Source organism: Vibrio sp. Vb0667 (genome assembly GCF_033391095.1).
The window spans coordinates 1-52,169 of record NZ_JAWPOL010000028.1; the positions used below are offsets into that span (position 1 = coordinate 1).

50 protein-coding genes and 1 tRNA gene are annotated in these 52,169 nt (G+C 45.2%); 22 read left to right on the forward strand and 29 right to left on the reverse strand.

Features of this window, described 5'->3' with window-relative positions; all coding sequences use genetic code 11:
• The 3 genes from odhB to sucD form a co-directional block, all read left to right on the forward strand.
• The coding region (odhB, locus tag R8269_RS19000) for a 2-oxoglutarate dehydrogenase complex dihydrolipoyllysine-residue succinyltransferase (protein ID WP_318074709.1) at nt 1–1,202 on the forward strand (1,202 nt) is incomplete at its 5' end.
• A gap of 213 nt (nt 1,203–1,415) precedes the next feature.
• Entirely contained in the window at nt 1,416–2,582 is a 1,167-nt protein-coding gene (gene sucC, locus R8269_RS19005) for an ADP-forming succinate--CoA ligase subunit beta (RefSeq protein WP_005382179.1), read from the forward strand.
• A complete protein-coding gene (gene sucD, locus R8269_RS19010; RefSeq protein WP_005382181.1) occupies nt 2,582–3,454 on the forward strand; it encodes a succinate--CoA ligase subunit alpha in 873 nt (290 codons plus the stop codon). The genes sucC and sucD overlap by 1 nt, the downstream gene beginning before the upstream one ends.
• A gap of 119 nt (nt 3,455–3,573) precedes the next feature.
• On the opposite strand, the gene znuB is transcribed toward sucD, so the two are convergent.
• Both znuB and znuC read right to left on the reverse strand, forming a co-directional pair.
• Entirely contained in the window at nt 3,574–4,359 is a 786-nt protein-coding gene (gene znuB, locus R8269_RS19015; RefSeq protein WP_005382183.1) for a zinc ABC transporter permease subunit ZnuB, read from the reverse strand.
• Entirely contained in the window at nt 4,352–5,140 is a 789-nt protein-coding gene (gene znuC / locus R8269_RS19020) for a zinc ABC transporter ATP-binding protein ZnuC (protein ID WP_017634809.1), read from the reverse strand. The genes znuB and znuC overlap by 8 nt, the downstream gene beginning before the upstream one ends.
• Before the next feature lie 78 nt (nt 5,141–5,218).
• Between znuC and znuA the strand changes: the two genes are divergently transcribed.
• The 5 genes from znuA (at nt 5,219) to R8269_RS19045 (ending at nt 13,250) form a co-directional block, all read left to right on the forward strand.
• Nucleotides 5,219–6,106, forward strand: coding sequence for a zinc ABC transporter substrate-binding protein ZnuA (gene znuA, locus R8269_RS19025; RefSeq protein ID WP_318222624.1), 888 nt, complete (start codon nt 5,219–5,221; stop codon nt 6,104–6,106).
• A gap of 202 nt (nt 6,107–6,308) precedes the next feature.
• On the forward strand, nt 6,309–9,686 hold the full coding sequence (locus tag R8269_RS19030; protein WP_318222625.1) for a helix-turn-helix domain-containing protein: 3,378 nt from the start codon (nt 6,309–6,311) through the stop codon (nt 9,684–9,686).
• Nucleotides 9,687–10,519: 833 nt separating this feature from the next.
• Nucleotides 10,520–10,747, forward strand: coding sequence for a FeoA family protein (locus tag R8269_RS19035; protein WP_005382190.1), 228 nt, complete (start codon nt 10,520–10,522; stop codon nt 10,745–10,747).
• Nucleotides 10,747–13,023 (forward strand): Fe(2+) transporter permease subunit FeoB, encoded by a 2,277-nt coding sequence (feoB, locus tag R8269_RS19040; RefSeq protein WP_222712400.1) that lies wholly within the window; start codon nt 10,747–10,749, stop codon nt 13,021–13,023. Before R8269_RS19035 ends, feoB begins: the two co-directional genes overlap by 1 nt.
• The gene (locus tag R8269_RS19045) at nt 13,020–13,250 is read left to right on the forward strand and encodes a FeoC-like transcriptional regulator (protein WP_005382192.1); all 231 of its coding nucleotides are present in this window, start codon (nt 13,020–13,022) and stop codon (nt 13,248–13,250) included. The genes feoB and R8269_RS19045 overlap by 4 nt, the downstream gene beginning before the upstream one ends.
• 108 nt (nt 13,251–13,358) lie before the next feature.
• Here R8269_RS19045 and R8269_RS19050 read toward each other — a convergent pair whose 3' ends face one another.
• From R8269_RS19050 to argS, 3 genes are all read right to left on the reverse strand, one after another.
• Entirely contained in the window at nt 13,359–13,880 is a 522-nt protein-coding gene (locus R8269_RS19050) for a YqhA family protein (protein WP_042523163.1), read from the reverse strand.
• A gap of 150 nt (nt 13,881–14,030) precedes the next feature.
• A complete protein-coding gene (locus R8269_RS19055; protein ID WP_005382194.1) occupies nt 14,031–14,459 on the reverse strand; it encodes an HIT family protein in 429 nt (142 codons plus the stop codon).
• Between the two features lie 124 nt (nt 14,460–14,583).
• Nucleotides 14,584–16,317: an arginine--tRNA ligase gene (gene argS / locus R8269_RS19060; RefSeq protein ID WP_005388349.1), complete on the reverse strand. Its 1,734-nt coding sequence runs from the start codon at nt 16,315–16,317 to the stop codon at nt 14,584–14,586.
• Between the two features lie 220 nt (nt 16,318–16,537).
• Here argS and R8269_RS19065 point away from each other — a divergent pair, with 220 nt between their 5' ends.
• Nucleotides 16,538–17,134 (forward strand): VOC family protein, encoded by a 597-nt coding sequence (locus R8269_RS19065; RefSeq protein ID WP_065274265.1) that lies wholly within the window; start codon nt 16,538–16,540, stop codon nt 17,132–17,134.
• Nucleotides 17,135–17,206: 72 nt separating this feature from the next.
• Here R8269_RS19065 and R8269_RS19070 read toward each other — a convergent pair whose 3' ends face one another.
• The 3 genes from R8269_RS19070 to purU all read right to left on the reverse strand — a co-directional run bounded on the left by R8269_RS19070 (nt 17,207) and on the right by purU (nt 20,239).
• On the reverse strand, nt 17,207–17,575 hold the full coding sequence (locus tag R8269_RS19070) for a hypothetical protein (protein ID WP_005382200.1): 369 nt from the start codon (nt 17,573–17,575) through the stop codon (nt 17,207–17,209).
• Nucleotides 17,576–17,579: 4 nt separating this feature from the next.
• Nucleotides 17,580–19,199 (reverse strand): serine protease, encoded by a 1,620-nt coding sequence (locus R8269_RS19075; RefSeq protein WP_318222626.1) that lies wholly within the window; start codon nt 19,197–19,199, stop codon nt 17,580–17,582.
• A 206-nt stretch (nt 19,200–19,405) separates the two neighbouring features.
• A complete protein-coding gene (purU, locus tag R8269_RS19080; RefSeq protein WP_005382206.1) occupies nt 19,406–20,239 on the reverse strand; it encodes a formyltetrahydrofolate deformylase in 834 nt (277 codons plus the stop codon).
• Nucleotides 20,240–20,457: 218 nt separating this feature from the next.
• Between purU and R8269_RS19085 the strand changes: the two genes are divergently transcribed.
• The 7 genes from R8269_RS19085 (at nt 20,458) to rnd (ending at nt 27,951) form a co-directional block, all read left to right on the forward strand.
• Nucleotides 20,458–22,398 carry an ATP-dependent DNA helicase gene (locus R8269_RS19085; RefSeq protein WP_005382210.1) on the forward strand — a complete coding sequence of 647 codons (1,941 nt, stop codon included), beginning with the start codon at nt 20,458–20,460 and terminating at the stop codon, nt 22,396–22,398.
• A 29-nt stretch (nt 22,399–22,427) separates the two neighbouring features.
• Nucleotides 22,428–23,129: a tRNA (adenosine(37)-N6)-threonylcarbamoyltransferase complex dimerization subunit type 1 TsaB gene (tsaB, locus tag R8269_RS19090; protein ID WP_017819943.1), complete on the forward strand. Its 702-nt coding sequence runs from the start codon at nt 22,428–22,430 to the stop codon at nt 23,127–23,129.
• A gap of 60 nt (nt 23,130–23,189) precedes the next feature.
• Complete coding sequence (locus R8269_RS19095; protein ID WP_017819942.1) at nt 23,190–23,495, forward strand: hypothetical protein; 306 nt, start codon at nt 23,190–23,192, stop codon at nt 23,493–23,495.
• A 41-nt stretch (nt 23,496–23,536) separates the two neighbouring features.
• Nucleotides 23,537–24,094 (forward strand): Slp family lipoprotein, encoded by a 558-nt coding sequence (locus R8269_RS19100; RefSeq protein WP_005382214.1) that lies wholly within the window; start codon nt 23,537–23,539, stop codon nt 24,092–24,094.
• A 6-nt stretch (nt 24,095–24,100) separates the two neighbouring features.
• Nucleotides 24,101–24,955, forward strand: a complete 855-nt coding sequence (locus R8269_RS19105; protein WP_005382215.1) for an alpha/beta fold hydrolase — start codon at nt 24,101–24,103, stop codon at nt 24,953–24,955.
• 106 nt (nt 24,956–25,061) lie between these two features.
• Nucleotides 25,062–26,753, forward strand: a complete 1,692-nt coding sequence (gene fadD, locus R8269_RS19110; RefSeq protein ID WP_005382216.1) for a long-chain-fatty-acid--CoA ligase FadD — start codon at nt 25,062–25,064, stop codon at nt 26,751–26,753.
• Nucleotides 26,754–26,832: 79 nt separating this feature from the next.
• Nucleotides 26,833–27,951 (forward strand): ribonuclease D, encoded by a 1,119-nt coding sequence (gene rnd / locus R8269_RS19115; protein ID WP_031777213.1) that lies wholly within the window; start codon nt 26,833–26,835, stop codon nt 27,949–27,951.
• Between the two features lie 77 nt (nt 27,952–28,028).
• Here the strand turns inward: rnd and minE are convergent, their stop codons facing one another.
• The 3 genes from minE to minC are packed head-to-tail and all read right to left on the reverse strand — an operon-like array spanning nt 28,029 to nt 29,787.
• Nucleotides 28,029–28,292: a cell division topological specificity factor MinE gene (gene minE, locus R8269_RS19120; protein ID WP_005388332.1), complete on the reverse strand. Its 264-nt coding sequence runs from the start codon at nt 28,290–28,292 to the stop codon at nt 28,029–28,031.
• Between the two features lie 2 nt (nt 28,293–28,294).
• Nucleotides 28,295–29,107, reverse strand: coding sequence for a septum site-determining protein MinD (gene minD, locus R8269_RS19125; protein ID WP_005388331.1), 813 nt, complete (start codon nt 29,105–29,107; stop codon nt 28,295–28,297).
• Nucleotides 29,108–29,124: 17 nt separating this feature from the next.
• Nucleotides 29,125–29,787 carry a septum site-determining protein MinC gene (minC, locus tag R8269_RS19130; protein ID WP_005382304.1) on the reverse strand — a complete coding sequence of 221 codons (663 nt, stop codon included), beginning with the start codon at nt 29,785–29,787 and terminating at the stop codon, nt 29,125–29,127.
• A 197-nt stretch (nt 29,788–29,984) separates the two neighbouring features.
• Here minC and R8269_RS19135 point away from each other — a divergent pair, with 197 nt between their 5' ends.
• The 4 genes from R8269_RS19135 (at nt 29,985) to R8269_RS19150 (ending at nt 33,776) form a co-directional block, all read left to right on the forward strand.
• Nucleotides 29,985–30,266 (forward strand): YcgL domain-containing protein, encoded by a 282-nt coding sequence (locus R8269_RS19135; protein ID WP_005382303.1) that lies wholly within the window; start codon nt 29,985–29,987, stop codon nt 30,264–30,266.
• 48 nt (nt 30,267–30,314) lie between these two features.
• Nucleotides 30,315–31,286, forward strand: a complete 972-nt coding sequence (locus R8269_RS19140; RefSeq protein WP_005388330.1) for a lytic transglycosylase domain-containing protein — start codon at nt 30,315–30,317, stop codon at nt 31,284–31,286.
• A gap of 88 nt (nt 31,287–31,374) precedes the next feature.
• The gene (locus R8269_RS19145) at nt 31,375–32,319 is read left to right on the forward strand and encodes a LysR family transcriptional regulator (RefSeq protein ID WP_064376301.1); all 945 of its coding nucleotides are present in this window, start codon (nt 31,375–31,377) and stop codon (nt 32,317–32,319) included.
• A 257-nt stretch (nt 32,320–32,576) separates the two neighbouring features.
• On the forward strand, nt 32,577–33,776 hold the full coding sequence (locus tag R8269_RS19150) for a NupC/NupG family nucleoside CNT transporter (protein ID WP_005382298.1): 1,200 nt from the start codon (nt 32,577–32,579) through the stop codon (nt 33,774–33,776).
• Nucleotides 33,777–33,844: 68 nt separating this feature from the next.
• Here R8269_RS19150 and folD read toward each other — a convergent pair whose 3' ends face one another.
• Nucleotides 33,845–34,705, reverse strand: a complete 861-nt coding sequence (folD, locus tag R8269_RS19155) for a bifunctional methylenetetrahydrofolate dehydrogenase/methenyltetrahydrofolate cyclohydrolase FolD (protein ID WP_005382297.1) — start codon at nt 34,703–34,705, stop codon at nt 33,845–33,847.
• 203 nt (nt 34,706–34,908) lie between these two features.
• On the opposite strand from folD, the gene R8269_RS19160 reads away from it, so the two are divergent.
• Both R8269_RS19160 and R8269_RS19165 read left to right on the forward strand, forming a co-directional pair.
• Nucleotides 34,909–34,985, forward strand: a tRNA-Arg gene (locus tag R8269_RS19160).
• Between the two features lie 163 nt (nt 34,986–35,148).
• Nucleotides 35,149–36,840, forward strand: coding sequence for a class I SAM-dependent methyltransferase (locus tag R8269_RS19165; protein WP_054728953.1), 1,692 nt, complete (start codon nt 35,149–35,151; stop codon nt 36,838–36,840).
• A 94-nt stretch (nt 36,841–36,934) separates the two neighbouring features.
• On the opposite strand, the gene R8269_RS19170 is transcribed toward R8269_RS19165, so the two are convergent.
• Genes R8269_RS19170 through R8269_RS19250 form a run of 17 tightly spaced genes read right to left on the reverse strand, consistent with a single transcriptional unit; the run spans nt 36,935 to nt 52,149 of the window.
• Nucleotides 36,935–38,158, reverse strand: a complete 1,224-nt coding sequence (locus R8269_RS19170) for a beta-ketoacyl-ACP synthase (protein WP_054865730.1) — start codon at nt 38,156–38,158, stop codon at nt 36,935–36,937.
• Entirely contained in the window at nt 38,155–38,880 is a 726-nt protein-coding gene (fabG, locus tag R8269_RS19175) for a 3-oxoacyl-ACP reductase FabG (RefSeq protein ID WP_206970922.1), read from the reverse strand. Before fabG ends, R8269_RS19170 begins: the two co-directional genes overlap by 4 nt.
• Entirely contained in the window at nt 38,877–39,341 is a 465-nt protein-coding gene (locus R8269_RS19180; RefSeq protein ID WP_005388322.1) for a hotdog family protein, read from the reverse strand. The genes fabG and R8269_RS19180 overlap by 4 nt, the downstream gene beginning before the upstream one ends.
• The gene (locus R8269_RS19185; RefSeq protein ID WP_054730341.1) at nt 39,334–40,521 is read right to left on the reverse strand and encodes a beta-ketoacyl-[acyl-carrier-protein] synthase family protein; all 1,188 of its coding nucleotides are present in this window, start codon (nt 40,519–40,521) and stop codon (nt 39,334–39,336) included. Before R8269_RS19185 ends, R8269_RS19180 begins: the two co-directional genes overlap by 8 nt.
• 20 nt (nt 40,522–40,541) lie before the next feature.
• The gene (locus tag R8269_RS19190) at nt 40,542–41,153 is read right to left on the reverse strand and encodes a DUF3261 domain-containing protein (RefSeq protein WP_017634797.1); all 612 of its coding nucleotides are present in this window, start codon (nt 41,151–41,153) and stop codon (nt 40,542–40,544) included.
• Complete coding sequence (locus tag R8269_RS19195) at nt 41,150–43,492, reverse strand: MMPL family transporter (RefSeq protein WP_318222627.1); 2,343 nt, start codon at nt 43,490–43,492, stop codon at nt 41,150–41,152. Before R8269_RS19195 ends, R8269_RS19190 begins: the two co-directional genes overlap by 4 nt.
• The gene (locus tag R8269_RS19200; RefSeq protein ID WP_005382286.1) at nt 43,464–44,084 is read right to left on the reverse strand and encodes a LolA family protein; all 621 of its coding nucleotides are present in this window, start codon (nt 44,082–44,084) and stop codon (nt 43,464–43,466) included. The genes R8269_RS19195 and R8269_RS19200 overlap by 29 nt, the downstream gene beginning before the upstream one ends.
• Entirely contained in the window at nt 44,084–44,530 is a 447-nt protein-coding gene (locus R8269_RS19205; RefSeq protein ID WP_025611698.1) for an acyl-CoA thioesterase, read from the reverse strand. Before R8269_RS19205 ends, R8269_RS19200 begins: the two co-directional genes overlap by 1 nt.
• Entirely contained in the window at nt 44,530–46,083 is a 1,554-nt protein-coding gene (locus R8269_RS19210) for an HAL/PAL/TAL family ammonia-lyase (RefSeq protein ID WP_213891940.1), read from the reverse strand. Before R8269_RS19210 ends, R8269_RS19205 begins: the two co-directional genes overlap by 1 nt.
• A complete protein-coding gene (locus R8269_RS19215; RefSeq protein ID WP_258476582.1) occupies nt 46,067–47,773 on the reverse strand; it encodes a glycosyltransferase family 2 protein in 1,707 nt (568 codons plus the stop codon). The genes R8269_RS19210 and R8269_RS19215 overlap by 17 nt, the downstream gene beginning before the upstream one ends.
• The gene (locus tag R8269_RS19220; RefSeq protein ID WP_021449611.1) at nt 47,766–48,134 is read right to left on the reverse strand and encodes a hypothetical protein; all 369 of its coding nucleotides are present in this window, start codon (nt 48,132–48,134) and stop codon (nt 47,766–47,768) included. The genes R8269_RS19215 and R8269_RS19220 overlap by 8 nt, the downstream gene beginning before the upstream one ends.
• Before the next feature lie 10 nt (nt 48,135–48,144).
• Entirely contained in the window at nt 48,145–49,545 is a 1,401-nt protein-coding gene (locus R8269_RS19225) for an AMP-binding protein (protein WP_213872571.1), read from the reverse strand.
• A 4-nt stretch (nt 49,546–49,549) separates the two neighbouring features.
• Nucleotides 49,550–50,110 carry a hypothetical protein gene (locus tag R8269_RS19230; protein ID WP_025766967.1) on the reverse strand — a complete coding sequence of 187 codons (561 nt, stop codon included), beginning with the start codon at nt 50,108–50,110 and terminating at the stop codon, nt 49,550–49,552.
• Nucleotides 50,110–50,367: an acyl carrier protein gene (locus R8269_RS19235; RefSeq protein ID WP_025766966.1), complete on the reverse strand. Its 258-nt coding sequence runs from the start codon at nt 50,365–50,367 to the stop codon at nt 50,110–50,112. Before R8269_RS19235 ends, R8269_RS19230 begins: the two co-directional genes overlap by 1 nt.
• 15 nt (nt 50,368–50,382) lie before the next feature.
• Complete coding sequence (locus tag R8269_RS19240) at nt 50,383–50,643, reverse strand: phosphopantetheine-binding protein (RefSeq protein ID WP_005382278.1); 261 nt, start codon at nt 50,641–50,643, stop codon at nt 50,383–50,385.
• A 13-nt stretch (nt 50,644–50,656) separates the two neighbouring features.
• The gene (locus R8269_RS19245) at nt 50,657–51,424 is read right to left on the reverse strand and encodes a lysophospholipid acyltransferase family protein (RefSeq protein ID WP_005388305.1); all 768 of its coding nucleotides are present in this window, start codon (nt 51,422–51,424) and stop codon (nt 50,657–50,659) included.
• Nucleotides 51,421–52,149 carry a beta-ketoacyl synthase chain length factor gene (locus R8269_RS19250; RefSeq protein ID WP_017634792.1) on the reverse strand — a complete coding sequence of 243 codons (729 nt, stop codon included), beginning with the start codon at nt 52,147–52,149 and terminating at the stop codon, nt 51,421–51,423. Before R8269_RS19250 ends, R8269_RS19245 begins: the two co-directional genes overlap by 4 nt.
• Nucleotides 52,150–52,169 lie beyond the last annotated feature (20 nt).

A 52,169-nucleotide genomic window follows, 5' to 3' on the forward strand; every position in this document is an offset into this window, starting at 1 on the left:
TTGAAATTCTGGTTCCAGATTTACCTGAATCAGTTGCTGATGCAACCGTAGCGACATGGCACAAACAACCAGGCGACGCAGTAGAGCGTGACGAGGTTTTGGTTGACATCGAAACAGACAAAGTTGTGCTAGAAGTTCCAGCTCCGGAAGCTGGCGTTTTAGAAGCTATTGTTGAAGCAGAAGGTGCGACAGTACTTTCTAAACAAATCATTGCTAAATTGAAGCCAGGCGCAGTTGCAGGTGAACCAACTGCAGACAAAACAGAAGGTACTGAAGCATCTCCTGATAAGCGTCACAAAGCTGCGCTTAGCGAAGAAAGTAATGACGCATTAAGCCCAGCAGTGCGCCGTTTGTTGGCTGAACATGGCTTAGAAGCAAGCCAAGTGAAAGGCACTGGTGTTGGTGGTCGTATTACGCGTGAAGATATTGAAGCGCATCTTGCGAACGCTAAATCTGCGTCAAAAGAAGACTCGCCAGCAGTGGTTGACGTGCCGGCAGCGGCTCGCAGTCAGAAGCGTGTTCCAATGACTCGCCTTCGTAAGACAGTCGCTAACCGTCTGCTAGAAGCGAAGAACAACACGGCAATGCTAACGACGTTTAACGAAGTGAACATGAAACCAATCATGGACCTTCGTAAGCAGTACAAAGATCAGTTCGAAGAGCGTCACGGTATTCGTTTGGGCTTCATGTCTTTCTACGTGAAAGCAGTAACAGAAGCGCTTAAGCGTTACCCAGAAGTAAATGCTTCGATTGATGGCGATGACATTGTTTACCACAACTACTTCGACATTAGCATGGCGGTATCAACTCCACGTGGTCTAGTTACACCTGTCCTAAAAGACTGTGACAAGCTTGGTTTCGCTGATGTTGAAAAAGGCATCAAAGAGCTGGCTATTAAAGGTCGTGATGGCAAGCTAACGGTAGACGAGCTAATGGGCGGTAACTTCACTATCACAAACGGTGGTGTGTTCGGTTCACTAATGTCTACACCAATCATCAACCCACCTCAATCAGCGATTCTTGGTATGCATAAGATCCAAGAGCGTCCGATGGCAGTGGATGGCAAAGTTGAAATCTTGCCGATGATGTACCTAGCGTTATCTTACGATCACCGCCTAATTGATGGTCGTGAATCAGTTGGCTTCCTAGTAACGATTAAAGAGTTACTAGAGGACCCAGCACGTCTCCTATTAGACGTTTAATATCGCTAAAACGTCTAGTTATCGTAGGTAGCTAGACGTTAAAAATTTCAATGGCTAGACTAGCTCAACGTTTGGCCTTCATTTGAATCCTTCAGTATGAGAACTCATGATGAAGGATTGATTTGAGAAGACCCTACAGACGTACAAGCAGCCAAGACTGCAGCGTTATGGAAATAATAAATCCCTTAAGGGAAAAACAAACGGAATATCGAAATGAATTTGCATGAATACCAAGCCAAACAGCTGTTTGCAGAATTCGGTTTGCCTGTGCCAGAAGGCTACGCGTGTGATACACCACAAGAAGCTTTTGAAGCCGCAGGCCGTATTAGTACAGCCAAGAAAGTAGTTAAATGTCAGGTTCACGCTGGTGGCCGTGGTAAAGCGGGTGGCGTAGAGCTACACGATACAAAAGAAGGCGTTAAAGAGTTTGCACAGAAGTGGTTAGGTAAAAACCTAGTGACTTACCAAACTGACGCTAACGGTCAGCCAGTAACAAAAATCCTTGTTGAAGAAGCTTCAAATATTGCGAACGAACTATACCTAGGTGCGGTAGTTGACCGTGCTAGCCGTAAGATCGTTTTCATGGCTTCTACCGAAGGTGGTGTGGAAATTGAAAAAGTTGCGGAAGAAACGCCAGAACTCATCCACAAAGCAGCAATTGACCCACTAGTAGGTCCACAAGCTTACCAAGGTCGTGAGCTAGCGTTCAAACTTGGTCTTGAAGGCGACCAAATCAAACAATTCGTTAAGATCTTTATGGGTCTTGGCACTATGTTCTCTCAGTACGATCTTGCTCTGCTAGAGATCAACCCACTTGTGATTACTGGCGAAGGCAACTTGCTATGTCTTGACGGTAAGATCAACATCGACTCAAACGCACTGTATCGTCAGCCTAAGCTTCGTGAAATGCACGATCCTTCACAAGAAGATGAGCGTGAAGCACACGCAGCTCAGTGGGAGCTGAACTACGTAGCACTAGACGGTAACGTTGGCTGTATGGTTAACGGTGCAGGCCTAGCAATGGGTACGATGGATATCGTAAACCTACACGGCGGCAAACCAGCTAACTTCTTAGATGTAGGTGGCGGCGCGACGAAAGAGCGTGTTGCTGAAGCATTCAAGATCATCCTATCTGATGACAATGTGAAAGCGGTACTTGTTAACATCTTTGGTGGTATTGTACGTTGTGACATGATCGCAGAAGGTATTATCGGTGCGGTTAAAGAGGTAGGCGTAAGCGTACCTGTTGTTGTTCGTCTTGAAGGTACTAACGCTGACCTAGGTCGCGAAGTTCTTGCTAATTCTGATGTTGATATCATTGCTGCTGAGTCGCTAACTGATGCTGCTCAGAAAGTTGTTGCTGCTGCGGAGGCTAAATAATGTCTGTATTAATTAACAAAGACACTAAAGTAATCTGTCAGGGGTTCACTGGTGGTCAAGGTACTTTCCACTCAGAGCAAGCTATCGCATACGGTACGCAAATGGTTGGTGGTGTGTCTCCAGGTAAAGGCGGCCAAACTCACCTAGGTCTTCCTGTATTCAACACAGTTCGCGAAGCAGTAGAAGCGACTGGTGCAACAGCGACAGTCATCTACGTACCAGCTCCTTTCTGTAAAGATGCAATCCTAGAAGCGATTGACGCGGGTATCGAGCTAATCGTAACGATTACTGAAGGTATCCCTACTACAGATATGATCGACGTGAAAGTGAAGCTAGAAGAAACTGGCGTTCGCATGATTGGTCCTAACTGTCCGGGCGTTATCACTCCTGATGAGTGTAAGATCGGTATCATGCCTGGTCACATCCACAAGAAAGGCAAAGTAGGTATTGTATCTCGTAGCGGTACTCTAACTTACGAAGCAGTTAAACAAACCACTGACGAAGGTTTCGGCCAGTCTACTTGTGTTGGTATCGGTGGTGACCCAATCCCGGGTTCAAACTTCATTGATATCCTAAAACTGTTCCAAGAAGACCCTGAGACAGAAGCGATCGTTATGATCGGTGAGATCGGTGGTACTGCAGAAGAAGAAGCAGCAGCATACATTAAAGAAAATGTAACGAAGCCAGTGGTTTCTTACATTGCTGGTGTAACTGCGCCTCCTGGTAAGCGTATGGGCCATGCTGGTGCGATTATCTCTGGTGGTAAAGGTACTGCTGAAGACAAGTTCGCTGCACTAGAAGCGGCTGGCGTTAAAACTGTGAAATCTCTAGCAGAGATTGGCCAAGGTCTACGTGAAGTGACGGGTTGGTAATCGACCACACTACTTAATAAGTATTAAAAAGCCTGCGACTTCGCAGGCTTTTCTTTTTCCGTTTCCGTGGATTTATGTTTGTTGTTAGCAAGGTCTTTCGCGTTTAATACTCAATGCGATTATGCTTTGCTTTTAATCAGCTGGCTCAGCATAAATAAGGATGTTGCGCTGATCACTACGGAAGGGCCGGCCGGTGTATCGAAGTGCCATGATAGGCTAAGCCCCATCAGTACTGCCACAGAGCCAATAATGGATGCGAACAATGCCATTTGCTCTGGTGATGAAGAGACTTTACGTGCTGTTGCGGCTGGGATAATTAGGAGCGAAGTCATGATCAACGCGCCAACGAACTTCATACCTACTGCGATTACTACACCCACCATTAGCATTAACACCAATCTAACTAAGTCTGTATTCACGCCCTCAACAGCGGCAAGTTCTTCACTGACAGTGCTAGAAAGCAGTGGGCGCCAGAAGACGTACAAACACGCGCTTACCGCAACAACACCTGCGTAAATAAACATCAGATCTTGTGGAGAGACGGCAAGTAAGTCCCCAAATAGGTAGCTCATTAAATCGACGCGCACGTTTTCCAAAAAGCTAACCGATACTAAACCGATAGAGAGTGCACTGTGTGCCAAGATACCTAACAACGTGTCTGTAGCCACAAGTTGTTGCTTTTGCAGAGTGACAAGCAAAACGGCCAGAGCTAAACAGCAGACGAGTAGCGCAAGGTAGAGATTTACGTTGAGCAAGAAGCCCAGCGCTAGGCCCATTAACGATGCATGAGCTAGGGTATCTCCGAAGTAAGCCATTTTACGCCAAACGACAAATGACCCAAGTGGACCGGCAATGATCGCGATACCAATACCAGCAAGAATAGAAGGTAGGAGAAACTCAATCATGATGGTGATGTCCGTGTTTATGGTGGGAGCATGATATCGCATCACCGCTTACTGGCGTTCCGGATAAATCGTGATGATGGTGCTCATGGTCGTGATGATAAAACGCGAGAGACTCTCTCGCTGCATTGCCAAATAGTGCGATGTAAGAAGGGTGCTGAGTAATAGTGGCAGGTGAACCTGAGCAGCAAACATGGTGATGCAGACAAATAACATCGTCCGTTTTCGCCATCACTAAATGTAAGTCATGCGATACCATAAATACGCCACAATCAAAGCGGTGACGAATGCTCTCAATTAAGTCATAGAGATCGATTTGACCTTGGATATCCACCCCCTGAGCTGGTTCGTCTAATACCAATAGCTGAGGACGTTGAAGCAGAGCGCGAGCCAGTAACACTCGTTGGTTTTCACCACCGGATAAGCGATGCATATTACTATTAAGTAAATGTTCAGCGCCAACAAGCCGTAATGCATCAATGCACTCCTGCTTACTGTATTTTCCTGCTAAATTTAGAAAGCGGGTTACATTCAATGGAAGGGAGTCATTGAGCTTCAACTTTTGAGGAACGTAACCAATTTTCAGTTTTCTTTGTCGGTTCAACTTGCCGCTAGTTGGCTTTTGAAGACCTAAGATAACTTTGACTAACGTTGATTTTCCCGCTCCATTGGGACCAATTAGGGTAGTTATTTTGCCCTTTTCTAATTCCATACTAATGTTATCGAGAACTCTGCGGCCATCGAACTCGACGCATAACTGCTCAAGATGGACTAAGGAAGACATGAATGAAACTCATTTGCAAATCAATAATGTTATAATGTAACATTATCTCACTTTCCACGCCATATCCCAAGTAAAACTATGAAAAGAGCATTAATTCTTGCTGCCTCAGCAATGTTAACACTGCCAGCACAGGCGGTAACGGTACTGACGAGTATCAAACCTATTCAGTTGTTAGTAACAGAGCTTACTCAAGGAGTAACTTCACCAGACGTGTTATTGCAGTCTAACACATCACCCCATGACTACGCTTTGCGTCCATCGGATGTTAAAAAGGTCGCTTCGGCTGATTTGGTTATCTGGTACGGACATGATCTTGAACCGTTTCTAGAGAAAGTTGTTTCGGATACATCGAATACTTTGACTATTAGTCAAATTCCAAATCTAGAATTGCGTGAATTTGATAGTGAGCACAACCATGACCATGATGGGCACGATCATGGCTCACATGATCCGCACTTTTGGCTAGGTGTAAGCCAAGCACAACAAGTGGCCAAGGCTGTTGTGAATCAACTTGTATCACTTGATCCGGAAAATGCAGCTCAATATCAAGCGAACCTCAAAAAGTTTGAACTCGAGCTAAAAGACACTGACCAACAGATAAAGCAGAAGCTGGCACCAGTAAAAAACAAAGGTTACTTTGTATTCCATGATGCTTACGGTTATTTCGAAGATCGTTATGAACTAAATCAAATGGGGCATTTTACTGTGAGCCCGGAACGCAAGCCAGGAGCGAAGACCTTAATTCAAATTCGTCAAAAGCTAAGTGGTGGAGATGTGGCTTGTGTATTTTCTGAACCTCAGTTTACCCCGGCTGTCGTTCAGAGCGTAATGAGAGGCAGTGATGTCACTAAAGGCGAGCTTGACCCGTTAGGGAGTACAATTGAAGCAAAACCTGGCAGTTACTTTACTTTTCTCAACAATATGGCGAATAGTTTTGAGCAATGCTTGAACAAAAAGTCAGATTAAGTGCTGTCGTAATGTAGGAGTAGTCTTTTTAACGTGATCCAGTAGTAAGAATTACAACCTTTGGTAAGGCGAGCCTTTTCTCAGAAAGTAATTGAGATATCATTACCAATAATTATCAGCTCAAAATAACCGTATCAATCCATGTTTTACAAACGATGAACGGTCACTTTCAGAGCACAAATTGATACAAAAGGTTTTCGTCTTGCTACGCCAATTAGCCCTTGCTCTGTTGGGCTTTGTCTTATCCTACCAAGCATTTGCGCTTCATAATGCAAATGCAATCTTTTACCCTTTGCCAACTCAGGCAAAGGGTACTTTTATCGCGGCTAAAAAGTTGTTCTTGGGTGAAAAGGGCGGTTTGTGGATTCATGACGTACACGGACGAGTCCTGTTTTACGATGGTCAAACTATATTGCCTAAATCAGGTAGCTTCCTACAAACGTCGGCTAAGCAGTTGGCTTATCATAAAGGTGCTTTTTGGACCTTTATTGAAAATGAGGTCTATCGAACTTATCCAAATCAGGAGCGACGTTTAGTCTTTAGTTTAAATCCAGGCTCACAAATAAGAAAAATAGGGTCTTCAAAGAACTATATTTGGGTGAGTGATGGCGCGCATTTCTATACCTACAATATCGACACTAGCGAGTTAAACTCTTTCTCTCTATTGCAGCTCTATCAACATAGTAATAATAGCTACGTTTACATTAATGATGCGGTGCTAGTTGAAACGAAGTGGGCACTAGCAACGACTTCCGGCTTCTATCTTTCTGAAGGTGATAAGTTTGACCATGTCGCTGCCTCAGGTCAAAACTACATTGAGAAAGTCTATTATTCACACACGCGAAGAGAAATTTTGATAGGTACATTGCGTGGCGCTTTAATTTTCAACATTTACCAGCCTGATAAAGAAGTGATTAGAATTGGCGGCTCACATGTTTTGACATTCGCAGAGACAAATCAAGAGTATTGGGTGGGGACAGAGCATGGCCTTTATTTGTACTCATTTTTTTCAGGTGAGGTCACCGAAGTCGCGCCTGCAAGCTTTCTTGAGTTAGAGTTAGATAACACGAAGATTTATTCGTTGTTGAGCGACAATATGGGAGGGATGTGGATTGCGACTAACCAAGGTATTCGTTATTACTCGCTATTTAGTAAAAAATTTGAACGAGTGACCTTTAGTAGTTATGACTCACACACCCTATCAGGACGAATTCGGCAAACTATTGAAGGTCCTGATGGTGCGCTTTGGTTTGCTGATGACCGAAAGATTTATCGTTCAGGAAAGAGTGGGATTAACCAAGTCTTAGAGTTGGAGTCGCAGATCAATGAATTTGCGTTTCAAAACGGCATGCTTTGGCTTGCAACCTCAAAAGGGCTGGAAATATTTGAGCTAAATGGTCTCAACAAGATTACATTTCCTTATTTACAGGTTATGGCTGGACATGCCGTAGAGCATGTGACCGTTGATGGTGATGACCGTCTTTGGGTATCAAGCGGATACCATCTTTACAATGTTGATACTGCTGCACGAAGCGTACGAAACTTTGGAAGTGAGTGGCTAGTAAGTCAGTATTTGCCTGCTAAGGTTACGCGCCTATATGATACTGAAGATGCCCTATTAATAGGCACCGATCATGGCGTATACCAATACAGTAATGACAACATCCAGTTTATCCGTTTTTCAGAAAAGTTTGGTGAATCATTAGACATGACCACGGCGGTTGATGGCAGCCAGTGGTTTGCTTCATCTTATGGTGTGTTTAAAACTGATACACGAAGCGATGAAAAACGTGTTGTTGAAATGAGTGAGCCCAACGCCAGACCTGCTTGCTTGATCAGAGACAGGCAAGGTGTATGGTTAGCTTCCTCTGTCGGTTTAAGCTATTACCACCTTTCGGGTGAGTTAGTGAAACATTACTCATCGTCATCAGGCTTAATGAACAATGAGTTCCTCCCTGGTATTTGTAGCGTTATACAGCAGACAGAAGTTGGTGAGCGAGAGCTTGTTCTGGGGTCGAAGTACGGACTCGTAAAAGCAGAAGCATCCAAGCTGCTTGTATCTAATCCCCCAGAGTCTAAGTTTATTGTTAGCCAAGTTGTGCTTGAAAATGAAGTTCTGCAAGTTGGTAGTGCCGATCTGAATGGGCTCACACTGCCATATGGATCTTCGCTGAGTTTTTTATTCGGTGTGATGCCAAAACCAGACAGTCAAAACTTGTACTATCGATTGAACAACGATGACCCATGGCAAACGTTAGAGGGGGGCCAACTGACACTCGAGCACCTTAGTTCCGGTGAATATCACTTGCAGGTCAGTAATGAGTCTCAAGTTGCCGCTGGAGTCGTTGGTTTAGAATCTCACTTTATCGTCCTTCATCCTTGGTATCTATCGCGATTTGCTATTTTAGGCTTTGTCGTAGCTAGTATTGCGGTCGTTGCAGTACTCGTATTCTGGCGCTCGCGCTACGTTGTACAGGCTAACCGTGATCTAGCAGCTCAAGTGACTCTCAAAACGAATCAGTTAAGACATCAAAGTAGAGTGTTGCTTACGAGCAACCAGCAATTACGTAAACAGATTCAAGTTAGAAACCTACTCGTAGACCATGTAGCTCTATCCATAAAATCAAGCGTCGACTTTATTGTGGCGAAACTACCTATGCCTCTCGATACTGCGACGGAGGATCATTTGGCTAAAACGAATTGGCAGTTAAATGAACTCAAAAGCGTTCCAAGTGATGTAAGTGGTGGGAGTCAGAACTACAACTTGAGTCAGATAACTCAGTCAGTGGTTGATGTATGGCAAGATGACTTTGCAAAAGCGGGTATTTTGGTAGAGCTAGAAGATGAGAGTAAGCAGAGCCGGGTTGCTCTGGAAAGCTTTAATCTTGATGTTATTTTCAATAGCATTTTTGCCAATATCATCAAGCGCTCTTTCCGAGGTCAAACGGTTAGAATTATGCTAGAAGAGGGGCATGATATTGTGTCATTGAGCTTTCTTGATTACGGGACGCATTTACCTAATAAAGTCGCGACTGGGCTTCCATCTAACTTAAATCACTCTGAGTTGAGTATTGACCACCTTGCCCAACTAGTGACAACGAGTGGTGGTTATTTGGCTGTCTTCTCTTCTGATGCTCAAAACAAAGTCGAGATTACATGGCCATCTGCGAAGGAAAGGAGTTATCTGGATGAACCGCAGCAAGAACTCAATCCTGTAACTATTGCAGAAGATCAAGTCACACCAGAGAAAGAGTGGTTGCAAAAAGTCTATCAATTAGTGGCAGAGCATTACCATGATCCTGAATTTGGCACTGCGTCAGCCGCTAAAATGCTGTATATGTCTGAACGCTCTTTGCAGAGACGTTTTAAATCTGCCTCGTCAAGAACGTTAAAAGACTATGTCACAGAGGTTCGTTTGGAAACGGCGTGTGAAAAGTTATTGGCGGGTGAGAAAATCAGTGAAGTCGCCTTTAACTGTGGCTTTAATGATCCATCTTACTTTAGCCAAAAGTTTAAGCTGCATTTTGGTTTGCCCCCTTCCAAGTTTGCTTTGACTCAAGAAAGCCAAGAAATTAACTAGAAAACCTTCATTATAAGCTCCCTAGTTAATAGTTAAGATGCTGGGGAGCTGCATACAGTGCTCTATTATTGCTGCAGTTGCTAACGCAGTGAGTTTCATTGTTTCTTCATCACATCTAGCCTACAAATCCATTCTCAACACGTAAGCACGATCACGTTCTATCTGTTAGTCGCGATGTTCATAGCAATAAGCATAAATGGCTTCAAGAGAATGATTTACTAATAGTTGCAACAAATAAATGACAGTTGTATTGCTGTATCAAAAGAGCGTTGTTCATTTGGGTGAATGATGGTGTGCGACATTCGTGAAAACGAAAACTGTGTTGAAAAGATGAATAAGGTAAAGAAGTTTTGAAAGAGGTGAAAAAAAATATCGTGGTATAGCCGGGGGGACTATACCACGGGTGTCAAGGACACCTTCGCTTGCTGCCGGAGTGACATGTTGCCATGCCACCTCTGGAATTTATTAGAGAGGTTGCCCTCTCGATGGAGTAACTATACGAGAGGTTACTTATTTTTCTTATAAAAATAACGCCATGTTTATATGAGAAAAGCGACAACGTTTTGTTTTTTAATTAACCCACTGTTTTAATTTGCATTTTTTGTTTTCTATCTTGGTTTGTGACATTTTTGTTTCGTTAGGTGTCATTTTTAATTGTTAATTTTGACGTAAATAACGAGAGGAAATTTACGAAGTTGACGTTTGAAAGCGTGAAAACATTTACGGAATCTTTGATTTCACACAAGGATTGAAGGGGTATAGGGGAGTAATATTGGCAACCTAAACTTATTAAATAATAATATTTCTCATTAGCAATACTCTTAAGGGCCACTATGAAGTTATCAGAGATTAATCCTGGCGATACGGTGACGATTCGGTTGTTAGATGGTCTTTCATCAGATATCAGAAAGAAACTCATGGTAATGGGGCTGCTTCCCAATACAGAAGTCAAAGTGATTCGACGTGCGCCAATGGGCGATCCTTTACAAGTCGAAGTCCGTGGTGTGTCTGTCGCATTGCGAGAAACAATTGCTCAGAAAATTGAAGTGGAGCGAGTGTAATGCAATATCAAGTGCTAACCGTAGGTAACCCTAATAGTGGTAAAACGACGCTATTTAATGGTTTAACTGGCGCAAAACAGCAAGTTGGTAACTGGGCAGGCGTCACGGTTGAAAAGAAAACAGGACAATTCAAGCATGCTGGGGATGAGTTTTTGCTCACTGACCTTCCGGGTATTTACTCATTAGACAGTGGTAATGATAGTAATAGTATTGATGAATCCATCGCATCGCGTGCGGTTCTAACTCATCCTGCTGATCTCATTATTAACGTGGTGGATGCTACAAGTTTAGAGCGCAGCTTATATATGACGCTGCAACTTCGCGAACTTGGTCGCCCTATGATTGTTGTCCTCAACAAGATGGATGCGCTAAAGCGTGAACGTCAGATGATTAACGTTGCAGAGCTTGAGAAAACGTTAGGTTGTCCGGTTGTCAGTTTATCTGCAACCAATAAAACTCAAGTGGCAGAGTTTAAAGAAAAGCTTCATAAATCCATCGTTCAAGGAGTGCCACTTAAGGAATTGTCTTTGCATTACGGTGAGAAGATGGAGTCGGCAATTCAAACGGTTTCCGCACTTTTTAACGACCAAACCGTCGCTCATCGTGCACTAGCGATTCGTGCGCTTGAAAAAGACACAATGGTGCTCAATAGTCTTTCTGATATTGATAGAAGCAAAGTATTGGAAGTCATTACGACGTTAGATTTGGATATCGATTTGCATGTCGCGGATACTAAGTACACGCATCTGCATGAACAGTGTAAAAAAGTTCGCCGAAGCGAAGGCAAGTTAAGTCGTAGTGTGACTGAAGGACTCGACCAGTTTATTTTGAACAAGTGGATTGGAATTCCTTTCTTCTTTGTTGTTATGTACCTGATGTTTATGTTCTCGATTAACATCGGTAGTGCATTTATCGACTTTTTTGACATTGGTGTGGGCGCATTGTTGGTTGATGGTGGGCATCACTTGTTAGACGGTCATTTGCCTGTGTGGTTAGTGACGGTTCTTGCTGATGGTATCGGTGGTGGTATCCAGACGGTTGCAACCTTCATTCCGGTTATCGCGTGTTTGTACCTCTTCCTAGCGGTACTTGAGAGCTCAGGTTACATGGCTCGTGCAGCATTCGTACTAGATAAAGTGATGCAGAAGATCGGCCTACCGGGCAAAGCATTTGTACCGTTGGTTCTTGGTTTTGGCTGTAACGTACCGTCAATCATGGCAACTCGTACTCTAGACCAAGAACGTGAGCGTAAACTGGCTGCATCTATGGCGCCATTTATGTCATGTGGTGCTCGTCTGCCTGTATACGCGCTATTCGCTGCGGCATTCTTCCCAGGTTCTGGCCAGAACATTGTATTCGCACTTTACCTACTTGGTATTGTGGCAGCGATCTTCACAGGTCTTTTCCTTAAGCATACGCTTTACCCAGGTAGCAGTGATAGCCTAGTAATGGAAATGCCAGACTATGAGCTTCCGACGCTACAAAACGTGGTGATCAAAACTTGGCAAAAGCTAAAGCGCTTCGTACTTGGTGCAGGTAAAACCATCGTTATCGTTGTTGCTATTCTGAGTTTCTTCAACTCATTGGGTACTGATGGCAGTTTTGGTAATGAAGACAGCGAAAACTCGGTGCTTTCTAAAGCTGCGCAAGTTGTAACTCCAGTATTCGCGCCAATCGGTGTTCAAGAAGATAACTGGCCAGCGACGGTTGGTATCATTACCGGTATCTTCGCAAAAGAGGCGGTAGTTGGTACGCTTAACAGCCTGTACACCACGCAAAGCGACGGTGAAGACGCAGAATTTGATCTAATGGGCAGCCTAGAAGAGGCAGTAATGAGTATCCCTGAAAACTTAGCCGGTTTGAGCTACTCAGATCCACTAGGCATTGAAGTGGGTGACTTAACTGACTCAAATGCCGTTGCCGAAGAACAAGAAGTCGATGCTTCTATCTTCGGTAACATTAAATCTCAGTTTGCTTCTGGCAATGCCGCATTTGCTTACCTAATCTTTATCCTACTGTACACACCTTGTGTGGCGGCGATGGGGGCTTACGTACGTGAGTTTGGTCATAAGTTCGCACGCTTTATTGCGGTTTGGACAATGGGCTTGGCTTACCTATGTGCGACGTTCTACAACCAATTGACGCATTTCGCAGATAGCCCAGTGACAAGTGGCATTTGGATGGCTGTGATCGTTGCTATCTTCTTTGGTACCTACCGTGTGTTCAAACAAGTTGGTAAGAAACAAAACGGTGCATTAGAGGCGCAAGTAGCATGATTTTAAAAGAGCTTTATCAATACATTGCAGACAAAGGAACCGTCTCCCAGTCAGATCTGGCTAAACAGTTTGGGATGAGTGAAGATGGCGCCGACGCGATGTTAAACGTGTGGATTAAGAAGGGCAAAATTAGCCGCCTAGTCGACACTAATAAAGCTCATGACGTGACTCGTGTTCGCTACTCAGTGACTAAACAAGATGGTTTGTCTCTGACAGTCACCATGTAGCGACTATCAAAATTAGTCACCTAAAAATTATCACGTAAAAACGACAAAGCCGCATCAGCAATGATGCGGCTTTTATTTTGCTGGTTATTGTTTGTGAATACAGCGAAATTAATGTTCTTCAGAGTGTTTAGTCGCGCCTAACCCTAGGAACTTCAAACCAAGACTTAAAACTAAAATCGAAATAGGTAATGTTAAGATCGTCCAATCTAAGCTGTCGAAGTTAATCAGCACGAGCTCTAAGAACTTCACAAACAAGATCACGATGATGACTTCAGCCAAAATGTTTTTTAGATGGCCGATGTTTGGGGTTCTGATCCAATGCAAAACCGACTGCTCTTGTGTTTTCGCTTTAGCTTTGTTGGAAATAAATAGTGTGTAGATGCCGTGAGCAAAGATGAACAAAACTAGTGCGACAAGAAACGTATCCAGTGACTTGATCAAATAAGCGATCGCGATGTCTGCTTTATCTAAATGTGCGAGTGCTTCTGGAGGTGTTTGATTGAGAATGAAGACCGCAAATGCCGAATAGGTTTTTGCTGCACCCATAAGAAAAAGCAAGAATGAAGCAGCCATAGAACAGATAATGGCGATCCAGCTGACGTATCGGAATGTGTTGAAGACTTGTTTCATGATGACCCTCTCTAACTGAGCTGGTAGTCTAAACAAGTTTTATTTTAGTGATAATCCCAGAAAAATGAGAAAGATTGTTACAAATACGTATTAATCTTTCTCTGTCTATTTCAGCCGTATTCAAAGGCGAATTATTTTCGCTAGCAGTGCTTATGCTTTTTGGAAAATAGAACTCAGTGACAGCACATTTTTAATGCGACCAAGCAATTCGTTTTGCTCTTCTTCTGTACGGAATTCACCTTTGGTGTTACCCCAAACCGGTCCCGGCCATGCTACGTCATCTTTGAAGCGAGCAATATGGTGAATGTGCAGCTGTGGCACCATATTACCTAGCGCACCAAGGTTTAGCTTGTCTGGACGGAATGTTGCTTCCAGTGCTTGGCTTACCGCTTGAGACTCTAGCAAAAACTGTTGCTGTTCTTGCATTGGCAAGTGGTGAAGCTCTTTTAGGTTTGCACGTTTAGGGACCAAGATAACCCATGGCACGGCGTTATCTTTATGCAGAAGCGCCACACACAGTGGGAAGTGGCCGATAACGGTGGTGTCTTTTGCCAGTTGAGGGTGCAGTTCAAAACTCATTATGTTGTCCGATTTGAATTGAATGACATCAGTATACGCCAGATAAAACAAAAGGTTGACGCTTTCACGTCAACCTTTGTCATCATTTAGCTTGTGCTACTTAAGCTACCTACGTAAAAGCGGATTACATACGCTCTAGAGTATCAATACCTAGTAGAGACAGACCTTGCTTGATGGTCTTCGCTGTTAGCGCAGCTAGTTTCAGACGGCTTTGTTTCACAGCTTCGTCTTCAGCAACTAGGATAGGGCACGCTTCGTAGAAACTAGAGAACTGACCTGCTAGTTCGAATAGGTAGCTACACATGATGTGCGGTTGGCCTTCGCGAGCGACAGATTGAACCGCTTCTTCGAACTGCATAAGTTTAGCAATAAGTGCTTTCTCTTTCTCATCAGTGATTTTGATGTCGCCTTGGAGAGCGTCCATAGCAACACCAGCTTTAGCGAAAATAGAAGCTACGCGAGTGTATGCATATTGCATGTATGGTGCTGTGTTACCTTCAAACGCTAACATGTTGTCCCAATCGAACACGTAGTCAGTCGTACGGTGTTTAGATAAGTCAGAGTATTTAACCGCTGCCATTGCAACTGTTTTAGAGATCTTCTCTTTTTCTTCCGCATCTAGCTCAGGGTTTTTAGATTCGATCAGTTGTGCTGCACGAACTTCTGCTTCATCTAGAAGGTCGGCAAGGCGAACGGTACCACCCGCACGAGTCTTGAATGGCTTACCATCTTTACCAAGCATCATGCCGAACGCGTGGTGCTCAAGAGATACTGACTCAGGTACGTAGCCTGCCTTACGAACAATTGTCCAAGCTTGCATTAGGTGCTGGTGTTGACGTGAGTCGATGAAGTAAAGCACACGGTCTGCGCTTAGCTCTTCATAACGATATTTTGCACATGCGATGTCTGTTGTTGTGTATAGGAAACCGCCATCGCGTTTTTGAACGATAACGCCCATTGGTTCGCCATCTTTGTTCTTGTATTCATCTAGGAATACAACTTGCGCGCCATCATCTTCAACGGCAAGACCTTGTTCTTTTAGGTCTGCAACGATCTTAGGAAGCATGTCGTTGTACATGCTCTCGCCCATCACGTCGTCACGAGTCAGTGACACGTTTAGACGGTCGTAGTTGCGCTGGTTTTGGATCATGGTTACATCAACGAGTTTTTTCCACATTTCTGCACAGTACTCGTCACCGCTTTGCAGTTTCACAACGTAGTTTCGCGCCTTTACTGCGAAGTCTTCATCTTCATCGTACAGCTTTTTCGATTCGCGGTAGAAGCCTTCAAGGTCCGCAAGCTCCATAGAAACTTCGCCAGACTCTTGTTGTACACGTTCAAGGTTTGCGATAAGCATACCGAACTGAGTACCCCAGTCGCCGATGTGGTTCGCACGGATCACTTTGTGACCTAGGAACTCAAGAGTACGTACCACCGCATCACCGATGATGGTTGAACGTAGGTGACCAACGTGCATTTCTTTAGCTACGTTTGGTGCAGAGTAGTCAGCAACGATAGTTTGAGCTTCGTCTGCTGCAACGCCAAGACGTGAGTCAGCCAGTGCTGCTTCCGCTTGTTTTGCTAGGAACTCTTCGCTTAGGAAAATGTTGATGAAACCAGGACCAGCGATTTCTGTCTTGCTTGCAATACCATCTAGGTCTAGAACATCCAGTACTTTCTGTGCAAATTCTCGTGGGTTAGTACCCAGTTTTTTAGCAACGCCCATTACGCCGTTTGCTTGGTAGTCACCAAATTGTGGCTTTGCTGATTGGCGTACTGCCGCAGGACTGCCTGCAGGTGCGCCAGCGGCTTCTAGAGCCTGAGATACTTTGTCATTAATAAGTGCTTGGATATTCACACGCGTTTCCTTCAATTCAAGGACGAAGAACTCGGCGAAGTAAGTGCCGAGTTCTGTTGGAGTTCACAAAAATGGGGCTAATGATAACAACTTTATTGCTTTTCATACAGAGAGGAATTGGGGAAATTTATACTTTTTCGATTGAATGGAAATGTGGTTTGGTTTGCGTTTACTATTGCGCTCAGAGTAATGAGATAAATCGCCCCAAAAGAGAACCACAATGACGACTCAACTAGTTGAAAAACGCCTAGCGCCTAAATTGATGATCCAAGATCTGGATGCATTTATGGCGAAGATTGAAGAGCTTGCATCCCTGTTAAAACTGGATCTGAGCTTTGCTCAAGCTGACCATATTGCGCTGCGAATTAATGATACTGAAACAGCAAAAGCCGCGCATGAAGCATGGAATCAATACGGTAAGGTGATTTCACAAGCGAAAATCAACGGTCGCCCAATTATTGTTATTGAGTTCGATAAAGCGTTGGAAAGTCGTGGCTGGAAGATTGAGTGTCTGGAGCTGCCATACCCTGCGGAAGGCAAAATCTACCCAACTGAAAGCTGGGAACATGTGGAGTTTGTGATTCCGTCTCATGCCGAAACCGCAGATGAGTTTCTTGCTGATTTGAGACACACTTATCCAGCGTTTGGCGCGCGCTTTAATGAGTTAGAAGAGCTGGGTGTGAAGATCAAACTGTCGAGCCCGAAAGGGGATGGCGAACGCTTGAATAACCCAACAGTGGCGTTTAAGTACCAAGGCATTTGTATCAAACTGCACCCGCATTCACTTAAGCGTATTGTGGAGTCTGAGCAGGCGTAAAACGCTAGGGTGAGAATTGCTGAGTTGCGATAGGCAAAAAGGGAGCCGAGGCTACCTTTCGTAAGCGAATCACTATTTAGCCAGTGACTTGCTTTTTGGGTTGGTAATGGAAAGTTTTTTGCCTTTCAACTCTTCATCTAAAGGCAGTGTAAAAGTTTTGGCAAACGGCATTCGTTTACAATGATCCGCCTTGTCTCTAACGATAGTAATAAGAGCTTCTGTCTGTGAGCTTTGCTCTATTTTTAGGCTAAAATCATCGTTCTTACTGCAGCCGTTAGACTCTGTGATAAATGAAATTTGACTCTCACTTGTCCTATAAGTCTCTACCATCATTGCTTGGTGCTCAGACGTCTGGTTTGTTTGCAGTCCTGCGTTTGCTGAACATGCAGTTAAACTGATAGTGCCCAAACCAAGTAGGAATATCTTGAGTCTATGTTTCATCTCGTTACCTTTTTTTGCGTCGTACGAATGAACCTGCAGCCATTAACACCAGTAGGCCAATAGATAAACTGCCGCCTGAACTAGACTTTTTATTAACGTCGTTACCAGCATCGCCCGTATTATCTGTGCTGACTGACATATTTATGTTGCGAACAAATGCTTGCGCGCTGTAAATGCCACTTGAAAACGGGTGTTGGACGTATTCAAACGTTATCGTATTAGATGCTTTGTAAAGATCGATCTGGATCTCTTTATAATCGAGGAGTTGGTTGGTGCTATCGTAAATTTCACCATTAACTAAGATGAACAAGTAATCAAAACCATCGGACATTACTTTGAGATCCATGGTAAGTTTGCCCTTCGGAAGATCGGTCAAAACCAGCTCAGATACACCAGGATAAGCTCCCATATCCGCTGATTGCAGTTCACCATTTTCAGCCGTCCAAGCGTTTTGACCGGTATAAACATTTGCGTCTGCTAGCGGAATGGCATTACGCACTGATCTGCTTGCTTTATCTACACCTGAATACTCGAAAGTTGTTGTGAGTCTGGACAGTTTCGGATGATCGGTAAAGAGCTCTATCGTTGTTTCTGATCCCGAATAGCTAGGTTGGTAGCCGACGGTAATTTGACAGCTTTGCGAAGGCTTTAAGGTACCAGTACAAGTGCTTTTCTCGATGGTACTTCCGTATGATATTGTGCTTTGGTAGATGTTGAATGGGATAGTATCGTCATTACGAATAGTAAAGGTCTCTTGCTGCGCTTTTCGCTCAACGAAACGAAGATCTCGGTACTTAGTGAAGCTGATAGTATTGCGATGGCTATCTATCCATCCATTGTGTTGAAAATGAGCGACGTTGGCGTAAACACCATAAGCGTTTGGTTGAGCACATCCATCCCCCCAGCTGACCACGCCTAGCAATTTGTTGATACCGTTATCATCAACGATGAGTGGACCGCCGCTATCTCCTTGGCAGCTATCTTTTCCTCCCCAATAGTATCCGGCGCAAATACCGTCATCTGATACATTAGAGTAGTTTCCTGGTAGGTTTTGGCAGGTAGCTCGATCTACGTATTCCAAATCTACTTGTTGTAAAACGGTTGGGTATATTCGGTCTGTCGTGGACGTATTTCCCCATCCAGCCACTTGCAACTTGTCTCCTACGCGTACGCTATCTAAAAGTTCTGGCGTTGCCAGGTCAATAGTTGCGCTATCGATATTGCGTTCTAATTCAATAAGAGCGATGTCATTGTTCGTTGTTATGTTGTTATATTCATCATGTGAATAGATATTTTTAATGGCGATGCGCTGTGCTTGAGACTCTCTGTTTTTGTCATAAAGACCAAGAACGATATCCAGATCGTCCGCATTAAGACCTTCCACACAGTGCGCAGCAGTTAATACGTATTTTCCACCTAGGAAACTGCCACCACAAAAGTGACCAATAGATGTAGGTTGTCCTTTACGTACCAGTGAAGCAATAAATTTCCAGTCGGAAGTGTTGGCAGGTTCGCCGCCGATAATGCGAGTGGATACATCATTCTGAACAGGCTCAAGAGTATCTGCGATTGTGGTTGCTGGTAAAGTCAGCCCAATCAGAAAAGCCACTAACGTTTTTTTCATTTTAATTCCGTAATATTAACGTGGTTTATTATAAGGAGGGCAAATGATAAACGGAATCATTCTCTCAGTAAATAGTTGTGGAGAAATGAAAAATTATAACGTATCGGTTTAACTTTGATGGTTAGAATTGGAGGGGGGATCTTCTGAAAAGATGAAACCCGCCAAGTTGGACGGGTTTCACTATCGTTGTAACTAGTACGGAGGGATTACAGGATCACTGTCTTATTCCCATAAACAAAGACGTGGTCATTGATCACTTTATTCAAAGCCTTACTCAATACGTTCTTCTCTACATCGCGTCCCGCTTGCGCCATATCTTGGGCATTGAATGTATGGTCGACAGGAATTACGTCTTGCTTGATGATCGGCCCTTCATCTAAATCATTAGTCACGAAGTGTGCTGTTGCACCGATGATTTTCACACCGCGATCGTAAGCTTGTTGATATGGCTTCGCGCCAATAAAAGCAGGTAAGAAGCTGTGATGAATATTAATGATTTTGTGGTGATATTTCTCAACAAACGTCGGCGTTAATACGCGCATGTATTTAGCTAGCACCAAAAAGTCAGCATCGTATTGATCGATCACTTCTAGCATCTTCTGCTCGTGTTCTTCACGGCTAAGGTTTTCATGGGTCACATGGTGGTAAGGAATGTCGAAGCGTTCAGTGAGAGTTTGCAGTTTGTCGTAATTCCCCACCACAGCGGCGATCTCAACATCTAGGCTTCCATCGTAGGTTTTCATCAGAATATCGCCTAAACAATGCGCTTCTTTTGTGACGAGAATGACGATGCGCTTACGGCGAGAGCCAACCAATTTACGCTTAGCACCTTGCGGGAGAGCTTGGTCCAAGTCGGCAAGAAACGTTTGATCGTTGAAGTACCCCTCCAACTCCGTTCTCATGAAAAAGTGGCCACTGGTATTATCAACAAATTCGTTATTGTGAACGATGTTGAGTTGGTGCTTGTAACAGATATTAGTAATTTTCGAGATGAGACCCGGGGCGTCAGAACAGTGGGTCAACAGTGTTTTCTTTTCCATAAATCAGGTACTTCCATGCATTAATATTTTAGCGTACGAATTTGTTATTATTCCCTGGCGGGTGTAACTGTACTGCCATGTTTCACCATAAATAATCTATTCTTACGTTGGTTTCAACAAAATATCCGCGTGTCGCCGCAAGCTGGTCAGATTGTGGGCTGATGTCACTCCTATTCCTCTGATATACTCTCGATAATTTTTCAAACTCAATACCAAGCATGATCGCAAAAACTTTTTCCTCTGATGGCGCGTTAGGTAAGGCCATTCCTGGCTTTCAAGCTCGTCAGCCACAAATCGATATGGCGGAAGCCGTCAGCAGTGCGATCAAAGATCAAACCCAGTTGGTGGTGGAGGCAGGAACCGGAACCGGTAAGACCTTCGCCTACTTAGTCCCTGCGCTGTTAAGCGGTAAAAAAGTGATCATCAGTACAGGCTCGAAAAACTTGCAAGAGCAGTTGTACCATCGTGACTTACCGCTCATGGTCAATGCGCTTGGTTTTTATGGCCAAGTGGCGTTATTAAAAGGGCGTTCTAATTATCTGTGTTTGGATCGTTTGAGCCGCCAAATGGTCGAAAGCCACACTAATGAATCTGACCCGACGTTATTAACTCAACTGGTTAAAGTGCGTGCTTGGTCATCAGAAACCAAAACAGGTGACCTTGGTGATTGTGATGATCTGCCAGAAGACAGCATGATCATTCCGACTATCACCTCAACCAATGATAACTGTTTAGGTAAAGAATGTCCGAGCTACACTGATTGCTTTGTATTGAAAGCGCGTAAGCGAGCCATGGATTCCGACATTGTTGTAGTGAACCATCACTTGTTTCTTGCTGATTTAGCGATCAAAGAAACAGGATTCGGTGAACTGATTCCAGAAGCCGATGTGTTTATTTTTGATGAAGCTCATCAGTTGCCAGATATTGCGAGCGAATATTTCGGCCAGTCAGTTTCAAGCCGCCAAATTCACGATCTTGCCAAAGACATTGAAATAGCCTATCGCACCGAAGCCAAAGATATGCGTCAATTGCAAAAAGTGGGCGACAAACTCATGCAAAGCGCAATGGACATGCGGATTGTATTGGGTGAGCCAGGCTTTCGTGGCAACTGGCGTGAGGCGTTGCAATCAGGTTCTATTAAGCGAGAATTATTGCGCTTAACTGACAGCCTCGAATTGGCGATTGATGTACTCAAAATAGCCTTAGGGCGCAGTCAATTACTGGATACCGCCTTTGAACGAGCAAATTTGATCAAAGGCCGTATCGACCGGGTATGTGATGTCGATATTACCGGTTACTCATACTGGTACGATACCTCGCCTCGTCATTTCGCTCTGCACATTACGCCTCTTTCTGTCGCGGACAAGTTCCATGAGCAAATAGAGATTAAACAAGGCGCTTGGATTTTCACGTCAGCAACCCTAGCCGTATCGGGCGATTTCAAGCACTTTACTGAGCGCCTTGGCCTCAAGCCTACAAAGCAATTTTCTCTGCCGTCCCCCTTTGATTATCAAAAGCAAGCGCGCCTTTGTGTGCCAAGGTATTTGCCAGAGCCAAACAGTAACGGCTTAGCGGATAAGTTAGTCCGAATGCTTGCTCCGGTGATTGAAGAAAATGATGGTCGCTGCTTCTTTTTATGTACCTCGCACAGCATGATGCGTGAACTAGGTGAGAAGTTCCGAGAAGTACTTGAGCTGCCTGTGTTAATGCAAGGGGAGATGAGTAAGCAGAAAACCTTGGCGGAGTTTATGGAACTGGGTAACGCTTTACTCGTGGCGACGGGCGCTTTCTGGGAAGGGATTGATGTTAGAGGTGATGCGCTGAGCTGTGTTATTATCGACAAATTACCGTTTACCGCCCCTGACGATCCGTTACTCAAAGCCCGTATCGAGGATTGTCGATTACGTGGCGGTGAACCATTTGCTGAAGTACAAATCCCGGATGCAGTGATTACGTTAAAGCAGGGAGTCGGGCGATTAATTCGAGATCAGAAGGATCACGGTGCGTTGATCATTTGTGATAATCGCCTCGTCACGCGAGACTATGGTGGTATTTTCCTCGGAAGTCTACCACCTATCCCAAGGACGCGAGACTTAGATGGAATCAAAGCATTCCTGAAAGCAGAACAATCTGTCACAGACGCAAGTGCTGAGGCATAACCCAATAAATGAGAGTTGTAGAGAGTTAAATGAGCGCAAAAATTCTTGCTATCGATACAGCGACTGAAAACTGTTCAGTTGCGTTGTTGGCTAATGATCAAGTGATTTCACGTAGCGCGGTTGCACCACGCGATCACACCAAAAAAGTACTGCCAATGGTTGATGAAGTACTCAAAGAAGCTGGCCTGACTCTACAAGAGCTGGATGCGTTAGCGTTTGGACGTGGTCCAGGTAGCTTTACTGGCGTTCGTATCGGTATTGGTATCGCACAAGGTTTGGCGTTCGGTGCTGACTTACCTATGATCGGCGTTTCAACGCTGGCTGCAATGGCTCAAGGTAGCTATCGCTTACATGGTGTGACCGATGTCGCTGTGGCTATTGACGCACGTATGGGTGAAGTTTACTGGGCACGTTACACTCGCCAAGCAAACGGTGAGTGGGCAGAGATGGATGCAGAGTGCGTAATTCCACCAGCACGTCTCGTTGAAGAAGCACAAGCAGACGACAAAACGTGGACGACAGCAGGTACTGGTTGGGATGCTTACCAAGAAGTATTAGCAGACCTACCGTTTAATTTGACGCATAGTGACGTTCTGTACCCTGATTCACAAGACATCGTGATTCTTGCTGAACAAGAATTTAAAAAGGGTAATACCGTGCCGGTCGAAGATTCGAGCCCTGTTTATTTACGTGATAATGTGACATGGAAAAAACTTCCTGGTCGCGAATAGTCCGTTTTTCATTAACCTGACAAAAAGCAGGGCGTTTGCCCTGTATTTTTATGGAGTGCTATGGCGTCGATTAATGGCTTGCCTCCTTCTTTGATTCCCGGTGCAAATCGCACTCATAAAGCCAGTCAAAAGAAGCAGGTAAATAAATCACAAACAAAGCAGCCTGTAGGTCAGCCTTCAAAGGTTGCTAACGCCGTGGCGCACTCCATAAAACACGTGGATGAGTCCCAAATTCACCGAGCTCAAGTGCAATATGACCTTCCTGAAGGGGGCGCACGTAAAGCAATGGAGCAGTACATGGATGTCATGAATCGAGCTAAAAAAGAGGAACTGGCTCAATTACTTGGTGTCGATATTTACGTGTGAGATCTCCCCAGCTTGGGGTTACTAATATTGAAAGGTGGTTTATGAAGGTTTTTGGACGGTTTTTTCTCGCATTATTTGCTACGGTTGGTTTGTCTGCGTGTAGCTCTTTGCCAGAGGAGCTAAATGCAAGCACAGAATTGGTCGTTACAGACTATAAAGCGTTTGCTGAGTCTCAGGGGCAAGTGAGTGAAGATGTTCGCCTTGGTGGAATCATCGCTAAAGTGGATAACTTTAAAGATAAAACGCGTCTAGAGATTGTAAACCTTCCTATCAGTAAGTCTGGTAAACCTGATATTGATGAAGAGCCTACGGGGCGTTTTGTCGCCTATTTTGATGGCTATTTAGAGCCTGTCGCCTTTAGTGAAGGCCGTTTGGTGACGGTTGTAGGCAAAGGAGCAGGGGAAGAAGAAGGAAAGATCGGTGAGCACGGTTACATCTTCCCAGTAATTAAGGGGGAAGGGTACCGTTTATGGAAAATTGAAGAACGTGTACGCATGTATGACTCGCCAACCTACTTTTACCCATGTTACTCGATTAACTGCCGCATGTGGCGTAATGATTTCCCGCAAGACGGTAAAGTGATAAAACAGGTCAAATAATCTGCGATGCATGAGCGTCAATTCGAGCTTCCTGCCGGCAAAATGGCAGCCCTTGAGATAGGGAACGAGAAAACGGCTGACTTGTCAGTCGTTTTTCTTCATGGGTGGTTAGATAATGCGGGCAGCTTTAAAGCGCTCATGGAGCAGTTGAATCAACTTAATCCTCACTTACACCTCCTCGCCATCGATCATTTTGGTCACGGTTTATCGAGTCATAAATCTCACGATAATTATTACCCCTTTCACGACTATATTGCCGATTTGTATCAGTTTTTGGACGAATTATCACCAAACAGACTGATATTAGTAGGGCATTCACTTGGTGCTTTAATCGCAAGTTGCTATAGTGCAGCGTTTCCAGAGCAGGTCGAAGCTCTTGTGCAAATTGAGGGAGCAGGACCTCTTCATGAGGATCCTACTAACAGTTTGCCTCGTCTTCGCGATGGCGTTTTAAGTCGAATAAGACAGCAAAACAAGCCAGAGCGAGCCATTGCCTCCTTCGATCTGGCGTTAAAATTACGCATGCAAGCCAACCAATTAACCGCTGAGCAACTTCTACCGATAGTCGAGCGTGGAACAGAGCAGCGAGGAGATAAATGGTATTGGCGGCATGACGCCAAGTTAAAATGTGCGTCGCTTTACCGAATGGCGCAAGCGCATGCTAACTCGATTACCAGCCAAATACGTTGTCCTCATTTGATTGTATTAGGCGATCAAGGATTTCAGAATTTACCATCTAACCAAGCTGATTGGGGAGAGAACCCACCGCAAGTGGTTTCTGTCAAGGGTGGTCATCACTGTCATTTAGAGCAAATACTCGAGGTCGCAACGCGAATTCTTGGTGTAGTTAACAAAATTTAAACAAGTGTTTGAGAGTTGCGTGCTCAAGCACGTTCGCTGTGCTGTAATAGCTTTCAAAATAAAAAGGACGCTATTTTTTAGCCAGTTATAAACGAGGAGTAACATCGTGGATAAACCATGGCTTTCACGTTATCCAAGTGACGTACCTGAAACCATTAATCCAGAGCAATATGAGTCTTTGGTAGAAATGTTTGAACAGTCTGTACAAAAATATGCAGACCAACCAGCATTCATGAACATGGGCTCGGTTATGACCTTCCGTAAATTGGAAGAGCGTAGTCGCGCATTCGCAGCGTATCTGCAAAACGAGTTAAAACTGCAAAAGGGTGACCGCGTTGCTCTGATGATGCCAAACTTACTGCAATACCCAGTAGCATTATTTGGTATTTTGCGTGCAGGTTGTATCGCCGTAAACGTTAACCCACTTTACACTCCTCGTGAACTTGAACACCAATTGAATGACTCAGGTGCGACGACGATTGTGATTGTGTCTAACTTTGCGAATACGCTAGAACAAATCGTCGATAAAACACCAGTCAAACACGTAGTGTTAACCAGTCTTGGTCAAATGCTGCCACGAGCGAAAGGTACGATTGTCGATTTTGTCGTGAAGTACGTTAAGGGCATGGTGCCTAAGTACGATTTACCTGGTGCAATCTCAATGCGTCAGGCTCTACGTAAAGGTCGTCGTCTACAATACGTTAAACCGTTTATGTCTGGGGATGACATTGCATTCCTGCAATATACGGGGGGGACGACAGGTGTCGCGAAAGGCGCGATTCTGACTCACCGCAACATGATTGCGAACGTTCTACAGGCAAAAGGCGCGTACGGACCGGTTTTATCTCCGGGGCGTGAATTAGTCGTGACAGCATTACCGCTGTATCACGTATTTGCTCTTACCGTAAACTGTCTGCTGTTTGTTGAAATGGGTGGTCGTAACTTACTTATTACCAACCCTAGAGATATTCCAGGGTTCGTGAAAGAGCTACAAAAGCATCCGTTTACTGCGATTACGGGCGTGAATACCTTATTTAATGCATTGGTCAATAATGAAGATTTCCACGAGTTGGATTTCAGTAATCTACGTTTAGCCGTTGGCGGCGGCATGGCAGTGCAGCGCTCAGTGGCAGAAAGATGGCAAAAGACCACGGGTTGCTATTTGCTCGAAGGTTACGGTCTAACAGAGTGTTCTCCGTTGGTGGCGGCATATCCGCATGATCTTGTTGAATACAATGGCTCTATTGGTCTGCCGGTACCATCAACAGAAGTTCGTATCGTGGACGAAGAAGGTAACGCTCTTGCGAATACTGAAACTGGCGAACTTCAAGTTCGTGGTCCTCAGGTTATGCAAGGTTACTGGCAACGACCTGAAGCAACGAAAGATACGATTAACGAAGACGGCTGGCTATCAACTGGCGACATCGTTAAGTTCGATGACGAAGGCTTCCTGCATATCGTTGACCGTAAGAAAGACATGATCTTAGTATCAGGCTTTAATGTTTACCCGAACGAAATCGAAGACGTTGTAGCACTTCACGGCAAAGTACTTGAAGTTGCTGCTATTGGTCAGCCGCATGAAGTGTCTGGTGAATTAGTGAAGATTTATGTCGTGAAACGCGATCCGAGCTTGACCAAAGACGAAGTGATCGCGCATTGTCGAGAACACTTAACTGGCTACAAAGTTCCGAAGTTGGTTGAGTTCCGCGAAGACTTACCTAAAACCAATGTCGGTAAGATCTTGCGTCGTGTTTTACGCGAAGAGAATGACGCTGAACTTGCGAAGAAAAGCGCATAAGCCGATTTCGTCGAGTCGAGAGATTTAAAAAATGATAGAATGCCAGCGTTTTGCTGGCATTTTTTATAGCGAGAAGTATGTGAACTATCAAATTATTACTAAAAACAAAGACCTAGAAGAGGTTTGCACTCATGCCCGAGAGGCAGACGTAGTGATGTTGGATACCGAATTCGTTCGTATTCGCACTTTCTACCCGCAGTTAGGTCTGATTCAGCTTTTCGATGGTAATCGCCTCTCGCTGATTGATCCGACTGAATTAACGGATATGACGCCGTTTGTAGCGCTATTAAAAGATACTTCTGTGCTAAAAGTGCTGCACGCATGTGGTGAAGATTTAGAAGTTTTCCAAAACGCTTTTGGTTGTACACCATTCCCTATGGTGGATACGCAGCTGATGGCCGCTTTTCTCGGTCACGGCTTATCGACAGGCTTCGCATCGCTGGTGGAAGAATATTTAGGCGTAGAGCTCGACAAAAGTGAATCACGTACCGACTGGATGGCTCGTCCACTGACACAAAAGCAATTAGATTATGCTGCCGCAGATGTTCATTACTTGTTACCGTTATACGAAAAGCTGTTTGATAAGGTGACGCAAGCAGGTTGGTGGGAAGCTGTACAGCAAGAAAGTGATTTACTCGTTTCGAAACGTATTCGCGTAACTAATGAAGAGAATGCCTACCTTGATATTAAGGGCGCTTGGCAATTAAAACCTTCTGAGCTAGCGATTTTAAAGCCATTGGCGACGTGGCGTTATCGTGAAGCAATCAAACGAGATTTAGCGCTGAACTTTATCTTCAAAGAAGGTGATCTATTAACGGTCGCTCGTCTTGGTTTAACGAACTTTAAGAAGATGGAAGCAGAAGATATTGATATCCGAGCGATTAACCGCCATGGCGCGAAGATTGCCGCGATTGTTAAGCAAGCGAAGCAAACACCTTCTGAAGAGTATCCTGCGAAAATTGAGCGTTTAATGGACTATCCGGGTTACAAGCAGGTCTTCAAAAATATGAAAGACTTGGTGAAATCGGCTTCGCAGAAGTCAGGTTTAGCCACGGAGTTCCTTGCCTCTAAAAAGCAGATCAATCAGTTGATCAGTTGGGTTTGGAAAAAAGATCGTGACCCAGAAGTATTGCCTGATTTGATGCAAGGGTGGCGTTTGGATTTACTCGGCGACAAGATGAACAAAGCATTAAAGTAATGAAAGATGAAAAAGGTTGGCCTCGATGCCAACCTTTTTCGTTCTAATTAGAGTATTCGTCTTGCGAGAGAAACTGATTACTTTTCTTCGTCTGGTAGCTTCACATTTAGCTCAAGAACTGAGATATCGTCGTCTTTGTGCTCAAATGTTAAGTCAACCATATTTGGATCAATTGCCACGTACTTGCTGATCACCTTCAAGATGTCTTCTTTTAATTGAGGCAAGTAAGACGGCGCAGGATCATTTTGGCTGCGGCGCTCTGCGACAATGATTTGCAAACGCTCTTTAGCTAGATTCGCAGAAGTTTTCTTCTGTGGACGGAAAAATTCTAATAATGACATGTCTAGCCTCCAAAGAGTCGTTTAAAGAGTCCTTTCTTCTCCTCAGTAAGGAAACGAAATTCAACCTGATTGCCTAATAAGCGATCAACGGTGTCAGAATAAGCCATACCCGCATCGGTGTTATCGTCAAAAGTGACTGGCACACCTTTGTTTGACGCGTTAAGCACGGCTTGGCTTTCTGGAATCACGCCCAGTAGTGGAATATGTAAGATCTCCTCAACGTCTTCAACGCTTAGCATTTCGCCTTGAGTGACGCGAGATGGGTTGTAGCGAGTCAGTAACAGATGCTGTTTTACTGGCTCTAGCCCTTGTTCTGCACGCAGTGACTTAGAATCTAAAATACCGAGAATGCGGTCAGAGTCACGCACAGAAGAGACTTCTGGGTTCGTTGTGACAATGGCTTCATCGGCATAGTACAAGGCCATTAACGCGCCTTGCTCGATACCTGCTGGTGAATCACAAATAATGAAATCAAAGCCCATTTCATCAAGTTCGCCGAATACGCGCTGAACACCATCTTTTGTCAGTGCGTCTTTATCACGAGTTTGAGAAGCAGGAAGAATAAATAGGTTGTCCGTGCGCTTATCTTTGATCAGCGCTTGGTTTAATGTCGCTTCGCCGTTAATGACGTTTACAAAGTCATACACGACGCGGCGCTCACAGCCCATGATTAGATCGAGGTTACGCAAACCGATGTCAAAATCGATCACCGCGGTCTTTTTTCCCTTAAGAGCTAGACCAGAGGCGATGGCTGCGCTTGAAGTGGTTTTACCAACGCCACCTTTACCAGACGTTACTACAATAATGCGTGCCATTTTTTTTCCTTTTTAGATTAAATCGCGAGAACTTCTAAATGTAATGATTCATCGGCTTTACTGATCATTACTTTCTTTTGCCAGTACTCGCTTTCAATTTGATCGCTTAACCAGTAGTCACCCGCAATGGATACCAGTTCTGCTTGTAAATCGTGGCAAATAATACGCGCTTCCTGCTGACCACTTGCTCCTGCAATCGCACGACCTCGAAGTGTGCCATGGATATGAATAGAGCCGTCAGCAATGACTTCAGCACCTGCACTGACGTGCGCCAGCACCACCAAATCACCATCTTTTGCGTAGATCTGTTGTCCTGAGCGGACAGGCGTACGAACTACTTTCGTTGGTGCCATTTTGGCAGGTGCTTGGCTTGGTGATTTGCTCGCCGACATAATGGCGAAGCCAGCTTCGGAAGCAAGGTTTTGTACACGCTTGTCTTTACAGCCCGTTACACCGACCGGAATAAAACCAGCATCTGAGATGCCTTGTTTAAGCTTAGGGAAATCAATGTCGCCTTGTACTTTTGCTATATTGATTACCAAAGGCGCGGATGCAAAAAAAGAAGGTGCTTGAGAAACTTTTTCTTGCAAAAATTCGACAGTCTTTGCGATCTCATTGTCAGAAAGGTGTAAAACTGACAATGTAAAACTGCTACCTTTAAGGTCTGGTGAATGGGTCATCGTGGACTTCTTGCCTTTATTGAAAGAGCGTTGCCTTAAACTAGGTATGTCATGTTATATTTCATCCTTTGACGCAGCAAGTTCTCTCGTGGGCAAATAGGTGAATTAATCTCAAATTTGCTATTAAGTTTGCGAGAATTTGACGTTTTCAACCTAATCCGCACTCAACGCGGCTAAATCAGCATAAAAGGCGTGTCATGCTTTGTTCTATTTATAAAAGCTCGAAAAAAGAAGGTACTTATCTCTATATTCCGAAAAAGGATGATTTTTCACAGGTTCCTGACACCTTAATGCAGATGTTCGGTAAGCCTATCGCTGTCATGACGATTAAACTTGATGGCCGTAAATTGGCACAAGTTGATATCGAAAAAGTGAAGGCTTCATTACAAAATGATGGCTTCTTTCTTCAGGTTCCACCGCCGCCGGAGAACCTATTAGAAAAGTACAAAGAACAAAAAGCCCAGCAGAAAGGCGAATAACGTCATCGTTTTTCATCTGGGATTTCTGCCTTGCTCAAGGAGGGCAATATGAAAAAAATACTGGCTACCATGCTTAGCGTTGGTATGTGTACCTCGGCTTTTGCTAGTAGCGAGGGTTTTGATGAATACTTGAATAAGCTGCGTGCTGAAGCTCGTGATAAAGGTATCTCAGAGCAGGTCATTAGTGCTGCTTTTGCTAATGTTGAGTACAAGCCCCGAGCAGTAAAAGCGGACCGAAACCAACCAGAAAAGAAACTGACATTGGATGAGTACATTCCTCGCGCGGTGCCTGAATGGAAGGTGAAGCAAGCCAGACAACTCTACAAAGAGCATTACACTGAGCTAAAGCGTATAGGCGATGAGTACGGTGTCCACCCGCGCTTTATTGTGGCACTTTGGGGAGTTGAAAGTAACTTTGGTAAGTTTACCGGCAACTTTAAAGTGATTGATGCACTATCCACAATGGCATTTGAAGGCCGTCGTGAAGAGTTTTTCCGTAAAGAGACCATGTCGGCACTTCAGATCCTCGATCAAGGCCATATTGAGCTAGAGAACTTTAAAGGCTCATGGGCTGGTGCGATGGGTCAATGCCAGTTTATGCCAAGCTCTTTCCTTCGTTTTGCTGCTGACGGCAACGGTGATGGTAAAAAAGACATATGGCAATCTGAAGCGGACGTGTTTGCATCAACCGCTAACTATTTGAGCAAGTCTGGTTGGGATGATAAATATACTTGGGGTCGCCAAGTTAAGGTTCCTAAAAATATTGATCGCAGCCTAGAAGGGCGCACGGCTGAAAAAGGCAAATACCTTCAAGAGTGGAGCCAATTAGGTATCACAAAATATGACGGTAGCCCGTTGCCAAAACTGGATGAAGACATCAAAGCATGGTTGATCATGCCGGACGACGAGAATGGTCGTACGTATCTGGTTTACAATAACTACAACGTATTGATGAAGTGGAACCGCTCTTACTACTTCGCACTTGCTGTGAGTCACTTGGCTGACCGCATTAAATACTGATCTGCCATCAAACAATTTGGCATCCAGTCTTCAATACAAGGGCTCTTCGGAGCCCTTTGTTTTTTCTATAACCAAATCGAGGTAAAGCGTGTTATCTGAACGTGCCGCACAAATGGTGATTTTCTCCGCTCTTCTTAAACACAAAAGCTTCACAGCTGCTGCAAAGAGCTTAGGCGTGTCGGTGTCTCATGTGAGTAAACAGTTGAGTCAGTTAGAAGCGTCTCTTGGTATCAAGCTTGTTCAACGCACTACGCGAAGCTTTACGCCGACAGAGGCAGGGAAAACCTTTTTTCATCACTGTGAGCAAGTGGTACAAGCGGTGAGCAGCGCCACATTAGAGATGGAAACCCAGCGGGATGAAGTAGCAGGTTTGGTACGTCTTGGGTTGTCGCAATCATTTGGTACCTTACACATTATTCCAGCGATTCAAGAGTTACGCGAACTGTATCCTCAACTTCAAGTGGAAGTACATCTGTTTGACTATAAGGTCGATATGTTAGCCGAAGGGCTCGATTTATGGGTAACCAACAACGAGCATTTGCCTGAAGGTTACATTGCGCAGCGTTTGACGGATTGCCAGTTTGTTGTTGCGGCATCGCCAGATTACTTATTGAAACATGACACGCCAACAGAACCGGATGACCTATCTGCTCACAACTGCCTCATATACAGAAGCTGGGAGCGTGACTATACGGGGTGGGCGTTTACCAAAGATCAGAAAGAATTGAACGTAAAAGTCTCGGGTAACTATTCAGTGGATCTGGCAGAAGCCGTCCGGGATGCGGCTATTGCAGGTTGGGGTATTGCCTACCTTGCCACTTACTTGCTGGGTGATGAGTTCAGAACGGGTAAGTTAATACAGCTGTTACCTGACTGGAAAGCTAGCCAGTCGATGCCGTTTTATGCGGTATACCCAAGCCGCCAACATATGCCAAAAAAAATATCCGCAGTGATTAACTTTATCAAACAGAAGATCGGCAACCCTTGTCATTGGGACCAACGTTTAGCACCTTACATCTCTATTCCTAAATAACAGGATCAATGACGTTGTAGAACGACACATAAAGTGATTCACTTCACAAAAATTTTTCCTGAACCAGAAACATATTTTCCATATGGAAACAATTAAAATAAGCAAACGTTTATCTTCAATAAATTCAAGTGGTTATTTTATTGGTCAGTTATTGGTCTCTTAAACTTTTCACACTGTTAACATCCTCAACTTGCAGCATTTTGAGTCCGCTATACAATCCGGTGCCTTCCATATCCCCCTTCCGTCGGATTCATTTTATGAACTCAATTATTGGTATCGTAGCCATACTATTCCTAGCATGGCTACTTTCTACAAATAGAAAAAATATAAAGCTGAGAACGGTGTCGTTTGCGTTTGCTTTGCAGGTACTGTTTGCGTTGTTGGTTTTATATGTACCAGCAGGAAGAGATGCGCTGAATTCAGTGAGCAGTGTTGTGTCGAATTTGATCAACTATGGTCAAGAGGGCATTGCGTTTTTATTCGGTAATTTGGCGACAGGGGGCTTCACCTTTGCGATCAATGTTCTGGGTATCATCGTTTTCTTCTCCTCTCTTATCTCAGGTCTTTATCACATTGGTGTGATGCCAAAAATCATTAACTTTATCGGTGGTGGTATTCAAAAGCTGCTGGGTATCGGTCGTGCTGAGTCTTTGTCTGCTACGGCGAATATCTTTGTTGGTACCATTGAAGCACCATTAATGGTAAAGCCTTACCTAAAACACATGACTGACTCGCAGTTCTTTGCAGTTATGACAGGTGGTTTAGCGTCAGTTGCTGGCGGAACGTTGGTTGGTTACGCATCACTGGGTGTCGACCTCAACTATCTTATTGCTGCTGCATTTATGTCGGCACCTGCCGGCTTGTTGATGGCAAAAATTTTAATGCCAGAAGATACGGATAAAGCAGCAGATATCGACATTAGCCAAGTTGAAATTCCACGTGCAACCAACGTAGTAGAAGCATTAGCCGATGGTGCCATGGCGGGTGTACGCATTGCTGTATCGGTCGGTGGTACGTTACTGGCGTTTATTAGTGTCATTGCAATGCTAAACGGCATGTTAGGCTGGATAGGTGATCTTATTGGGACCCCCTTAAGTTTTGAGCTCATCCTAGGTTTTGTGTTTGCGCCAGTCGCTTGGTTGTTGGGTATACCATGGCAAGAGGCAACCACAGCAGGCTCGCTGATTGGTAACAAGATTGTGGTGAATGAGTTCGTCGCTTTCATCCAGCTTGCAGAAGTGAAGTCTCAACTTAGTGAACACTCACAAGCAATCGTGACGTTTGCTTTGTGTGGCTTTGCAAACATCTCAAGCATGGCGATGCTGATTGGTGGGTTGGGCTCTTTGGTACCAGAAAAGCGTGCATTTGTTTCTAAGCATGGTTTCCGTGCGATTATCGCTGGTGTCATGGCGAACTTAATGAGCGCTTCGATTGCGGGCGTGATTTTAAGTCTGTAATTGAAATAGATATCAACAATTAGCAAAAAGGCTCCTTGCGGAGCCTTTTTCGTATCTGAAGTTTTACGTTATTTGTCTGTGTGGAACTGTTCGCAAGCGAGCATCGTGTTCTCAATTAAACTTGCGACGGTCATTGGGCCAACGCCACCAGGAACAGGAGTAATAAAGCTCGCACTTTCACGTGCTTTGTCGTATTCCACGTCGCCAACTAGTTTGCCTGAGTCAAGACGGTTAATACCGACATCGACCACCACTGCGCCTTTTTTAATCCACTCACCAGGGATGAAGTTAGGCTTACCAACCGCAACCACGACAACGTCAGCTTGACGCACATGACTCTCTAGGTCTTTGGTAAAACGGTGACATGTTGTTGTTGTGCAGCCCGCAAGCAGCAGCTCAAGTGTCATTGGACGACCAACAATGTTTGATGCACCAACCACAACCGCATGTTTACCACGTAGCTCAATGTTGTAACGGTCGAGTAGGGTAATGATGCCCTTTGGCGTGCAAGAGCGAAGCTTTGGAATACGTTGCGCAAGACGGCCAACGTTATAAGGGTGGAAGCCATCCACGTCCTTCTCTGGGTGAATGCGCTCTAAAACATGTGTTGTGTCTATGCCTGCAGGAAGGGGTAATTGCACTAGAATGCCGTCAATTTCATCATCGTTGTTTAATTCATCAATCAGAGCTAGTAACTCTTCTTCTGAGCTAGACGCAGGAAGGTCAAAAGACTTAGAAACAAACCCAACTTCTTCACATGCGCGGCGTTTGCTACCGACATAAACCTGAGAAGCAGGATCTTCACCAACTAGAACCACTGCTAAACCAGGAGCACGTAGCCCAGCTTCAACACGTGCTTTAACACGTGCAGCCACTTCGGATCGAACAGTTTGGGAAATGAGAGTTCCGTCTATATTTTGAGCAGTCATGACTTTCCTTATAAATTAAGAAGGCAGATTATCTGCGGCGCATTGTCGCAGAATTTCTTATTAACATCCATACGCAAACGTTTGCTTTGTGGTGTTTTTGAACATTAAGCGTTTTAATGGACTTTTTTTAGGCATTCAGATCAGAATGTTATGAAAACCCGTTGATTTACCCGTTTGAACTCGTATAATCCTGTCCCTGTAGCGCGCCCTTAGCTCAGCTGGATAGAGCACGTCCCTTCTAAGGATGTGGTCATTGGTTCGAATCCAATAGGGCGTGCCATTTATTCAAAAGCCTCGATAACTCTTTGAGTTGTCGGGGCTTTGTCGTTTTTAGGTTTTTGGCTGTAATTGCCACTCTATCTACAACTTTTGAATGGCATTCTAGCCATTGCAATTTCTAGCAATTAATATGGACGCATATTAATTACCTTTCGTTAACCTTTATGCCTGCCACTTCTAACTTTTATGACCGACACGCCGACTCTTTCGCGAAGCAATACACATCGATCCAGTTTGAGGATGTCCACGCGAGTTGGAGAGTCTTCTGGCCCCAGGCTGGAGATCGTGTGTTAGATGTTGGCGCGGGCTCTGGTCGAGACGCGAAATGGATGGCTGAGCATGGGTGTGAAGTTGTTGCGATTGAGCCTGCTCAAGCACTTCTAAGGCTTGGTAAGTCTTACTGTGGCGATTCCGTTACTTGGCTTGAAGATGCATTACCTAAGCTTGAGAAAACCATTAATCTTGGCTTTCGCTTCGATTTAATTCTTGTCAGTGCGGTATGGATGCACCTTGCGCCTACGCACCGTGAACGTGCATTTCGCAAACTTGCAAATTTGTTAGCGCCTAATGGTCGATTGGTGATTAGCCTTCGTCACGGTGACTTTTCTGACGGTCGTAAAGCTTATCCCGTATCGGTTGAAGAGCTCGAAAAGTTTGCAAAGAATAGCGCTTTAATGGTGAGAAACGTATCTCTCGATGACGATCAGTTAAAGCGAACGGGTGTATCTTGGCAAACTGTAGTGATGTCTTTGCCTGATGATGGTTCCGGTGAGCTGAATAAGGTTCGCCACATTATCGTCAATGATTCCAAATCGGCTACCTATAAGCTCGCACTACTACGTACTTTACTACGTATTGCAGACGCTCATTCTGGTGCAGTGGTTGATCGCAGCGAAGGTAAAGTTGCAATCCCATTAGGATTAGTTGGCTTATATTGGATTCGTCAATTTAAGCGTTTAATCGATAAAGAGAACATCCAGCAAAGCTCGAACTCGTCTAAAGGGCTAGGTTTTATAAAGCCCGATGGCTGGGGCAGACTTTCCCATTTAAGTCCTGATGATCTTGCTATAGGCACGACATTTTTTGGTGAAGATGCAGTGGCGCTTGATAAAGCGATAAAAGACAGCTTAAAAACCATAAAAGATGGTCCCGTCACTTTTACCTATCAAGGTGATAAATCAAACCCTTACTTTGAAATGATTCGTTCAGCTAAGAAGCCAAAACGTTCAATTGTTGTGGATAGCGAGTTCCTCGAAGGTTATGGGCTGTTTGTGTTGGATGAAAGCCTTTGGGATTGTTTTCGATTGTATAACTCTTGGATTGAGCCGCTGGTGGTCAACCAATGGATTATGGAAATGCAACGATTTCGGTCTAATCAAGAGCGGGGTATTCCACTGCAAACGTATCATGATTGTTTGGTCTGGATTGATAAAGACCATGATACGCGAGTCGTGCGAAAGAGAATTGAACAGTTGAAGCTCAGCCATTGCGACATTGTCAGTGTATGGAGTGGAAGCAAATTACGAAATGAGTATCACGTTGATCACTGTTTGCCATTTGCTTATTGGCCCAACAATGATAAGTGGAACTTACTACCAACATCTAAGGTTGAAAACCTAAACAAGCGTGATCGTATTCCTGCTAGCTATCGATTAAACGCATCCAAGCCGCGAATTTTGGATTGGTGGCAGTTAGCTTGGGGAGAGACGGATAATTTGAGTCGGACGTTTTTTACCGAGGCTTCATTGTCGCTACCTAATGTGCCTGCATCTTGTCAAGATTTTGAGCATGTCTTTGAAGCGATGGGATTACAAATTCGTGGTGTTAAAAGTCGCCTTTGTATCGCGGAATGGTAATGTCTTGTTTGCCGTTACAGCGTGATATATGAACCTGATAGGCAACCAACAAAAAAGCGCTGGTTAACCAGCGCTTTTGCATTTACTAAGGGCATTACACCTTTTTAAAGATGATGGAGGTGTTGATGCCGCCAAAGGCGAAGTTGTTACTCATCAAATATTTCACGTCCAGTTCTCGGCCTTGTCCGGCGATGTAGTCTAAATCGCCACATTGCTCGTCGAGGTTTTCTAGGTTGAGCGTTGGGTTGAACCAGCCTGTGTGCATCATTTCTAAACCTAGCCACGCTTCAATTGCGCCACACGCGCCTAGTGTGTGGCCAAAGTAGCTCTTGAGTGAACTGATTGGCACTTTGCCCAGAGCATTCGCTGTTGCGTTGCTTTCTGCAATATCACCGCGGTCGGTGGCAGTGCCGTGAGCAGATACATAGTCGATCTTCTCCGCAGGAATGCCCGCGTTTTGCAAAGCCATTTCCATACAGATTTGCATGGTTTCCATCTGTGGTTGAGTGACGTGTGCGGCATCACAGTTGCTGGCAAAACCGATGATTTCTGCATAGATTTTCGCGCCACGAGCGACGGCGTGTTCGTACTCTTCCAGAACCAGCGTTCCCGCACCTTCACCAATCACCAAACCATCGCGATCGGAGTCATAAGGTCTTGGTGTGCTTTTCGGGTCTTCATTCTTCAGACTGGTGGCAAAAAGGGTATCGAAGACAGCGGATTCCGTTGGACACAATTCTTCAGCGCCACCAGCAACCATGACCGTTTGGTAGCCGTGTTTGATCGCTTCGTAGGCGTAGCCGATTGCTTGGCTGCCGGAGGTACATGCACTACTGGTTGGGATCACTCGGCCTTTCAAACCGAAAAATAGACCAACGTTCACCGCCGTGGTATGTGGCATCATCTGCACGTAAGTCGTTGCGGTGATCGCTTTAGTGGTTTTCTCATTCAGCATGACACCAAATGCGCCGATTGCGTCAGTACTGCCTGTTGATGAGCCGTATGCGATACCCGTTTGACCATTGGTGAGTACGTCGTTACCAATCAAACCTGCTTGGCTTAGTGCGTTTTCTGTTGCGACGGTCGCTAATTTGGAAACACGGCCCATGCCGCGTACTTGCTTGCGCTTGTAGTGCTTTGGCAGATCAAAATCTAAAATGGGTGCCGCGAGCTTGGTGTTCAAACCTTCATACTGTTCGTAAGAAGGCATGTATTGCGTCGCGTTCTGGCAGTCACGCAGTTTTGGTTCGACAGATTGCCAATCGTTACCAAACGCAGTCACGCCCGACATTCCGGTTACAACAACTCGACGGCTCATACTAGGCCTCCGTTTACCGAAATGACTTGGCGAGTTACATAGCCTGCGATGTCAGACATAAGGTAACTGACTAAACCAGCAACTTCTTCTGGCTCTCCCATGCGGCGCAGAGGAATTTGCGGCATCGCGTGTTCTTTCACGTGTTCGTCTACCATGCCTGTGTCGATAAGCCCTGGAGCAACGCAGTTGACGGTGATTTTGCGTTTTGCCAGTTCAAGCGCGAGTGATTTTGTTGCACCAATTACGCCCGCTTTCGCTGCGCTGTAGTTAGTTTGACCACGATTCCCCATTAGGCCAGAGATTGATGCAAGCGTAACAATTCGGCCGCCTTTGCGCTTTTGCACCATTGGCATAACACAAGGGTGAAGAACGTTGTAGAAGCTATCTAAGTTGGTATGAATCACACCATCCCATTCTTCTTCGGTCATCGCAGGGAAAGCGGTATCTTTTGTGATGCCAGCGTTGTTTACGACGCCATAGTAAGCGCCGTGTTCGGCGATATCGGCTTCGAGCTTCTCACGACAATCTGCACGGTCACTGATGTCGAATTGGATAAGACGACCGCTACCACCATGCTGTTCGATGGTGTTTAGGGTGTCTTGCGCGCCTTGTTGATCGCCCATGTAATGGACAATGACTTGGAAACCATCTTTGGCTAATTGAACGGCAATGGCTTTGCCGATGCCTTTGCTGGCACCTGTAACGAGGACTTGTCGGGTCATTGTTGACTCCTGATTTTCATTTCTTGTAATTTTTCTTCTGATGGAACGTAAACGTTCAATTGGCAAGTCGCTACAACAGTTCCTTGTAGCTCAATACGGGCTGAAAAAACCGCCATACCGTTATCTTCCATAACTTTTTCAGCATACACATCGAGCACCTGTCCGCGAGAAAACGTATCGCATTCAGACGTGTATCGACGGCTACCAAGCAAAAAGCCAATCGGTGGCGCTTGTTCTTTCATTAATGCGTGGTAACCAGACCACGCCGCGACAGATTGCGCCATAAACTCAATGCCAACGTAAGCTGGCACGGTTTGAGAGGTCGAGTCGAAGAACGGGTTGTGTTCTGCGATATCAACCTGGCAGTGAATCGTATCTTGTTGAACATCCAAAGCACGATCAACCAAGATCATTGGTTTGTCGTGTGGCAAAAGTTGTTCGATGGGAGGAAGTTTAGTCATGAGCGTAACCAAAAATAAGACTAATGTTATTGCCACCAAAAGCAAAAGAGTTGCTGAGAATCGCTTTGTTACCCAGTTTGGTTGGCGTCTCAACTAACGATATATGGATATCGTCTGCTTTGGTTTCGCAGTGTTGTATTGGCAAATCAAGGTTGTACTTGAGAATATGCCAAGCAATCGCGGCTTCCGTAGCACTTGCTGCGCCTAATGTGTGTCCGGTAAGTGGCTTTGTCGAGCTTACGGGAACGGAGTCTCCAAAGCAGCGATGAATGGCTTTGCTTTCCATCGCATCGTTTAACGGCGTTGCTGTGCCATGTGCGTTGATGTAACCAATGTCTTGCGCTGTAAGTCCTGCATTGGCCAACGCTTTTTTCATCGCTTCTTCTGCGCCTAACCCTTCTGGATGTGGTGCGGAAATATGGTGTGCGTCTGAGCTGTCGCCAGCTCCGAGAAGAGCAACGGGCGCAGGTGTTTTGCTTAGCAACATTAATGCTGCGGCTTCACCGATATTGATGCCGTTGCGATGTTGGTCAAACGGCTTACAAAGGGTATCGGATAGAGCTTCTAAACCGTTAAAGCCGTTTAGTGTTAGGCGACAAATGGTATCCACACCACCCACAATGACCGCATCAACAATGCCAGAGCGAATCAGGCGTTGCGCGGTTAAAAAAACACGACCACTAGAAGAGCAGGCGGTTGAAACTGAGTAATGTGGGCCGCTCAAATCAAAGTAGGCGGCAATAAAATCGCTGCAGTTGCCAAGCTCTTGTTTGGTGTAATGGTAGTCGGCAGGAAAATTACCGTTTGCCAGCTTTTCGCCAAATGCGATTTCGCCATCTGAAATGCCAGATGTGCTGGTGCCGATCACGACTGCGATACGGTCACGACCATATTTAGCAATGGCGTCACGCACGTCGCCTTCGATTTGCAGCAAAGCCGAAAGTGCGAGGCGGTTGTTTCTCGTATCAAACTGGCTGAGTGCGGTCGGTAATTGCGGTAACGTCTGTGCAATTCGACCGATTACTGTTTGTCGGCCTGAATTTAAAATATCTTGGTCAACCACCATGTTGGATGGCTTCGCTCCTGATAAACACTGGTGGATGAGCGCATCATCTTGTCCCATGGCAGAGTGAAAGCCACAGGCCTGAATATACAAAGGTTGAGAAGAGCGAATAGGCATATTGTTATTCTAAATTGTTCTTAATTAATCTGATGTTGCAGTGTTTGAATAGAAATTGAAAACTGATGTTTGAGGTGATGAAAATCAATCTTACCCTCTAACTTGTTAGAAGAGCTGTATTGAATCTTAATGATCTTTTCACCGTCGCTATCAAAGATGGCGCGAGAATTATTTTTATCAATAATTCGCCACCTTACCTCATTTAACGACCCTTCCCAAGCGGAACTCGGCCAGAGCGTGATCATCAGGTTAAATAATACCTGTTCTGGCTGCGGTAGCGAACCTTGTAAACCGTTGAGCACTTCGGTTTGAATTTGTTCTCCATCGTAAGACAGTGAGAGTACTCTCGTCCCCCAGGATGAGAAGCCTGCCAGCACCACTTCGTTGTTGATCACTTGCAGTTGTACCGGAAGTTGCTCAGATTTGGTTTTACCATCTATTGCCCAAGAAGCCGTAATTAACTGACTGGCAGACAACTGATAGCCCAAGCTTGCGGGAGTGGGCAAGCTAACTTGGGTGTGCTCGGCAATGTCGACCTGAGGCGTCGATTGGTGAGGGACCAAGCTGCATGCACTTAAAAACAGGCTCAGTGCGAATAACGTCGCGCAGCGAAAGGCGTGATTGAAAATCATGACGTCGTTTCCTCTGTTTTAATTGCAATCGGAGAGAGCAGCCAAGCGACAAAAATACCACTTAACACCGTAATGCCAAAACTGTGAATCGCGTGAGTTTGGCTGAGTGACAGCAATCCAAATGACAACACAGTGGTGATTGCCGAAAGGGTGATCGCCAATAGTGTGCTCACGCTGCGCGCTTTCTCGGCAAAGAACAGAGTGTAATCGATCCCGATACCAAGAATGAGCACCAAGCCAAGCAAGTTGAACAGGTTTAATGTTGTTCCCATCGCGACAGCCGTTGCCAGACCGCAGGCGCAAGCAATCAATGATGGCAGTAAAACTCGCCAACTGTGTTGCAGACCGTACCGCTTGATTAATACCAGAAAGATCACAGCACTGGCGGCTGCCAATAGCTCCATGATTTTGATTCGGTATTCACCAAATAGGGCGGATAATTCTTCAGCTTTGTTTAGGTAGACAACATCAGACTGTGATTTGGCAAATTCCTTAACAACAGCGGAGTCTTGCAATTGGTTTAACACCACTACCGTTGCCGATTTTCCTTTGATCTTACCCAAATGAAGAAAACGTACAGGCGCTGATACCGGGTTTTGCAAGTACTGTTCAACCGTAACAGGGATAAAGTCGGCGTCCATTTTGGGCTTTTTACTTAAGCCCAGCCCGGAAGTAAGTGGGCTGGATTGTGTCGCGTAAAGATCGCGAATCAATTGATAGTCTTGTTGCTGACGTTCCACTGAGCTCAAGTAGCGGCTCAGGCTCTGGTAGTTTTCGATGGTGCTGTCCGCTTTCCACGCTTCTAAAGTTGGCGTCAAAGACTCCAGCTTTTTCATTAGGTTTTCGTCATCGTCGGCGGTAACGACCAACATTTGCTGCGAAGATTGCATGCCACTGAGCGTCGTAATCAAGGTTTCTTGCTGCTTGAGATCGTTCGGCATCGTTTGCAGTAGACGAATGTCGTCATCGTAGTTCAATTGCAGCAAGAAAAAGCCACTCGCAACCACACATAACATCGGTAATCCGACTTTAATTCGAGGGTGATTCCAAAGCGTTAACCATTTCGCCAACAATGATTGTCCTGGTAAGTTCGAAATGGATCGCGATGGGTTACGAGCCAGTATCGGATACCAAGCCACCACTGTGATGTAAGCGGCAATCAGACCAATGGATGAAAACAGCGCAAGCTGTTGCAAACCAGGAAACGGTGCCACCAACATGCCCAAATAGCCGATCAAACTGGTGATTAAGCCCAGTGTGATCGCTATGAAAATATGCTTTAACCCTTGCTCGCTATCCCATTCATTTCCCGCCGCAAGACGTTCCGTTAGGTAGTGGAATGCGTAGTCGATAGACACGCCGATTAAACTTGCGCCAAACACTAAGCTGAACAGATGGACTTTTCCAAAAATCCACGTTGTCACTGACAACGCAACGAGCAAGCCAATGGTGATGGAAAGCAGTGCGAGAGACAGTGGCACCACACTACGAAAGACCAATACGAACAATGCAATGATACCGAGCAGAGAGAACACACCGATGGTACTGATCTCCGATTTTGCACTTTGCGTACCAAAGTCGGCGTAAAATAGAACGCCAGTATGTGCGACTTCAGCGCCATATTTCTGCGCGACGCTTTGCTCTAGCGCTTGAATGTCAGGGACGGCAAGCTGCCCAGTTAGGCTATAAGGCGAGTCTTTTAGCTCGGCAGTAATAAGCAAGTATTGAGCACCGTCTTTTTCGACGGACAGATAGCCGTTATCCAATCGGAAAGAGGACGATTGCTGGGTAACTTGGCTCAAATAATCACGAAATAGCAAGAAAGGATCATTTTGTAACTCTTGCCCGGTCACTCCAGAAAACGGGTTGTACAGCGACTGAATCACATGCTGCACTTGCTGTTCTGGATTTTGGCTTAAACGCTCTCGTTGTTCAGGCGTCAGCAATTGGAAGCGGTGCTTAAAGTAGTAACTCGCCCAAGCTTGCTGCTCTTGAGGTGAGATTTTTCCCACCACATCGCGAAAATGATTACTCTGACGCAAACCCTTATCAAATTCAGCGGCTGCTGCAAAAAGGGCATTTTTGTCCGGCGCTGTGATCACGAAAATGACTTTGTCGCTCATACTTGCCGAGACCGACTCAAAGGCTTGCTCAGCCACCGGGTTTTGTTGGTTCTTCGGCAACAGTTTTAAAATGTTGGTCTCAATCGGAGATTCTGCACTCCAAACCCATTGTTTGAGTAGCAATGCGCCCGCTAAAACAACGAGATTGAGCCAAACCAGAGCAAAGGTATGAGTGCCAAGACTGAGTTTAGAAACGGAATTGAGCGTCTTCGGCATCCGTGAGTTCCTGAGGTAGAGAGGTCTGGTTTGTAAACGTGATTTCGGTCTTATCGCCGCGCAGCTCTTGCAGGGTTAGGCGATCAATGTGCGTTTTACCGGAAAGGGTGATGGCTTTAAACACCGCATTTAATGGCGACTGTTTGGGCACTAAAACGAGCTGCCACTGATTGTTCTCAACTGAAAAATCGAGTGTGAATTGTTCTTGCAGTGCAGAAGTATCCCCGTGGAACACGGATAAAAACACATGGCTAAAGTAGAACGCCATTGGGTTTTCTTCAGCAGAGATCGTTTTCGGATCTTGGTTGGCAAAAGTCTGACGAAGTTTGTTTTCCGTCAATACCAAATTGACTGCGAAAGGTTCTGTTTGTTGCCACAACAAGCCATGTGTTTTGCTCAGTGTGAACTGACCTTTAGAGGTTAGAGGTTGACTGAACATTTCCAGATGACGCTGCTGCGTAAAATCTCCGCGTACTATTTCATGCTGAGACAACTGCTGTTGAAGCGACGCCAAATCCGTTACGTTTGCTGTCGGTGTGGCCAGTGCTGGAACAGAAAATATCAACAAAAAAGAGAGTAACCACTTTTGCATTAGTTCAGGCTCCCATGGCTGTGCCATCGCTCTACTTTATCTAAAAAGACTGCTGGAGAAACAAAGCACATCTCTTGCTTTTCAATGGATACGGCGACTTGCGTTGTATGCGCTTTGCACATACGTTGATTCGTTTCGGCGTCGTAAATCACGTAATCCACACGCAAGCGGTTTTCCCACTCCGTGAGTTGCGCGGTAATGCGAATGGTGTGATTAAACGGAATCGCCTTGACGTATTTAACGCGCGTGTCGATGATCGGCCACATATACCCAGAGTCTTGCATATCGCGATAGCTGTATTGGATCTTCTCCATCAGCACACGACGCGCTTCTTCAAAATACCGAAAGAAGTTGCCGTGATATATCACGCCCATCGGGTCAGCATCTTGGAATGAGGTGACCATAGTCACCTCCGCTTCTAATGGGTAGAGAACCTGCTCTTGCATTATACCTCCGCGTAGAGTGGCCAATGACGTTGCTGAATGAGTTCAATGAAATGACGCAAATCTTGTTCCAATGGGCGATCTTCAATCACAAACTCAAACTCGCTCAGCACGGCGTCACGAATTACTCGCAAACTCTGACTCATGTGGTGTTCGTCCAATTCGTTATGACGACGACGTATCTCAACCGCTTGAACGCTTGCTAGGAGTGAAGCCGCAGCAACTTGCTCTGTTAACTCAAGTACGCGTAAGCAATCACGAGCCGCAATGGTGCCCATGCTCACTTTGTCTTGGTTGTGACATTCGGTTGAGCGAGAAAAAACGCTCGCTGGCATGGTGTTTTTCAACGCTTCTGCCGTCCAAGCTGAGATACCAATCTGAACCGCTTTAAAGCCGTGGTTGATCGGTTTACGCTCGCCTTCTGCACCGGTTAAGTTAAACGGCAGGCCGTTATTGAACTTGTAATCCATGAGTTGCGCCATCTGACGGTCCAGCAAATCAGCTAAGTTGGCAATGTTCACTTTCAACGTATCCATCGCCATTGCGATATGACCACCGTAGAAGTGACCGCCGTGCAGAACGCGCTCGTTGTCGCCATCGATAATTGGATTGTCGTTGGCACTATTTAGTTCATTCTCAATCAATTGACGTAGCCAAGGCAGTGAGTCTTGCACCATGCCAATTACGTGTGGCGCACAACGCAGCGAGTAGCGATCTTGCAGTCGGTCGCTATTGCGTGGCGGACGCTCAGCATTGAGATCATCACGCAGCCAAGCCGCAACTTGCTGTTGACCAGGGTGAGGCTTTACCGCAAACAACGCTTCATCAAAGTGGAAGTCATTACCTTGCATACCCACAGAGACCATCGCGGTAATCTTGGTGCAAAGCTGAGCTAGGTATTCTGCGCGTTTGTAGGCAAGACAGGCGAGGGCAGTCATCACGGATGTACCGTTCATTAACGCCAAACCTTCTTTTGGTTTTAGGCGAATTGGCTCAATGCCCAGCTCTGCAAACACTTCTTGTGTTGGTCGCACATCGCCTTTGTAAAGCACTTCACGCTCGCCAATTAAGGTCGCCGCTAGGTAAGACAGAGGCGTTAAATCGCCACTTGCGCCCACCGAGCCTTCTTGTGGAATACGCGGCGCAATGTCGTGGTTGATAAGCGTAACGATTTGGTTCAACAGATCGTGAGACACGCCAGATACGCCTTGCGACAATGAACACAAACGGGTTGCCAGCACCGCGCGAGCTTGCTCATGAGAAAGGATTTGACCTAAGCCACAACCATGGAAGCGTGTAAGGTGCAACGGAAGTTCATCCACAAGAGCGGGTGGAATCGCCACAGTACATGAATCGCCGTAACCGGTAGTCACGCCGTAAATAACGCCTTCTTCTTTCAGTAATCGTTCCAGAAACGCCACGCCACGATCAATTTTCGCGGTAAATTCTGGCGAGGTGTTCATGTTTGCCTTTGCACCTTGAGCAATGGCAACGACATCTTCGATGGTTAAAGATTGGGCACCAAAAGTGATGTTGTGATTATTGTTGTTTGTCATGTGGCTGATTACTTAAAGTCCAGAAGTTAAAAAAGTTGTACCACTGTAACGGCGCTTGCAGTGTGTGGTGTTCTAATCTGTGGGCGTACTGTTGAACAACGTGTTCTAGTGCCTGCTGACGCTCCTTGCGCGGTAGCGTGATTTGGTCACTAAAGTGTTCAAAGTACACATTAAAATGCGGAGTGTTTGCTTCATCGTCGCGTAGGCCGAAGAGTAGATAAACCGGCGCTTTTAATACCGAGGCCAGCATGAATGGGCCTTGCGGAAATGGCGCTGGTTTACCAAGAAAATCTGCCCAAACGACACGATTTTCTTTGCTGGTAGAAGTGCGATCGCCAACGATCACCACCCATTCGCCTTGCTCGATTTTTTGTTGAAGCAGAATCGCGGTGTCTGGTCCCATTGAGCTGACTTGAATCAAATTCAGTTCCGAGTTTGGGTTTACCGCCTTCATTACCGCATTAAATTGTTCAGCGTGTTGGGTAAATACCAAGGCGTTGATTTTGACATGAGAGTGTCGACGACCAAGCGCGCGGCAGAGTTCGATATTGCCAAGGTGCGAGCCTAAAATGAGCACGCCTTGTTTTTTCTGCGCCATCTCTTCGAAATGATGCTGGCCGTGAATGGTTAGGTTATCGACGTTAAAGTCACCTTGCCAGGCAGCCAGTTTGTCGAGCATGGTTCGCCCAAAAGAAAGCAGATGATGATAGCTGTCCAACTGTTTTGGTAGTGCGATGCTCTGCTGCGTTGCGTAGTACTGCAAGTTTTGCAGGTAAACCTCAGACGCTTCACGGGCAGATTTACCCGTGAAGTGGTAGTAGCGCATGACTAATTTTAAAATCAGGTCAAACGCTTTTCTGCCGAACAAGCGGTAAACCGAGAGTAAGGTTTTGATGCCTAAAATCGTGCCTTGTTCTTTTCGTTTCGACCAGTGGGCATTATTGTCATCTGTGTTTTGGCGCTTTCTGGCGAGTAGCGAAGGAATGCGCGGCAACATGCCAAAAAATAGGCGAGTATGCATCCAGCTTATCTTGACGTTGTCCCACAATGCGTCGAAGTGGGAAATGCCACCTTCAGGGTAGATCACGCGCGTTGGAACAAAATCAATGTCGACGCCTTCCCAATACATTCGCACTAGAATTTCGATATCAAAATCCATGCGTTTGCCGATGCTGTACTTGTTCAACACGGCGACCGTTTTCGCCACTGGGTAGGCGCGAAAACCGCACATGCTGTCTTTGATAGATAGTGACAAGGTTTCTATCCACACCCACACGTGCGTAGCGTAGCGACCATACAAACGGGATTTAGGTACGCTCTCGTCGTATATCGGTTGGCCCGAAATCAGGTTATCTGGTTTTGTTTCGCTGGCGCTGAGCAATTTCGGCAATGCTTCTAGGTCGTGTTGACCGTCTGCGTCGATTTGAATGGCGTGCGTAAAACCAAGTTGGTGAGCTTGATGTAGGCCTGCCATCACAGCGCCACCTTTGCCTTGGTTTTCTCTCAAACTAATCAGTTTTATCAGTCCTTGCTTGCTCAAAGCAGAAAGCGCTTGTTTGGTGTCTTCATTGCTGCCGTCGTCAACGGCCAGCACTGGCAAAGCGAAAGAGGATAACGACGCAACCACGTCTGCAATTGTGCTGCCGTGGTTGTAGCAAGGAATTAAAAAGCAGGGACGGTAATCACTCACGTGACTCACCCAGTTTCATTTTGCCTGAAGAGTGAGTCACCAAGGTTTCACCGTTTTTCGATGTGTACTTAAAGGTCAATTTCTCGCGCTCATTGTCCCAAGAGAGTGAGAGACAAACGTCGGCGTTTGGCAGAATCGGCTCTTGAAATTTGATGACTTCCATTCCTTTAAATACCTTGGGAGTGTTCAAATATTGAACGGCGTAGAACAACGCCCAGTCAATTTGAGTGACGCCGGGTAAAAGAGGAAAGTGACTGAAATGACCTTGGAAATCTAAGATGTCAGCATCCACACGCAGCGAAAGCTCCGCGGTGTGGTCACTCACTTCAATATTCTGAATGGTTGGTTTTCTTTTATCCATGTTACTAGCTTTATTGGAATAGTTTTTCAATTTCAGCAACTTGGCGTTTGCCTTGGTTGTTCAATGGAATTTCGTCGACCACTCGGAATTTTCTCGGGATAGCGATCGGTTCTAGCCAATTGCGCAGTGCCTTGCGAAGCTCAAGCCAAAATTTGCCTTTACCAAGTTCATTAAGCACATCGCTGCCTTTATCGTTAAGTACGATGATCGAGACTAACGTGAGGCGACCAGATTCTTCCATTGGGATCACCACGCTTTCTTGAACCCACGGCAATTGCTCTAAACGTTTTTCCACTTCGACAAGGGAAATACGCTTTTCTTCGACTTTGACGATTCGGTCAGTGCGTCCACGCAATTCAAAAGAAATACTATCATGGAAATAGCATTCATCCGCAGTTTGGTACCAAGTGTTTTCATCAATGTGTGGCGAGCGGAGCTTTAAACAATTTTCATGGTTAAGCTCGGCTTCAACACCAGGGAATAACGTCCAAGGAGTGCTGGCTACGTGCTGCTGACGGTAAGCGATGCCGCCGGTTTCTGTGCTGCCAAAAACTTCAATAGGAAGTGACCCAAACAACTGCTGGCTGTGCTGCGCCGCTTGGTTTGGCAAGGGGCCACCAGAAGAAAATACACACCGAATCGCAACCGGATTGTGCTCTTCACTGAGTCGTTTTAGTAACGCAGGGCTGCTTACTAGCGTGGTGTCAGCATCAGCGTGATGGACAATTTGCTCTGGGAACTCAAGGTTGTGTGCTGAAAATGGACGTGCAGAGCACAAAGGCCACAATACGCGGAACAGCAAGCCGTAAATGTGTTGATGAGAAACGGTGCTTTCAACTCGTGTGCTGGCAACTGTGTCGCCCCATAGGTTATCTAGAATAGAAACTTCGATATCGAGCTGTTTCAGCGTTTTTGCAATGGCTTTTGGTGTGCCGCTTGAACCCGAAGTGAATAGCGTTACCGGTATTTCCGCTAGGTTTAATTCTCGCCAAAAATAAGGTTGTTTGGCCTCTGGCTCGTTAATCACGGTGGTTTCTAGCAATGATTGAGCTTCGATCAAAAGCGAGCTCACCAGTTCTGGAACCGAGACATCGGCATCATGCAGCAACAAATCGTAGTGCTCACTGAGCTCTTTGAGTGCTTCTGGTTGGTAATTACCAGGTAATACAATGGATTTTCCTGCATAACAACAAGCAAAAAAGCCAACGGCAAACAGGTAGCTGTTGCCAAAACACAACGCAATGTTTTGCGTTGGTTGGGTTTCTAACTGCTGAGCAAGTGTTGCGACGTGCTGCTGGAAATCACCCCACGTGATAACCGTGTCGCGCTCGTAAGAGACTGGGGATTGCTCAGACCTCTCTGCGATGAACAAGGTCGCTAGGGAGGTAAAGCTCGAATACGTTGTATTCATACGATTAGTGTTCCTTTCGAACAAATTGACGCACGATCCATTCTCCAGCGAACAAGCCACCAGCAAGTAAGTAGCTGATGAGGCCGTTATAAAGCGTCCATATTTTTACTGGTAGGAAACAGGTATAGAGTGCAACAGCAGCGTTGAGCGTAAAAAAGGCGCACCAAACCATCGTCACTTTGCGAGTGTAAGCCACACCACTAGCCGGAAGGTCGGGTTCTTGCAAGCGAGCAAGCCTCTCTATGATCGATTGCGGCTGTTTTAAGCTCAGTCCAAATACACACAGCATACATACATTGACAACGACAGGGTAAAACTGAAGCCACCCATGTTGTTTAAACACCATGCCAAGCGTAATTAGGACAATGCCAACAGCGCCCGTAACGAGCGCCAAGAACTTAAACTCTTTTAGTGGGGTCTTATTTGCGACGAAAACACGCAAAAGTAACGCAGCAATTAACAAGCCCCCAACTAAGTTCAAGCCAAATTTATCTATACCGAAATAGACGGCGAAGGGGTAGGCAAACAGTACAATTGCAGACAGACCAGTCAGCAATTGGCGCATTAACTTTCCTTCAATAACTCAGTAACAGCGTTAACCACATCGTCGACGGTTCTTACTGTACTAAACTCTGCCGGCTTGATTTTTTTGCCAGTGACATTCTGTAGGTGTACGACCAAATCAACGGCGTCAATGCTATCAAGATCGAGATCTTGGTATAAGTGCGCATCTGATTGAATGTCGGCTGCATCAATTTCGAACAGCTCAACAAGCGCATCTTTAACTTGTTCAAATACTTGATCTTTATTTACATCAGTCATGAATATACCTACAACTTATTCATTAGTTTGAGAAGAAACGTATTTCGCTAGATTTGCTACAGACGCAAAGTGTTCGCGCGTATTTGAGTCGTCGGCATCAATAACGATGTTGTATTGTTTTTTTATTGCGAGTCCAAGCTCAAGCGCGTCGATAGAATCTAAGCCAAGTCCATCACCAAAAAGTGGTGCATCCGTTTCAATATCATCTACGGTTAAATCTTCAAGGTTTAAAGCATCAATAATAAGTTGCTTAATGTCGTTGTGTAACTGTTCCACTGGGACCTGCTTATTAATAAAAGTTTTCTGGAAAAATGTTTTCAGCTAGGTGCTGTTGTAAGCGTCGCGCCGCTATTGTCGGCGACGTAGTTTGCTTTATAAAGGGGGTAATCTCAACTTTATCCTTAACTTCAACCCTGAAAAAGGGCTTTGTTGCCGGTACTTGATACCATTTTTTCTCTTTTGTGAGGAAACTTGGCGTTACCGTAATATGGACAACTCTTAAATCTCGTTCTGTTCTTACCGCAATTTGTGCTGCACCGCGTTGTAATTTCGGCTCTACACCTGGTGTTGTTCTTGTTCCTTCAGGAAATATAAGCAACACGTTGCCTTTGTTAAATCGCTCATCACAAAGTGCTAATAAATCATCCGGTGCTTCATTGGGAATATATCCGGCTGCTTTTACGATGTGCTTCATAAAAGGATTCGACCATATTGCCGATTTTACTAAACAGTCGCAGCGATTTAATTGTGAAGCAATGAGAACGTAATCGATTAAACTAGGGTGGTTGGCAACAATTAAACAATTACGATCTTGTTGAAGAATATCGGCACCAATAATTTGATAATCGATTGCGCCACTTAGCTTCATCAATTTACAAAATGTGTTGAATGAATATCGAATCGCACCCTGAACTTTATATTCGCGTTCCGTTTGGTCTGAAACAAAAATACGAATGGTCGGAATAACAATGAAACTCAGTACTAAACCACCTAACCCAAATACTGAAAAACAAAAGCCTGTTGCTAGCACACGCCAATACTGATTTAAGCGAGTCATTTTTTGTGCCATTCCCAAGCTTGTTGCGGAGCGAAAATAGTCCACTGGCTTTTATCTAACAAGTATTGTTGCAAAAATACTAAACCTTGAGGAAGAGGATGACCGGAACGTTCTGCGTTTATGGAGCTTTGTATCGCGAACTTGTCTCCATGAGAAAGTATTAAGCCAAGTCCAAACCCTTGGTATTGTTGGCTTTCATATTCTAAATAAGAGTCAGGCATAGGCTCATCAAAATCAACAAGCAGTACTTTTTTGTCAGGATTGTCGGACAAAAACAGCCATGCTTCTAATATTGCGCTTTGGAATGTGTTTTCTGCCGCAGCGATAGAAGTTAGGGGAATGGGTTGTTTAGTTGCGATAGTGGCAAGCCCTGCGGCGGTATTGTGCACCGATTGAGAAAAAGCCATCGGAGACGCCTCTTCTCCATTAATTATATCTTCAACTAGTGCGACGCTGCGATGCAGTTCACCATGACGGCTTGAAAATACAAGGTAATCAACTTGATGTTGATTAAGCATTTCGATTGCAGTTTGTACCGCCAGTTTACTGAGTGGGCTCATTCTTCTGCGCATCATCGCAGGAATATTTGCAACATTGATTTTGCCATCTTCTGGCCATTTTATCTCTGTTGCCCATTGTTTCCATTCATTGGATTCGGATAAACCGAATGAATTCGCTGTCCACGCATCAATATTGAACGAAATGTTGATCTTCGAGTTTGGCATATTGGGTTAAATTGTTTATT

What these genes read in the sequence shown, in the direction of transcription:
- sucC (WP_005382179.1), top strand. Translation starts at nt 1,416, where the DNA reads ATGAATTTGCATGAATACCAAGCCAAACAGCTGTTTGCAGAATTCGGT.
- sucD (WP_005382181.1), top strand. Translation starts at nt 2,582, where the DNA reads ATGTCTGTATTAATTAACAAAGACACTAAAGTAATCTGTCAGGGGTTC.
- znuB (WP_005382183.1), bottom strand. Translation starts at nt 4,359, where the DNA reads ATGATTGAGTTTCTCCTACCTTCTATTCTTGCTGGTATTGGTATCGCG.
- znuC (WP_017634809.1), bottom strand. Translation starts at nt 5,140, where the DNA reads ATGTCTTCCTTAGTCCATCTTGAGCAGTTATGCGTCGAGTTCGATGGC.
- znuA (WP_318222624.1), top strand. Translation starts at nt 5,219, where the DNA reads ATGAAAAGAGCATTAATTCTTGCTGCCTCAGCAATGTTAACACTGCCA.
- R8269_RS19035 (WP_005382190.1), top strand. Translation starts at nt 10,520, where the DNA reads ATGAAGTTATCAGAGATTAATCCTGGCGATACGGTGACGATTCGGTTG.
- feoB (WP_222712400.1), top strand. Translation starts at nt 10,747, where the DNA reads ATGCAATATCAAGTGCTAACCGTAGGTAACCCTAATAGTGGTAAAACG.
- R8269_RS19045 (WP_005382192.1), top strand. Translation starts at nt 13,020, where the DNA reads ATGATTTTAAAAGAGCTTTATCAATACATTGCAGACAAAGGAACCGTC.
- R8269_RS19050 (WP_042523163.1), bottom strand. Translation starts at nt 13,880, where the DNA reads ATGAAACAAGTCTTCAACACATTCCGATACGTCAGCTGGATCGCCATT.
- R8269_RS19055 (WP_005382194.1), bottom strand. Translation starts at nt 14,459, where the DNA reads ATGAGTTTTGAACTGCACCCTCAACTGGCAAAAGACACCACCGTTATC.
- R8269_RS19065 (WP_065274265.1), top strand. Translation starts at nt 16,538, where the DNA reads ATGACGACTCAACTAGTTGAAAAACGCCTAGCGCCTAAATTGATGATC.
- R8269_RS19070 (WP_005382200.1), bottom strand. Translation starts at nt 17,575, where the DNA reads ATGAAACATAGACTCAAGATATTCCTACTTGGTTTGGGCACTATCAGT.
- R8269_RS19075 (WP_318222626.1), bottom strand. Translation starts at nt 19,199, where the DNA reads ATGAAAAAAACGTTAGTGGCTTTTCTGATTGGGCTGACTTTACCAGCA.
- purU (WP_005382206.1), bottom strand. Translation starts at nt 20,239, where the DNA reads ATGGAAAAGAAAACACTGTTGACCCACTGTTCTGACGCCCCGGGTCTC.
- R8269_RS19085 (WP_005382210.1), top strand. Translation starts at nt 20,458, where the DNA reads ATGATCGCAAAAACTTTTTCCTCTGATGGCGCGTTAGGTAAGGCCATT.
- tsaB (WP_017819943.1), top strand. Translation starts at nt 22,428, where the DNA reads ATGAGCGCAAAAATTCTTGCTATCGATACAGCGACTGAAAACTGTTCA.
- R8269_RS19095 (WP_017819942.1), top strand. Translation starts at nt 23,190, where the DNA reads ATGGCGTCGATTAATGGCTTGCCTCCTTCTTTGATTCCCGGTGCAAAT.
- R8269_RS19100 (WP_005382214.1), top strand. Translation starts at nt 23,537, where the DNA reads ATGAAGGTTTTTGGACGGTTTTTTCTCGCATTATTTGCTACGGTTGGT.
- R8269_RS19105 (WP_005382215.1), top strand. Translation starts at nt 24,101, where the DNA reads ATGCATGAGCGTCAATTCGAGCTTCCTGCCGGCAAAATGGCAGCCCTT.
- minE (WP_005388332.1), bottom strand. Translation starts at nt 28,292, where the DNA reads ATGTCATTATTAGAATTTTTCCGTCCACAGAAGAAAACTTCTGCGAAT.
- minD (WP_005388331.1), bottom strand. Translation starts at nt 29,107, where the DNA reads ATGGCACGCATTATTGTAGTAACGTCTGGTAAAGGTGGCGTTGGTAAA.
- minC (WP_005382304.1), bottom strand. Translation starts at nt 29,787, where the DNA reads ATGACCCATTCACCAGACCTTAAAGGTAGCAGTTTTACATTGTCAGTT.
- R8269_RS19135 (WP_005382303.1), top strand. Translation starts at nt 29,985, where the DNA reads ATGCTTTGTTCTATTTATAAAAGCTCGAAAAAAGAAGGTACTTATCTC.
- R8269_RS19140 (WP_005388330.1), top strand. Translation starts at nt 30,315, where the DNA reads ATGAAAAAAATACTGGCTACCATGCTTAGCGTTGGTATGTGTACCTCG.
- R8269_RS19150 (WP_005382298.1), top strand. Translation starts at nt 32,577, where the DNA reads ATGAACTCAATTATTGGTATCGTAGCCATACTATTCCTAGCATGGCTA.
- folD (WP_005382297.1), bottom strand. Translation starts at nt 34,705, where the DNA reads ATGACTGCTCAAAATATAGACGGAACTCTCATTTCCCAAACTGTTCGA.
- R8269_RS19165 (WP_054728953.1), top strand. Translation starts at nt 35,149, where the DNA reads ATGCCTGCCACTTCTAACTTTTATGACCGACACGCCGACTCTTTCGCG.
- R8269_RS19170 (WP_054865730.1), bottom strand. Translation starts at nt 38,158, where the DNA reads ATGAGCCGTCGAGTTGTTGTAACCGGAATGTCGGGCGTGACTGCGTTT.
- fabG (WP_206970922.1), bottom strand. Translation starts at nt 38,880, where the DNA reads ATGACCCGACAAGTCCTCGTTACAGGTGCCAGCAAAGGCATCGGCAAA.
- R8269_RS19180 (WP_005388322.1), bottom strand. Translation starts at nt 39,341, where the DNA reads ATGACTAAACTTCCTCCCATCGAACAACTTTTGCCACACGACAAACCA.
- R8269_RS19185 (WP_054730341.1), bottom strand. Translation starts at nt 40,521, where the DNA reads ATGCCTATTCGCTCTTCTCAACCTTTGTATATTCAGGCCTGTGGCTTT.
- R8269_RS19190 (WP_017634797.1), bottom strand. Translation starts at nt 41,153, where the DNA reads ATGATTTTCAATCACGCCTTTCGCTGCGCGACGTTATTCGCACTGAGC.
- R8269_RS19195 (WP_318222627.1), bottom strand. Translation starts at nt 43,492, where the DNA reads ATGCCGAAGACGCTCAATTCCGTTTCTAAACTCAGTCTTGGCACTCAT.
- R8269_RS19200 (WP_005382286.1), bottom strand. Translation starts at nt 44,084, where the DNA reads ATGCAAAAGTGGTTACTCTCTTTTTTGTTGATATTTTCTGTTCCAGCA.
- R8269_RS19205 (WP_025611698.1), bottom strand. Translation starts at nt 44,530, where the DNA reads ATGCAAGAGCAGGTTCTCTACCCATTAGAAGCGGAGGTGACTATGGTC.
- R8269_RS19210 (WP_213891940.1), bottom strand. Translation starts at nt 46,083, where the DNA reads ATGACAAACAACAATAATCACAACATCACTTTTGGTGCCCAATCTTTA.
- R8269_RS19220 (WP_021449611.1), bottom strand. Translation starts at nt 48,134, where the DNA reads ATGGATAAAAGAAAACCAACCATTCAGAATATTGAAGTGAGTGACCAC.
- R8269_RS19225 (WP_213872571.1), bottom strand. Translation starts at nt 49,545, where the DNA reads ATGAATACAACGTATTCGAGCTTTACCTCCCTAGCGACCTTGTTCATC.
- R8269_RS19230 (WP_025766967.1), bottom strand. Translation starts at nt 50,110, where the DNA reads ATGCGCCAATTGCTGACTGGTCTGTCTGCAATTGTACTGTTTGCCTAC.
- R8269_RS19235 (WP_025766966.1), bottom strand. Translation starts at nt 50,367, where the DNA reads ATGACTGATGTAAATAAAGATCAAGTATTTGAACAAGTTAAAGATGCG.
- R8269_RS19245 (WP_005388305.1), bottom strand. Translation starts at nt 51,424, where the DNA reads ATGACTCGCTTAAATCAGTATTGGCGTGTGCTAGCAACAGGCTTTTGT.
- R8269_RS19250 (WP_017634792.1), bottom strand. Translation starts at nt 52,149, where the DNA reads ATGCCAAACTCGAAGATCAACATTTCGTTCAATATTGATGCGTGGACA.